Annotated in this window: 41 protein-coding genes and 1 pseudogene (1 of these 42 running past the window's edge); 28 read left to right on the top strand and 14 right to left on the bottom strand. The window is 60.1% G+C overall.

What is annotated here, in order from left to right; all coding sequences use genetic code 11:
• On the bottom strand, positions 1-238 hold the beginning of the coding sequence (locus AACY31_RS22270) for a spermidine synthase (protein ID WP_339505090.1). 449 nt of this gene lie to the left of the window's left edge; the window shows 238 of its 687 coding nt (coding positions 1-238); its start codon is at positions 236-238; its stop codon lies beyond the left edge, outside the window.
• A gap of 72 nt (positions 239-310) precedes the next feature.
• On the opposite strand from AACY31_RS22270, the gene AACY31_RS22265 reads away from it, so the two are divergent.
• The gene (locus tag AACY31_RS22265) at positions 311-634 is read left to right on the top strand and encodes a hypothetical protein (protein WP_339505088.1); all 324 of its coding nucleotides are present in this window, start codon (positions 311-313) and stop codon (positions 632-634) included.
• Between the two features lie 70 nt (positions 635-704).
• On the opposite strand, the gene AACY31_RS22260 is transcribed toward AACY31_RS22265, so the two are convergent.
• A complete protein-coding gene (locus AACY31_RS22260; RefSeq protein WP_014337065.1) occupies positions 705-1,178 on the bottom strand; it encodes a cyclic nucleotide-binding domain-containing protein in 474 nt (157 codons plus the stop codon).
• Between the two features lie 246 nt (positions 1,179-1,424).
• Positions 1,425-3,479: a S9 family peptidase gene (locus tag AACY31_RS22255; RefSeq protein ID WP_339482697.1), complete on the bottom strand. Its 2,055-nt coding sequence runs from the start codon at positions 3,477-3,479 to the stop codon at positions 1,425-1,427.
• 135 nt (positions 3,480-3,614) lie between these two features.
• Between AACY31_RS22255 and AACY31_RS22250 the strand changes: the two genes are divergently transcribed.
• The 7 genes from AACY31_RS22250 (at position 3,615) to AACY31_RS22220 (ending at position 9,554) form a co-directional block, all read left to right on the top strand.
• On the top strand, positions 3,615-4,112 hold the full coding sequence (locus tag AACY31_RS22250; RefSeq protein ID WP_339482695.1) for an MFS transporter: 498 nt from the start codon (positions 3,615-3,617) through the stop codon (positions 4,110-4,112).
• Positions 4,113-4,144: 32 nt separating this feature from the next.
• Positions 4,145-4,921, top strand: coding sequence for a class II glutamine amidotransferase (locus AACY31_RS22245; protein ID WP_339482694.1), 777 nt, complete (start codon positions 4,145-4,147; stop codon positions 4,919-4,921).
• Positions 4,922-4,933: 12 nt separating this feature from the next.
• Complete coding sequence (locus tag AACY31_RS22240) at positions 4,934-5,476, top strand: DUF2937 family protein (protein WP_339482693.1); 543 nt, start codon at positions 4,934-4,936, stop codon at positions 5,474-5,476.
• Between the two features lie 357 nt (positions 5,477-5,833).
• Positions 5,834-7,120 (top strand): MFS transporter, encoded by a 1,287-nt coding sequence (locus AACY31_RS22235; RefSeq protein WP_339492765.1) that lies wholly within the window; start codon positions 5,834-5,836, stop codon positions 7,118-7,120.
• A gap of 63 nt (positions 7,121-7,183) precedes the next feature.
• Positions 7,184-7,936 (top strand): 5-oxoprolinase subunit PxpA, encoded by a 753-nt coding sequence (locus AACY31_RS22230; protein WP_339492764.1) that lies wholly within the window; start codon positions 7,184-7,186, stop codon positions 7,934-7,936.
• Complete coding sequence (gene pxpB, locus AACY31_RS22225; RefSeq protein WP_339482688.1) at positions 7,933-8,637, top strand: 5-oxoprolinase subunit PxpB; 705 nt, start codon at positions 7,933-7,935, stop codon at positions 8,635-8,637. Before AACY31_RS22230 ends, pxpB begins: the two co-directional genes overlap by 4 nt.
• Positions 8,634-9,554, top strand: coding sequence for a 5-oxoprolinase subunit C family protein (locus AACY31_RS22220; RefSeq protein ID WP_339482687.1), 921 nt, complete (start codon positions 8,634-8,636; stop codon positions 9,552-9,554). The genes pxpB and AACY31_RS22220 overlap by 4 nt, the downstream gene beginning before the upstream one ends.
• 105 nt (positions 9,555-9,659) lie before the next feature.
• Here AACY31_RS22220 and AACY31_RS22215 read toward each other — a convergent pair whose 3' ends face one another.
• The 3 genes from AACY31_RS22215 to AACY31_RS22205 all read right to left on the bottom strand — a co-directional run bounded on the left by AACY31_RS22215 (position 9,660) and on the right by AACY31_RS22205 (position 13,191).
• Positions 9,660-10,838, bottom strand: coding sequence for a vWA domain-containing protein (locus AACY31_RS22215; RefSeq protein ID WP_003198888.1), 1,179 nt, complete (start codon positions 10,836-10,838; stop codon positions 9,660-9,662).
• A gap of 34 nt (positions 10,839-10,872) precedes the next feature.
• On the bottom strand, positions 10,873-11,718 hold the full coding sequence (locus tag AACY31_RS22210; RefSeq protein WP_003184225.1) for an AAA family ATPase: 846 nt from the start codon (positions 11,716-11,718) through the stop codon (positions 10,873-10,875).
• A gap of 396 nt (positions 11,719-12,114) precedes the next feature.
• Positions 12,115-13,191 (bottom strand): DUF748 domain-containing protein, encoded by a 1,077-nt coding sequence (locus tag AACY31_RS22205; RefSeq protein WP_339482684.1) that lies wholly within the window; start codon positions 13,189-13,191, stop codon positions 12,115-12,117.
• Between the two features lie 147 nt (positions 13,192-13,338).
• On the opposite strand from AACY31_RS22205, the gene cysK reads away from it, so the two are divergent.
• From cysK to AACY31_RS22190, 3 genes are all read left to right on the top strand, one after another.
• Positions 13,339-14,313, top strand: coding sequence for a cysteine synthase A (cysK, locus tag AACY31_RS22200; protein WP_339482683.1), 975 nt, complete (start codon positions 13,339-13,341; stop codon positions 14,311-14,313).
• A gap of 462 nt (positions 14,314-14,775) precedes the next feature.
• On the top strand, positions 14,776-15,714 hold the full coding sequence (locus AACY31_RS22195; RefSeq protein ID WP_339482682.1) for an aspartyl/asparaginyl beta-hydroxylase domain-containing protein: 939 nt from the start codon (positions 14,776-14,778) through the stop codon (positions 15,712-15,714).
• Between the two features lie 339 nt (positions 15,715-16,053).
• Positions 16,054-16,917 carry a DMT family transporter gene (locus AACY31_RS22190; protein ID WP_339482680.1) on the top strand — a complete coding sequence of 288 codons (864 nt, stop codon included), beginning with the start codon at positions 16,054-16,056 and terminating at the stop codon, positions 16,915-16,917.
• Positions 16,918-17,035: 118 nt separating this feature from the next.
• Here AACY31_RS22190 and AACY31_RS22185 read toward each other — a convergent pair whose 3' ends face one another.
• Complete coding sequence (locus AACY31_RS22185; protein WP_339482678.1) at positions 17,036-17,944, bottom strand: DMT family transporter; 909 nt, start codon at positions 17,942-17,944, stop codon at positions 17,036-17,038.
• Positions 17,945-18,074: 130 nt separating this feature from the next.
• Between AACY31_RS22185 and aceK the strand changes: the two genes are divergently transcribed.
• The 7 genes from aceK to AACY31_RS22150 all read left to right on the top strand — a co-directional run bounded on the left by aceK (position 18,075) and on the right by AACY31_RS22150 (position 29,120).
• Positions 18,075-19,796 carry a bifunctional isocitrate dehydrogenase kinase/phosphatase gene (aceK, locus tag AACY31_RS22180; protein WP_339482677.1) on the top strand — a complete coding sequence of 574 codons (1,722 nt, stop codon included), beginning with the start codon at positions 18,075-18,077 and terminating at the stop codon, positions 19,794-19,796.
• Positions 19,797-19,944: 148 nt separating this feature from the next.
• The gene (gene hrpA / locus AACY31_RS22175; protein WP_339482675.1) at positions 19,945-23,856 is read left to right on the top strand and encodes an ATP-dependent RNA helicase HrpA; all 3,912 of its coding nucleotides are present in this window, start codon (positions 19,945-19,947) and stop codon (positions 23,854-23,856) included.
• Positions 23,857-24,127: 271 nt separating this feature from the next.
• Positions 24,128-25,249 carry a beta-ketoacyl-ACP synthase III gene (locus AACY31_RS22170; protein WP_339482673.1) on the top strand — a complete coding sequence of 374 codons (1,122 nt, stop codon included), beginning with the start codon at positions 24,128-24,130 and terminating at the stop codon, positions 25,247-25,249.
• 181 nt (positions 25,250-25,430) lie between these two features.
• Positions 25,431-26,042 carry an RNA polymerase sigma factor gene (locus AACY31_RS22165; protein ID WP_339482671.1) on the top strand — a complete coding sequence of 204 codons (612 nt, stop codon included), beginning with the start codon at positions 25,431-25,433 and terminating at the stop codon, positions 26,040-26,042.
• Entirely contained in the window at positions 26,036-26,272 is a 237-nt protein-coding gene (locus tag AACY31_RS22160) for an anti-sigma factor family protein (RefSeq protein WP_339492762.1), read from the top strand. The genes AACY31_RS22165 and AACY31_RS22160 overlap by 7 nt, the downstream gene beginning before the upstream one ends.
• Before the next feature lie 269 nt (positions 26,273-26,541).
• A complete protein-coding gene (locus AACY31_RS22155) occupies positions 26,542-27,852 on the top strand; it encodes an OprO/OprP family phosphate-selective porin (RefSeq protein ID WP_339482668.1) in 1,311 nt (436 codons plus the stop codon).
• 143 nt (positions 27,853-27,995) lie between these two features.
• Positions 27,996-29,120, top strand: coding sequence for a GNAT family N-acetyltransferase (locus tag AACY31_RS22150; RefSeq protein WP_339505087.1), 1,125 nt, complete (start codon positions 27,996-27,998; stop codon positions 29,118-29,120).
• Positions 29,121-29,136: 16 nt separating this feature from the next.
• Here the strand turns inward: AACY31_RS22150 and aqpZ are convergent, their stop codons facing one another.
• From aqpZ to AACY31_RS22125, 5 genes are all read right to left on the bottom strand, one after another.
• Positions 29,137-29,826 carry an aquaporin Z gene (gene aqpZ, locus AACY31_RS22145; RefSeq protein ID WP_339492760.1) on the bottom strand — a complete coding sequence of 230 codons (690 nt, stop codon included), beginning with the start codon at positions 29,824-29,826 and terminating at the stop codon, positions 29,137-29,139.
• A 417-nt stretch (positions 29,827-30,243) separates the two neighbouring features.
• On the bottom strand, positions 30,244-32,076 hold the full coding sequence (locus AACY31_RS22140; protein ID WP_339482662.1) for an ABC transporter ATP-binding protein: 1,833 nt from the start codon (positions 32,074-32,076) through the stop codon (positions 30,244-30,246).
• 83 nt (positions 32,077-32,159) lie between these two features.
• Positions 32,160-32,723 carry a peptidylprolyl isomerase gene (locus tag AACY31_RS22135; RefSeq protein ID WP_339482660.1) on the bottom strand — a complete coding sequence of 188 codons (564 nt, stop codon included), beginning with the start codon at positions 32,721-32,723 and terminating at the stop codon, positions 32,160-32,162.
• Between the two features lie 4 nt (positions 32,724-32,727).
• A complete protein-coding gene (locus tag AACY31_RS22130) occupies positions 32,728-33,531 on the bottom strand; it encodes an alpha/beta fold hydrolase (protein ID WP_339482659.1) in 804 nt (267 codons plus the stop codon).
• A 14-nt stretch (positions 33,532-33,545) separates the two neighbouring features.
• Positions 33,546-34,469, bottom strand: coding sequence for a LysR family transcriptional regulator (locus tag AACY31_RS22125; RefSeq protein ID WP_339505086.1), 924 nt, complete (start codon positions 34,467-34,469; stop codon positions 33,546-33,548).
• Positions 34,470-34,519: 50 nt separating this feature from the next.
• Here AACY31_RS22125 and AACY31_RS22120 point away from each other — a divergent pair, with 50 nt between their 5' ends.
• The 4 genes from AACY31_RS22120 (at position 34,520) to AACY31_RS22105 (ending at position 38,699) form a co-directional block, all read left to right on the top strand.
• Positions 34,520-34,834, top strand: coding sequence for a 3-phosphoglycerate kinase (locus AACY31_RS22120; protein ID WP_339482657.1), 315 nt, complete (start codon positions 34,520-34,522; stop codon positions 34,832-34,834).
• A gap of 150 nt (positions 34,835-34,984) precedes the next feature.
• Positions 34,985-35,584 carry an FMN-dependent NADH-azoreductase gene (locus tag AACY31_RS22115; protein WP_339482656.1) on the top strand — a complete coding sequence of 200 codons (600 nt, stop codon included), beginning with the start codon at positions 34,985-34,987 and terminating at the stop codon, positions 35,582-35,584.
• 299 nt (positions 35,585-35,883) lie between these two features.
• On the top strand, positions 35,884-37,752 hold the full coding sequence (locus tag AACY31_RS22110; RefSeq protein ID WP_339482655.1) for an ATP-binding protein: 1,869 nt from the start codon (positions 35,884-35,886) through the stop codon (positions 37,750-37,752).
• A gap of 80 nt (positions 37,753-37,832) precedes the next feature.
• Positions 37,833-38,699 carry a carboxylate/amino acid/amine transporter gene (locus tag AACY31_RS22105; RefSeq protein WP_339482654.1) on the top strand — a complete coding sequence of 289 codons (867 nt, stop codon included), beginning with the start codon at positions 37,833-37,835 and terminating at the stop codon, positions 38,697-38,699.
• A 139-nt stretch (positions 38,700-38,838) separates the two neighbouring features.
• On the opposite strand, the gene AACY31_RS22100 is transcribed toward AACY31_RS22105, so the two are convergent.
• Positions 38,839-40,137 (bottom strand): mechanosensitive ion channel family protein, encoded by a 1,299-nt coding sequence (locus AACY31_RS22100; protein ID WP_339482653.1) that lies wholly within the window; start codon positions 40,135-40,137, stop codon positions 38,839-38,841.
• A gap of 193 nt (positions 40,138-40,330) precedes the next feature.
• Between AACY31_RS22100 and AACY31_RS22095 the strand changes: the two genes are divergently transcribed.
• Positions 40,331-41,677: a DEAD/DEAH box helicase gene (locus AACY31_RS22095; protein WP_339482652.1), complete on the top strand. Its 1,347-nt coding sequence runs from the start codon at positions 40,331-40,333 to the stop codon at positions 41,675-41,677.
• 284 nt (positions 41,678-41,961) lie between these two features.
• Here the strand turns inward: AACY31_RS22095 and AACY31_RS22090 are convergent, their stop codons facing one another.
• On the bottom strand, positions 41,962-42,237 hold the full coding sequence (locus AACY31_RS22090; protein WP_058546202.1) for a hypothetical protein: 276 nt from the start codon (positions 42,235-42,237) through the stop codon (positions 41,962-41,964).
• A 270-nt stretch (positions 42,238-42,507) separates the two neighbouring features.
• On the opposite strand from AACY31_RS22090, the gene AACY31_RS22085 reads away from it, so the two are divergent.
• The 5 genes and pseudogenes from AACY31_RS22085 to AACY31_RS22070 all read left to right on the top strand — a co-directional run bounded on the left by AACY31_RS22085 (position 42,508) and on the right by AACY31_RS22070 (position 57,182).
• Positions 42,508-44,214: a ShlB/FhaC/HecB family hemolysin secretion/activation protein gene (locus AACY31_RS22085; RefSeq protein ID WP_339505084.1), complete on the top strand. Its 1,707-nt coding sequence runs from the start codon at positions 42,508-42,510 to the stop codon at positions 44,212-44,214.
• 24 nt (positions 44,215-44,238) lie between these two features.
• On the top strand, positions 44,239-47,136 hold the full coding sequence (locus AACY31_RS22080) for a filamentous hemagglutinin N-terminal domain-containing protein (RefSeq protein ID WP_339505083.1): 2,898 nt from the start codon (positions 44,239-44,241) through the stop codon (positions 47,134-47,136).
• A gap of 45 nt (positions 47,137-47,181) precedes the next feature.
• Positions 47,182-55,260 (top strand): annotated as a pseudogene (locus AACY31_RS22075) (hemagglutinin repeat-containing protein); the annotation flags it as partial.
• Positions 55,261-55,377: 117 nt separating this feature from the next.
• Positions 55,378-56,913: a colicin D domain-containing protein gene (locus tag AACY31_RS29030; protein ID WP_445261574.1), complete on the top strand. Its 1,536-nt coding sequence runs from the start codon at positions 55,378-55,380 to the stop codon at positions 56,911-56,913.
• Positions 56,910-57,182: a colicin immunity domain-containing protein gene (locus tag AACY31_RS22070; RefSeq protein WP_116642958.1), complete on the top strand. Its 273-nt coding sequence runs from the start codon at positions 56,910-56,912 to the stop codon at positions 57,180-57,182. The genes AACY31_RS29030 and AACY31_RS22070 overlap by 4 nt, the downstream gene beginning before the upstream one ends.
• The last annotated feature ends 489 nt before the right edge of the window (positions 57,183-57,671 follow it).

Here is a 57,671-nt window from a genome sequence, read left to right as displayed (position 1 = left end):
CGAGGGTAAATCCCATGCCGAGGCCACCGATCAGCACGCGCGAGCCAGAGCGACCGGCCACCTTGCGGCAAGGAATCTCTGCCAGGGCATCTTCGGAGCCGTGCATGCGGGTGTTCATCAACTGCCCGCCGTCACCGCCCTGGATCTTGATGACGAAGTCTTCGCCATACTCGAACAGGCACAAGGCACCGCCGTTATCAGGGATGGGCGTGGTGTCGAGCAGAACGAAACGTTTCATGGAAATCTCGTAGGAGGGCAAACCGCGCGGTAACGACTAGCCTTAAAGCAGACAATAGCCACGGAGCCATTGATGAAGTGCGTCATTCTAACGGCCATTGCCCTGGCGGCGCTCTCAATAAGTTGCGCGCAGGCTCAACAACCGACGATTCCAGTCAACCCACCTAGCATCCCCGGGTCGCCAGGCACCGCCACTCCCATGCCCTATCCGCCGGTCACACCCAACGGTGTGCCCAAGGCTGGCCCCGGAAGCGGCGGGCCACCCTTGCTGCCCCCCATCGAAATGCCCAATCCACCCAAGGACCAGCCGATACCGGGCATGGCGCCGAAACCGGTGAAGGCCAAGTCGCCGGGGGGGGGAGACCGGAAGTCATTCGATGAAACAACTGAATGGTAAAACCTGTGGTTCGGGCTTTGCTCCCACAGGCTTGCTCCCACAGGTTCTGTGTTTCAACTGACAGAGGGGGTCAGACCTGCTGCGACAACAACTGCCCATCGGCCATGCGCAGGCGCTTGGACAGGGAGACGGCGAGGGCGCGGATGATCTTGGCGGCGATCTTGGGGGCGTCGTTGAGCATTTTTTCCAGGGAGTCCTTGCCCAGGTTCAGCAACTGGCAATCGCTGGCGGCGATGCAACTGGCCGAGCGTCGCTCGCCGTCGAGCACGGCCATTTCGCCGAATGCCCGGCCACTGCGCAGCGTGGCGATGGTCACGGGTTGGCCGTCGGGGCCGGTTTTCTGCACGGCCACCTGGCCGGTGTGGATGATGCACATGAAACTGCCGGCATCGCCCTCGCGGAAAATCGCTTCGCCCTCGGCGATGGCGCTGATGCTGAAATAACCCGACGCCGCGGCGAAGTCGACGGGCAGCAACTGGTCAAACAGACCGCAGTCCATCAACCAGTCGCGAATTTCTTTGTTCAGTAAGGTCGGTTCTGACATGTTGGCACGGTCTTTTTCTTGTGTTTGTTGCAGGTTCAGTTTGGCCCGGGTGTAAGCAGATCTCTGGGACAGACGGTTGTGGGAGCAAGGCTTGTCCGCGATGGCATCAGCTTGATCTGACAGACAGAACTAAGTTGCCTGTATCGCGGGCAAGCCTTGCTCCCACAAAGCCTTGCTCCTACATTGGACTGGGGTTTATCTGGGCCCGGCGCATGGAGCTAAGACCCGGTCATCCCACAGAGTTCCTCAGACCACCCTCAAAATCTTCAAGACAAATGCATATTCGAGCGCTACGTCACGTAATCCCTGGTAGCGCCCACTCATACCACCGTGACCGGCGCCCAGTTCGGTCTTGAGCAGCAGGGGGGTGTCGTCGGTCTTAGTGGCCCGCAATTTCGCCACCCATTTGGCCGCTTCCCAGTACTGCACACGGCTGTCGTTGTAACCGGCGATCACCAGCAGCGCCGGGTAGGCCTGGGCGCTGACGTTTTCGTACGGGGCGTAGGCTCGGATCCGATCATAAACGTCCGGTACCTCTGGATTGCCCCATTCGTCGTATTCGGTGACGGTCAGCGGCAAGTCCGGGTCGAGCATAGTGTTGAGCACGTCGACGAACGGCACCTCGGCAATCGCAACCTTGAACAGCTCTGGGCGTTGATTGAGCACCGCGCCGATCAGCAGGCCACCGGCGCTGCCGCCGCTGATTGCCAGTTGCTCGGCGGTGGTGAAACCCTTGCTGATCAAATGTTCGGCGCAGGCGATGAAATCGCTGAACGTGTTGTGCTTGTGTTCCTGCTTGCCGGCGCGATACCAGGCTTCCCCCAGCTCGCCGCCGCCGCGCACATGGGCGATGGCAAACGCTACGCCGCGGTCAAGCAGGCTCAGCCGCGAATGGGAAAACCACGGGTCGAGGCTTTCACCATAGGCACCGTAGCCGTACAGGTACAGCGGTACCGGCTGGCCGAGGGCTTCGCGCTTGACCACCAGGCTGATGGGCACCTGGGTGCCGTCCGGCGCCGTCGCCCAGAGCCGCTGGCTGACGTAGGCATCGGCGTCGAACGGGCCCAGGACCGGTGTTTGCTTGAGCACGACCTGTGCGCCGCTGGCCAGGTCCAACTGGCGGATCTGCGCCGGACGGTTCAGGGCCTCGTAGCGCAGGCGAATGCGATCGCTGACGAACTCCAGGCTGTTCTGCACATGCAGGCTGTAGGCTGCATCCGGCAGTTGCACCCGATACGCCGGCAAGCCCTGTGGGTGAACCTCGATGATTGGCAAGCCGCCCTCACGCAGGCTCAAGGTCATGGCCCCTGCGTTCAGGGTCAGGCCGTCGATCATCACCGTGTCACTGTGGGGGATCAGGTTCTGCCAGTCGGCCTCGGTCGGCGCTACGCCCGTGTCGGCGGCCTGGTACAGGGCGAAGTTGATCCCGTCGCGGTTGCTGCGGATCAACCAGGTCCATTGGCCATCGAGCAGGCCGTGGTCGACGTCGTATTCATGGTTTTCCACACGGGGCGCCAGGCAGGTAAAGGGGCGCTGCGGTTGCGCAGCGTCCAGCACCCAGACTTCACTGGTGGTCTTGCTGCCCAGGGACAGGATCAGCTGCTTTTCCGAGCTCGAACGATAGCAATGTAGGAAGAAACGCCCGTCCGGCTCATGGAACACTTCTTCGGCGGCAGTGCCGTCCAGGCGATAGCGCCAGAGCTTGTGGGGGCGATGGGTGTCGTCCAGCTCGCCATAAAACAGCGTCAGGCTGTCATTGGCCCAGGTCATGCTGCCGTCGCAATCGGCGAAGGACAGTTCGCTGACCTTGTCGTTGGACAATTCCTTCACGAACAGGGTGTAGATCTCGTCGCCTGTGGTATCCAGGCTGTAAGCCAGGCGCTGGTGGTCGGGGCTGATGCTGAAGGCGCCCAGGGAAAAGAAGCCACCGCCGGCCAGAGCGTTTGGGTCCAGTAACAGCTGTTCACGGCTTTCATCCACGCTCAGGCTGTCATCGGCCGGACGCGGGCAGCGGTAGTGGCGCGGGTATTCGTCACCGGCCGTGGTGCGGGTGTAGTACAGGTACGGGCCCCAGGGTGAGGGCAGCGACAGGTCGGTCTCGAGGATCCGGCCCTTGATCTCCTGGAACAGGGTTTCGCGCAGTTCGGCCTGCTCGGCGAGTTGCGCCTCCTGGTAGCTGTTTTCCGCCTTGAGGTAGTCGAGCACGGCGTCGGTGTCGCGTTCCTGCAGCCAGGCGTATGGGTCAACACCGGCGTCCCTGCGGGCAATCGGGGCGTTGGAAACGTGGGCAGATAGGGACATGAAAGGCTCTCGAACGTTGTACGAAAAGGGACGCATGGCCTGGACAGAACCAACCACGCAGGCCATTCGCCAGACGCCGGGGCAGCCTGACGAGCGAAAAGCCGTTACTATAAGCGCCTCTTTGCCTGCCTTGCCATGGACACCATGACCGAGAATGACTATCTGATTGCCTGGGGCCTCTACGCCTTCGCCGCCTTGGGCTGCCTGCTGGTGTGGATGCGCTTGACCCGCTGGATGTGGCGCTGGTTGCGCGAACCGCTGCGGTTGCTGATGGCGGTGTTGCTGTTTTGCCCTACCATCGTTGATCCGGTGAAGGACAAGGTCGCCCCAGCCCTGGCCATTGCTGCCCTGGACGTGCTGTTCAAAGTTGGCAACAACGTCTGGCGGGCGGCTTCCGATCTGCTCATGTACGGCATGATCGCCTTCGGCCTCTACTTCATTTTGGTGCTGATTCGCTTCCCCATCGAGCGGGCCGCCAACGCTCGCAAGGAGCGGGCCGCCGCCGCAAAAGCCGCCGCCGCGGCCGATGAGCCGGAGGACGAGCCACCGTTTGGCGTGGCCGGTGATGACCGTTACGGTCGCCCGCCCGTGCCAAGCAACCCCCAGCGTTCGCGTATCGACCCACGCCTGTAACCGGGCCTGCCCTTTGAAACGAGAGTTCGAGCATGTGTGAGTTATTGGGCATGAGCGCCAATGTGCCGACCGACATCGTGTTCAGCTTCACTGGGCTGATGCAGCGCGGCGGCAAGACCGGGCCGCATCGGGACGGTTGGGGCATCGCCTTCTATGAGGGCCGTGGCCTGCGCCTGTTCCAGGACCCGGCCGCCAGCAGCGAATCGGAAGTGGCGAACCTGGTGCAACGCTATCCGATCAAGAGCGAAGTGGTGATCGGGCACATTCGCCAAGCGAATGTCGGCAAGGTCTGCCTGTCCAACACCCACCCATTCGTGCGTGAGTTGTGGGGCCGCAACTGGTGTTTTGCCCACAACGGCCAGCTCGCCGAATTCCAGCCGGGCGTGAGCTTCTACCGTCCGGTGGGCGATACCGACAGCGAAGCGGCCTTCTGCGATTTGCTCAACCGCGTGCGCCAGGCCTTCCCTGAACCGGTGGAGGCGGAACAGCTGTTACCGGCGTTGATCGAGGCCTGCGCTGAATACCGCAGTAAAGGCGTGTTCAACTGTTTGCTCAGCGATGGCGACTGGCTGTTCTGCTATTGCTCGACCAAACTGGCTCAGATCACCCGTCGCGCGCCGTTCGGCCCGGCGCGGCTCAAGGATGTGGATGTGATTGTCGATTTCCAGGCTGAAACCACGCCCAACGACGTGGTCACGCTGATCGCCACCGAGCCCTTGACCGAAAACGAAACCTGGACCCGCTACGAACCGGGCCAATGGAGCCTGTGGCGACGCGGCGAATGCGTCAGCCACGGCCGGACCGAATAAGGACGTCACGCTATGTTGCTCAGTTATCTACGGCTGGTGTTGTTCGCGGTGGGCCTGTTGGTTGGGGTCCAGGTGCCGGGTTTCATCAATGATTACGCCAAGCGGGTCGAGGCGCACCTGATCGAGGCGCAGGCCGGCCTGCAAGGTTTCCAGGGCACCGCCAACCAGTTCTTCAAAGGTGACATGCAAGCCCTGGTGGCCCATTACCGCGCCAGCGAAGACCCGATTTTTCGCAGCGACGCCGACAGCCTGAACACCTTGCTCGTGCGCCAGCAGGCCCTGGACAAGCAATTCCAGGCGATGCAAGGCCCGTGGTACATCCGCTTGCTGCAAGTGGCACTGGCCGCCGATCCGGACATCCGCAAGGAAACCTGGAACGGCTACAGCTACCAGATCCTGTTGACCCCCGAGGCCATGATCTGGGGCATCAGCGGTGCGTTGTTGCTGTCGTTCGGCCTGGAATGCCTGTTCCGCCTGATCGACTGGGTGGTGCTGGGCGGCAAGCGCCTGCGCCAGGGCCGGCCGATTGAAGAGCGGGATTTGCGCGGGCTCTGACACCGCGGGGCTTTTGTGGCGAGAGGGCTTGCTCCCGCTGGATTCTGTAGGCGCTGGCGAAGGCTCGGGCCGCGTTCGGACGATCTTTTGCTCTTTTGCTCCTTCGCTTGAGACTCAAGTGTTTGGGGGAAGATCGCAGCCTCGTTGCACTCGACAGCTCCTACAACGCGCCCCAGCCGTTTCGCCGGCCTCCGCGATCAGATTCGCCATCTGGGTATTCATCCAATCAAGTTTTTCTTATGACCCAGCCAAGGTTTTATTCGTTGGACGGGATCGGCCGCGCGCTCAAGAATCGGCGCATCGGTCTCCACGTCAGCGTCGTCGAGACTTACAACAATAAAACTGCGGAGAACCACCATGAGTGCACCCGACACGCTCGGCGTCCCCCAACCCCGGGCCCGTTCCGGCCCATTCGATTGGTATCGCAACATCAATCAGCAGGAACGTCGCACCTTCTGGAGCTGCAAGATCGGCTACGCCCTGGATGGCATGGACACGCAGATGCTCAGTTTCGTGGTGCCGACCCTGATCGCGATGTGGGGCATTACCACCGGGCAGGCAGGCCTGATTCACACCAGTACCTTGATCGCTTCGGCCATTGGCGGCTGGGTGGCGGGTATTCTCTCGGACCGCATCGGGCGGGTGCGCACCCTGCAACTGACGGTGCTGTGGTTCGCCTTCTTCACGTTCCTGTGCGGTTTTGCCCAGAACTACGAACAACTGTTGATCGCCCGCACATTGATGGGCTTTGGCTTCGGCGGCGAGTGGACGGCCGGCGCGGTGTTGATGGGCGAGGTGATCCGCGCCAAGGATCGCGGCAAGGCGGTGGGCATGGTGCAGTCAGGTTGGGCCCTGGGCTGGGGCATGACGGCGATTCTGTATGCGCTGCTGTTCTCGGTATTGCCGCCGGAAGACGCCTGGCGCGCCTTGTTTATCCTGGGCATTGTCCCGGCGGTATTCGTGATATTCGTCCGGCGCCTGGTCAAGGACCCGCAAGTCTATAATCAGGCCAAGGCCCGGCAAACACCGAGCAATCCGGCGAAGTTCTACGAGATCTTCGCCCCCGGCATACGCTTCACCACCATTCGTGCCTCGTTGCTGACCACCGGTGCCTTGGGCGGTTACTACGCCATCACCTCCTGGTTGCCAACGTTCCTGAAAAATGAGCGTGGCTTGAGCGTGTTGAGCACCGGTGGCTACCTGGCGATGGTGATTGTCGGTTCCTATGTGGGTTACGTCATCAGCGCGTACCTGTCAGATATCCTGGGGCGCAAGAAGAACTTCGTTCTGTACGCCGTCGGCTCGTTCACCATCGTCTTGCTGTACACCCAGGTGCCGGTGAGCAATAACGTGATGCTCTGGCTGGGCTTTCCCTTGGGGTTCTTCGCTTCGGGGATGTTCAGCGGCATGGGCTCGTTCCTCACCGAACTGTTTCCTACGCGCATCCGTGGTTCGGGGCAGGGTTTTTGCTACAACATTGGCCGGGCGGTGGCGGCATTGTTCCCGCTGTTGATTGGCCTGCTGAGCCAGAAAGTGCCGCTGAGCGTGGGCATTGGGGCGTTCGCCGCCGTGTCCTATGGCGTGGTGATCCTGGCGGCCCTGAGCCTGCCGGAAACCAAAGGCAAGCAGTTGGACGCTGAGTAACTGATAACCTGCGGACACATGTCCCACAGTTAAACTAAGAAAGAACCTACAGGAGCGTTCACCGTGAGCCGCCTGCTATTGAACTGCGACATTGGCGAAAGCTTCGGCAGCTGGACCATGGGTCTGGACGCCGAGGTGATGCCCTTCATCGACTGCGCCAACATCGCCTGCGGCTTTCATGCCGGCGACCCGAGCATCATGCGCAAGACGGTTGGCCTGGCCTTGAGCCACGGCGTGCGAATCGGCGCGCACCCGGCCTATCAGGACCTGGCGGGCTTCGGCCGCCGTTCCATGGCCTATGGTGCCCAGGAATTGCAGGACTTGCTGCACTACCAGATCGGCGCTCTCGACGGCATCTGCCGGGCCCAGGGCGGGCGGGTCAGCTACGTCAAACCCCATGGCGCAATGTACAACGACATGATGGCCAACCCGGCGCAATTGCGCGCGGTGATCCAGGCCGTCGCGGCCTATGATCGGCAACTGCCGCTGATGCTCATGGCGACCCGGGACAACAGCGTCGCCCAGGCCTTGGGTGACGAGTACGGCCTGACCCTGTGGTTCGAAGCCTTCGCCGACCGCGCCTATGACAGTGCCGGTCGCCTGGTTTCGCGGCAAGTGCCGGGCGCGGTGCACCACGACCCTGAGGTCATTATCGGGCAGGCCCTGACCATCGCCCGCGGCGATGCGTTGGCCGCCAGTGATGGCAGTGCCTTGCTCCTTATGGCCAACACCTTGTGCGTTCACGGCGACAACGCCAGTTCCGTGGCAGCCGTGCAACGCATCCGCGAAGCCCTGGACCGGCAGAGTGGGCCATGAGACCACGTTTGGAAGTGGTGGCGGTGGACTGTTTGATGGTGCGCCTGTTCGATGAGATCGCCGAGGCCAACATGCCCTGGATGCTCGCCGCCAGCGAACGCCTGCGAGCGGTATTTGCCGAGCATCTGATTGACCTGGTGCCGTCCTATACCACGTTGATGGTGCATTACGATTTGCTCGCCCTGAACCCGGTGCAGGCTCGTGAATTGATCGACGAGGCGTTGAAAAACCTTTCACCGGATGCCCGGTCCGCCGGCCAATGCCACGTGCTGCCGGTGTGGTACGACCTCCGCGTCGGGCCGGAGCTGGAGTTGCTGGCGGGCCGCAGCGGGCTGACGGTCGCCCAGGTGATCCGCCGCCACAGCGAGCGCGAGTACCAGGTGTTTGCCCTGGGCTTCGCTCCCGGCTTCGCCTTCATGGGGTTGGTGGACGAGGAACTGGCCGCACCGCGTCTCGACACGCCACGCAAGCGCGTGGCAGCGGGCAGCGTCGGCATTGCCGAGCGCCAGACCGCGGCGTATCCGGTGGTATCGCCCGGTGGCTGGAACCTGATCGGTCGCACCCCGACCAAGCTGTTTGATCGCGAGCGCGACGGCTACAGCCTGATGCAGCCGGGGGACACGGTGCGTTTTGCCCCCGTGGACCATACCCAATTCATCGCGCTGGGTGGCGACGACACACCGTTGGAGGCCCAGGCATGAGCCGGTTGTTGATCGAGGCCAGCACCCCGCTGTGCCTGTTGCAGGACGCTGGCCGTTTCGGCGTGAGGCATCTGGGTGTGACCCAAGGTGGCGCGGCAGACTGGTTGTCGATGGCCTGGGCCAACTGGATGCTCGGCAATGCCCTGGGGGCGGCGGCGGTGGAGATTACTCTCGGCGGTTTCACCGTGGTGGCCGAAGAGGACTGCGTGCTGGCGCTGGCCGGTGCGGACCTGGGCGCACGGATAGACGGCCAGGAGGTGGCGTCGTGGCGTTTCTTCAGCTTACGCAAGGGCCAGGTGCTGGCGCTCACCCAGCCCGTGCTCGGTGCCCGGGCCTACCTGGCAGCTCCCGGCGGTTTCAATGCGCCTGCGGTGCTGGGCAGCCGGGCGACGGTGGTGCGTGAGGAACTCGGTGGCCTGGATGGGCGAGGGCGGGCGCTGAGTCGTGGCGCGCACCTAAGCTATTCAGGCTCGGCGATGGCTCGGCCCATGCCGCACACGCGGATTCCGGACTTTCAACAAGCGCAGCCGCTGGACTTGATCCTGGGTGCGCAGAACGGTGCGTTCAGTGGACGGAGCCTGTTCGATGCGTTCAACACCCCGTGGACGCTGGACAGTCGTGCCGACCGCATGGGCATCCGCTTGCTGGGCACGGCGTTGGACTATCAGGGGCCGGCGATGATTTCCGAAGGTATTCCGCTTGGTGCCGTGCAGGTGCCGCCGGACGGCCAGCCGATTGTGTTGCTCAACGACCGGCAAACCATCGGTGGTTATCCACGCCTGGGCGCCTTGACCCCGTTGGCCCTGGCCCGGCTGGCGCAATGCTTGCCGGGGGCGCAGGTGCGGTTGCGGCCGGTGGTGCAGGCGGTTGCGCATCGGCAGCAGGTTGAGTGCCTGCGGTATTTTCATCACCGCTAGAAGCTTCGCGAGCAGGCTCGCTCCCACAAGTATCCCCTATGTGCCAGAGATCCAGTATGGGAGCGAGCCTGTACGCGAAGAGGTCCTGTCAGACAACAAAAAAACCTACTTGGAAAGAAACCGCATCCCTTCCTCCAACCCCCGCAAGGTCAGCGGATACATCCGGTCTTCCACCAACTCACGCACGATGTTGGTCGAGGCGGTGTAACCCCAGGTGTCCTTGGGGTACGGGTTGATCCAGATGAGTTTTTTGTACTTCTCCATGAAGCGCTGCATCCACACATAACCGGCTTCTTCGTTCCAGTGTTCGACGCTGCCGCCGGCCTGGGTGATTTCATAGGGCGCCATGGCGGCGTCACCGATGAAGATCACTTTGTAGTCGGCGCCGTACTTGTGCAGCAAATCCTGGGTCGAAGTGCGCTCCGAAGTACGGCGCAGGTTGTTCTTCCACACTGATTCATAGACGAAGTTGTGGAAGTAGAAATACTCCAGGTGCTTGAACTCGGTCTTGCAGGCCGAGAACAATTCTTCGCAGATCTTCACGTGGGCATCCATCGAGCCGCCGATGTCGAACAGCAGCAACAACTTGACGGTGTTGCGTCGTTCCGGACGCATCTGGATGTTCAAAAGGCCGGCGTCCCGGGCGGTGTGGTCGATGGTGCCGTCGATGTCCAGTTCTTCGGCCGCCCCCTGGCGGGCGAACTTGCGCAGGCGGCGCAGGGCGATCTTGATGTTGCGGGTGCCCAATTCCACCTGGTCGTCGAGGTTCTTGTACTCGCGTTGGTCCCAGACCTTCACGGCCTTGCCCTGGCGCTTGCCGGCGTCGCCGACGCGGATGCCTTCGGGGTTGAAGCCGCCGGAGCCAAACGGGCTGGTGCCGCCGGTGCCGATCCACTTGTTGCCGCCGGCATGGCGTTCCTTCTGTTCTTCCAGGCGTTTCTTGAACTCTTCGATCAGCTTGTCCAGGCCACCCAGGGACTGGATCTGCGCCCGCTCTTCATCGGTCAGCGAACGCTCGAACTCTTTGCGCAGCCAGTCCTCGGGAATCAGCGCCTGGAGGTGATCGTCGAGTTTCTCCAGGCCGTTGAAGTAGGCGGCGAACGCCCGGTCGAACTTGTCGAAATGCCGTTCGTCCTTCACCAGGATCGCCCGCGACAGGTAATAGAACTCGTCCATGTCGGCGAAGATCACCCGCTGTTTCAGCGCGTTGATCAGGTCCAGCAGTTCGCGTACCGACACGGGCACCTTGGCGGCGCGCATCTCATTGAACAGGTTAAGCAACATGGCAATCGCCCTCGCTCTTGTTGGACGAAGAGGATCAGCGAGTGCCGCGACGGCTCATGAACGCCAGGCGCTCGAGCAATTGCACATCCTGTTCGTTCTTGACCAGGGCGCCGGCCAGCGGCGGGATGGCCTTGGTCGGATCACGTTCGCGCAGGACCGCTTCGCCGATGTTGTCGGCCATCAGCAGCTTGAGCCAGTCCACCAGTTCGGAGGTGGAAGGTTTTTTCTTCAGGCCCGGCACCTTGCGCACGTCGAAGAACACGTCCAGCGCTTCGCTGACCAGGTCTTTCTTGATGTCTGGGTAATGCACGTCGACGATTTTCTGCAGGGTGACGCGGTCGGGGAAGGCGATGTAGTGGAAGAAGCAGCGGCGCAGGAACGCGTCCGGCAGTTCCTTTTCGTTGTTGGAGGTAATGATGATGATCGGCCGTTGCTTGGCCTTGATGGTTTCATCGGTCTCGTAGACATAGAACTCCATCTTGTCGAGTTCCTGCAGCAGGTCGTTGGGGAACTCGATGTCGGCCTTGTCGATTTCGTCGATCAGCAGGATCACCCGCTCCTCGGACTCGAACGCTTCCCAGAGCTTGCCTTTCTTCAGGTAGTTGCGCACGTCGTGGACCTTGTCCACGCCCAACTGCGAGTCCCGCAGGCGGCTGACCGCGTCGTACTCATAGAGGCCCTGGTGGGCCTTGGTGGTGGACTTGATGTGCCAGGTGATCAGGCGCGCGCCAAAGGACTCGGCCAGTTGTTCGGCCAGCATGGTCTTGCCGGTGCCCGGTTCGCCCTTGACCAGCAATGGCCGCTCCAGCGTGATGGCGGCGTTCACGGCCAGTTTCAGGTCATCGGTGGCCACGTAGGCGCTGGTGCCTTCGAACTTCATCTGCAATTCCTCGAACGGTGTCGCCGGCCCGGCGAGGCGGGGCGCGCGAAATATATATCGTGCCCGACTATAACGCGGCGCCCCGCCGACTGTGAACGCAGACGCTGTATTCAGTCTCTGAATGGAGCGTCACATGCTGACTCCAGTCTCGGCGCCTTGCCAGTATTGCGGTCAGCCGCTCTTGTGGCGAGGGAGCTTGCTCGCGCTCGAGTGCGCAGCGCTCGCAGGCTTTTGGGGCCGCTTCACGCCCTGAGCTCTTCCGTCAACATACCTTTGTTGCATGCGATGCCCTCGTCAAAGGCGAGTCGTGGCATGCCTGGGCTGGGACTCATTGCAGCCTGGAGCGGGAATAGCGGCGGCAGAAGCGCCCAGCCGTTACATCGTCACGCGCAAGCCCTAGTCCGACGACGGCGGCGGTTGTTCATAACGGGCATTGAAGGCCTGGATGAAACCGTTGCGCAGGATCTGCAGGAAGGCTTCGAAGGCGCTGATGTCCTGCTGGTGAACATTGCCGCTGAGCTCCACCCGTGTGGCGAACTGGTTCTTGCGCTGGTTCTTGAGGGCCGTTTCGCCTGTGCCGACCAGCGCTTCCCAGACCGAGCGGAAAATGTTCTTGTTCTGGTTTTCCACGTCCTGCTGCCAGTCGAACACATCGACATCGTGCAGCAATGGCTTGATGTAGCCGCTGAGCTTGGCGTTATCGGCTTCGGCCTCGATCACCAGATCGCCATGGCCGGCATTGAAATCGAATTTGCCATAAGCCGCGGCAAAATCGTTCAGGCGCTTGAGCTCGATGTTCCTGGCCCGCAGGCGGAAGTCGAAATCCTCGAAGTTGCTCAACGGGTCGAAGGTGGCCTGCATTTCCAACGGCGCATGTTCGGCCACCCGGGCCTTGCCCTCGAAACGGGCGTCGCGCTTGCCTTTAGTGTCGACCACGTTGGTCAGGTTGTAGAAGCTGGCGTTGACGTCGGTGGCCCGCAGGTTGACCGGTGGCTTGGAGTTGAAGTTGCGAAAGCTGACCTTGCCATCCCTGATGCGCACTTCGTTGAAGGTGATGGGCAGCAGTTTTTCCAGTTGCTCGCGCCAGTTGGTGCCCCGGCCGGTCTGGGAGTTCTGGCGGTCGGCGCCGCCGTCGACGAAGTTCACTTCCGGGCGGTCGAATTCAACCTCGGCGACCACCGCATGGTCATACCAAAGCGAATGCCAGCTCACAGACAGGTCCACCAGCGGCGCGCTGACGAACGGCACCGGGACCTTGCCATCGACCTTGACGATTTCCAGGCCGTTGATCCGGTAGGCACCGCGCCACAGCGCCAGGTCCACGTCGGTGATCTGGCCGCGATAATCGCCCATGTCGGCCAGTTTGTCGTTCAGGTAGTCGCGTACCAGATAAGGCAAGGTGAAATGCAGGGCCACCAGCACTGCGGCGATGGCGGCGAGAACCCACAATGGCCAACGGTATCGACGCTTCATGTCAGTCAGTCTCCAGCGTTTGTTGAGGGAGCGCCTTCTAATGCCATTGACTGTCGCAACAACGGGAACGTTCGGTGCAACTGGACGCCCATGGGCAACAGGCATACCTTTAAAGGCTTACATTCCCGCTGCATCAAGGACCCAGCCATGAGCCGTATATTCGCTGACAACGCCCATTCCATCGGTAATACGCCGCTGGTGCAGATCAACCGCATTGCCCCGCGCGGTGTGACCATCCTGGCCAAGATCGAGGGGCGTAACCCAGGGTATTCGGTCAAGTGCCGGATCGGCGCGAACATGATCTGGGACGCTGAAAGCTCGGGCAAACTCAAGCCGGGCATGACCATCGTCGAACCGACTTCGGGCAACACCGGGATTGGCCTGGCGTTCGTCGCCGCCGCCCGTGGCTACAAGCTGATGCTGACCATGCCCGCCTCCATGAGCATCGAGCGACGCAAGGTGCTCAAGGCCCTGGGCGCGGAGCTGGTGCTCACCGAACCGGCGAAGGGGATGAAAGGGGCCATCGACAAAGCCGCCGAGATCATGGCCAGCGATCCAGCCAAATACTTCATGCCGCAGCAGTTCGATAACCCGGCGAACCCGGCGATCCACGAAAAAACCACCGGTCCGGAAATCTGGAACGACACCGGTGGCGCGGTGGATGTGCTGGTGGCCGGCGTGGGCACCGGTGGCACCATCACCGGGATCTCGCGGTACATCAAGAACACTTGTGGCAAACCGATCCTGTCGGTGGCGGTCGAGCCCGAGGTTTCGCCGGTGATTACCCAGGCAATGTCGGGCCAGGAGATCAAACCCAGCCCCCACAAGATCCAGGGGATCGGTGCCGGGTTCGTGCCGAAGAACCTTGACCTGTCGATCGTTGACCTGGTCGAGCGGGTCTCTGACGACGAGTCCAAGGCCATGGCCCTGCGCTTGATGCAGGAGGAGGGCATCCTCTGCGGGATCTCTTGTGGCGCGGCGATGGCCGTGGCCGTGCGCCTGGCGGAAAAGTCGGAGATGCAGGGCAAGACCATCGTGGTGATCCTGCCGGATTCGGGCGAGCGGTACTTGTCGAGCATGTTGTTCAGTGATCTGTTTACCGAGCAGGAGATTCAGCAGTAACTGCCTGCGGAACATGGAAAGGCCGCCAGCTCTCGCTGGGCCCTGTAGGAGCTGGCGAAGCCTGCGATCTTTTGATCTTGATCTTGATCTTGATCTTTCGCTTGAGATTCAAGTGTCTTTGGAAAGATCGCAGCCTCGTTGCACTCGACAGCTCCTACGCAGCTCCTACGCAGCTCCTACGCAGCTCCTACGCAGCTCCTACGCAGCTCCTACGCAGCTCTACAGAGCGCCTACACGGCTCAGCGGTCGCCACAAGAGGCTGTTCAAGCGCATTCGAGAAAGTCGTTGACGGGCGTCAGCCAACGTTCAGGTCACGCATGGTAAGAAGGAAATTATTGCGAAATCCTCAACAGTGAATGTTGCGCCAGACGGTTCCCTGGCCAGGTCATGACCTATAACATGGCCGGCCGCTGCGCGGGGCTGATGGTGTTGCATAAGGTGTTTTGGACAAGGAGTTTTAAAATGACCGTTTCGTTTGCCGCCAAGGCCTCGGTGTTGCTGCTGTTTTTGGGCAGTACGCTTTATGTGCATTTGCGTGGCAAGGCGCGTTTGCCGGTGTTGCGTCAGTTCGTCAACCACTCGGCGCTGTTCGCCCCCTATAACACCTTGATGTACCTGTTCTCCGGTGTGCCCTCGAGACCTTACCTGGAGCGCAGTAAGTTCCCTGAACTGGATGTGCTCAAGGACAACTGGCAAGTCATCCGCGATGAGGCCATGCACCTGTTCGACGAGGGCTACATTCGTGCTGCCGAGAAGAACAACGACGCGGGTTTCGGCTCGTTCTTCAAGAAGGGCTGGAAGCGCTTTTACCTCAAGTGGTACGACAAACCGCTGCCGTCGGCTGAGCAGCTGTGCCCCAGGACGGTCGAGCTGGTCAACCAGATTCCCAATGTCCGGGGCGCAATGTTTGCCCTGCTGCCAGGTGACAGTCATCTGAATCCCCACCGAGACCCGTTCGCCGGTTCGTTGCGTTATCACTTGGGGCTGTCCACCCCCAATTCCGACGACTGCCGGATCTTCGTCGACGGTCAAATCTATGCCTGGCGCGACGGCGAAGACGTCATGTTCGATGAAACCTATGTGCACTGGGTCAAGAACGAAACCCCGCAGACCCGCGTGATCCTGTTCTGTGATGTCGAACGGCCCTTGAAGAGCCGGTTGATGGCCCGTCTCAACCGCACCATCAGCGCATTCCTCGGCCGTGCCACCGCACCACAGAACCTGGATGATGAACACGTCGGTGGCATCAACCGGGCCTATGCCTGGAGCAAATCGTTCAGCGACGGCATCAGTGGCCGGGTCAAGCAATTCAAACGCAAGCATCCCAAGGCCTACCGGGTGATGCGGCCCGTGTTGGCCGTGCTGGTGCTGACGGCGCTTGGCTATTGGTTGTTCGTTTAAACATTGCGTAGTCCGTCGAGCGCTGGTTATAGTCAGCGTTCTTCGGGTTCTCGAACCTCCTCCTTCAAGAGATCGGCTCATGCCTGCATCCCCTGTCATCGCGGTCGTGGTTCCAGCGTTCAACGCTGGCGTCGTGCCGTGTGGGAGTCAGCAGCCTGCGCAGATCGGTCAATACCCCCCACCTGTCCGTAGCTCATCGGTGTACGCCTTCGTATCACCGCCGGGTGTTGGCATTCAGGGCTGATCGGCAACGGTTGCCGTCCCCTGTGCCCGCCTGAAAAAACTACTGGACTTCAGCCTCGGCTGAGTTGGCTTTTTGCCTGACTACAGGTGGTATCCATGTTTTTCCTTTCTAAAAACGCCTTGTTGGCGGCGGCTTCCACGAGCCTGTTCGTTTTACTGTGGAGCAGCGGGGCGATCTTTTCCAAGCTGGGCCTGGCCCACGCTTCCCCCTTCGCCTTTTTGCTGATCCGTTTTGCCATCGCGCTGTCGGCGCTGGTGCTGTTGATTCCGTTGCTCAAATTCAAGCTGCCCAAGACCGGCAAGCCGATGTTGTACGCGGCGACCACCGGGATGGTGCTGCTGGGCGCCTACCAGATCTTTTATCTGCTGGCGCTGCAAATGAATGTCACGCCGGGGGTCATGGCAACGCTGATGGGTGTGCAACCGATCCTGACCGTGGTGCTCATGGAGCGGCAGCGTTCCTGGTCGCGGATGTTCGGCCTGGCGCTGGGTTTGGTCGGGCTGGTGATGGTGGTGTATCAGGGCATCGGCCTGGCCGGCATGTCCCTGGCCGGGATGCTCTGCGGGTTGCTGGCACTGGTGAGCATGACGGCCGGTTCCATCATGCAGAAGCACATTACCGACAACCCCCTGGGTACGCTGCCGGTGCAGTACCTGGCAGGGCTGGTGTTGTGCGCGGTGTTCGTGCCGTTCCAGCCGTTCCATTTCGAGTACAGCACGGGGTTCTTCGTGCCGGTGTTGTGGATGGGGCTGGTGGTGTCGGTGCTGGCGACGTTGTTGCTGTACCGACTGATCGCCCGCGGCAACCTGGTGAATGTCACCAGCCTGTTCTACCTGGTGCCGGCGGTGACGGCGATCATGGACTACCTGGTGTTTGGCAACCGGTTGGCGTTGTTGAGCTTGCTGGGGATGGTGCTGATCATCGTGGGGTTGGTGTTTGTGTTTCGTAAAAGTGGCTGAGCGTTGGCTGCTCGCTGACTGAACAACCGCCATCGCGGGCAAGCCTTGCTCCAAGGACTACACATCACCTGTGGAAACAAGGCTTGCCCGCGATGGCATCTTGCTCCGCGCCGATGGATTACCGGGCAGACGCTTCAGCCTGCTTCACCACCCCAGGCTTCAACACCAGCCACAACGCCGCCGCAATCAACACCCCACCATACAGATGCGCCATTCCCAACGGCTCATCCAACAGCAACGCCCCCCACAACACGCCGAACGGCGGAATCAGGAAGGTCACGGTCATGGATTTGACCGGGCCGATGGAACTGAGCAAGCGGAAATAAAGAATGTACGCCAGCGCGGTACACACCAGCCCCAGCCCCAGCAGTGACAACCAGACGCTCCAGCCCCCCCAACTGGCCGGTGGCTGGCTAATGACGCTGTAGCCAAACAGCGGCAGCAAGAACACCGTGGCGCCGAACATGCTGCCCAGGGTCGAGAGACGGCTGTCCAAGCCACCTTGTTGGTCGAGCCAGCGACGGGTGAGGAAACCGGCAAAGCCATAGCAGGTCGTAGCCAGCAGGCAGGCGAGGGCCCCCATCAGCAATTGCAGGTCGAACGCCACCGGGCCGGCGCGGGTCAGGATGCCGACGCCGAACAACCCCAGGCAGACGCCGCTGACCTTGGCAGGGGTGAGTTTTTCGCTAAAGAACAAGCCGCCGATCAACACCCCCATCAACGGCGTGGTGGCGTTGAAGATCGCCGAGTAGCCGGCCGGCAGCACCTGGGCCGCTAACGAATAGAAGGTTGCCGGAATGCCCGAGTTGATGAGGCCCAGCCCCATCACGACTTTGAGCTTGCCGCGAAAATTCCAGTCGACGCGCATCAGGGCCAGGATCACCAGCAGTCCGACGAAGGCAATGGACACGCGAAAAAAGGCAGTGGGGATTGTGCCAATGACGGGGGCGATAATGCGCATGAACAGGAAACTGGCGCCCCAGATAGCGGCCAGTGACAGTAAACGCAGGATATCAACGAGGTTCACGAGTCATTCCTTCCTTGATTGGGTGGCAAGTGTCGCCGCCCTGAATAGCGATGGCAATGGTTGCGTTGCCGCGTGATTGGCCTCTAAGCTCAGTCGCCAATAACAAGCATGAACCGCCGAGGTTTACCCTATGCCGCAGCCATGGCCCGCCATCGAAATCGCCCGTTCGATCCTCGACGGCTTCGACGATTATCGTGAGCATTTCCGGCAGATCACCGACGGCGCCCGCGCCCGGTTCGAGCAGGCGCTGTGGCTGGAGGCGCAAGCGGCTTCGGCGGCGCGCATCAATTTGTATGAAGAAAAAGTCTTCGAGACCGTCGCCAAACTGCACAAGGCCTTCGATGACCCAACACTGATGGACGTGAGCTGCTGGCCGCTGGTCAAGAGCGCCTACATCAGCCTGATCGACCTGCGCTTCGACGATGAGCTGTCGGAAACCTGGTACAACTCGATCTTTTGCGGGCTGTTCAGCCACGACCTGATCAGCGACGGCACCATGTTCATCCACACCACCCGGCCCAGTCTGCGCCGGGCCCGTGCCGCCCAGACCCGCACCTACAAACCCCAAGGGCAGTTGGACCGGATGCTGGCGAGCGTGTTCGCCGATTACCGTTTCAGCGAGGACTACGTCGATTTTCCGGGTGACCTGCAGCGCCTCGAAGCGCAGTTGCGGGAAAACCTGCCGGACTGGGTCTGCAAGGACCCGGAGCTGACGGTAGAGTTGTTTTCTTCAGTGCTCTATCGCAACAAGGGCGCCTACCTGGTGGGCCGGATCTACACCCGCGACGACCAATGGCCGCTGGTGATCCCACTGTTGCACCGCGAGGGCCAGGGTATCCAGATCGATGCGCTGATCACCGACGAGGCACAGGTGTCGATCATCTTCTCGTTCACCCGCTCCTACTTCATGGTGGACGTGCCGGTGCCGGCGGAATTCATCGGCTTTCTCAAGCGTATTCTGCCAGGCAAGCACATCGCCGAGTTGTACACCTCCATCGGTTTCTACAAGCACGGCAAGTCCGAGTTCTACCGAGCGTTGATCAACCACCTGGCGAACACCGACGACCAGTTCATCATGGCCCCGGGCGTGCGCGGCATGGTCATGAGCGTGTTCACCCTGCCGGGCTTCAACACGGTGTTCAAGATCATCAAGGACCGCTTCTCGCCGTCGAAAAACGTCGACCGGGCCACGGTGATCGAGAAGTACCGGCTGGTGAAAAGTGTCGACCGGGTTGGACGCATGGCTGATACCCAGGAGTTCGCCGATTTTCGTTTTCCCCTGAGCAAGTTCGAGCCGACGTGCCTGGAGGAACTGCTGGAAGTGGCGCCGTCCACGGTGTCGGTGGAAGGCGACACGGTGCTGATTCGTCACTGCTGGACCGAGCGCCGGATGACGCCACTGAACCTCTATCTGGAAAACGCCAACCCTGACCAGGTACGCGAGGCGCTGGAAGATTACGGCCTGGCCATCAAGCAGCTGGCGGCGGCCAATATCTTCCCCGGCGACATGCTGCTCAAGAACTTCGGCGTGACCCGCCACGGCCGCGTGGTGTTCTACGACTACGATGAAATCTGCTTCCTGACCGAGGCCAACTTCCGCCACATCCCCCAGCCCCGTACACCAGAAGACGAAATGGCCTCCGAGCCCTGGTATTCCATCGGCCCGCTGGACGTGTTCCCCGAAGAATTTCCCCCGTTCCTGTTTGCCGATGCGGGTCAGCGCAAGCTGTTCGACCAGTTGCACGGCGAGTTGTACAACGCCGATTACTGGAAAGGCCTGCAGGACGCGATCCGGGCGGGGAAGGTGATTGACGTGTTCCCGTATCGGCGCAAGGACCCGAACAACAAATAACCCAGGGGCAGCCAAGCTTGCTCGCGATGCGGACGCTTCGGTCCCCCGGGAGATCGCGTCGTCTTCATCGCGGGCAAGCCTTGCTCCCACATGTGCGCAAATCTGCGACAATCGCGCCCTGCTCAAACCGACGACCCTTGCGTACCTGATGACTGATCAAGCCCCCGCTATCGACAAGCTGCTGAAGAACCTCGACCACGCCATGCTCGCCGACCGTCACCGGTTGCGGCGCCAGTTGCTCGATCTGCGCAAGAAGCCCGACGAGGCCAAGCTGGCCCAGTGGGTGACACGCATGCAGGCGTCGTGCGATCAGGTGCTGGCGCGCAAGGCGAGCCTGCCGGTGATCCGCTACGACGATAATTTGCCGATTGCCGCCAAGCGCGACGAAATCAAGGAGGCGCTGCTCAAGCACCAGGTGTTGATCATTGCTGGCGAAACCGGCTCGGGAAAAACCACGCAGTTGCCGAAGATCTGTCTGGAAATCGGTCGCGGCCAGCATGGCTTGATCGGCCACACCCAGCCACGCCGGATCGCCGCGCGCAGTGTCGCGAGCCGGGTGGCCGAGGAACTGGCCACGCCCTTGGGGGCGCTGGTGGGCTATCAGGTGCGGTTCGAGGACCAGAGCGATGCCAACACCCTGATCAAGCTGATGACCGACGGCATCCTGCTGGCCGAGACCCAGAATGACCGCTACCTCGAGCGCTACGATACGATCATCGTCGACGAAGCCCACGAACGCAGCCTGAACATCGACTTCCTGCTTGGCTACCTCAAGACCCTGCTGCCACGCCGCCCGGACCTGAAAGTCATCATCACCTCGGCGACCATCGACCTGGAGCGTTTTTCCAAGCACTTCGATGACGCGCCGATCGTAGAAGTCTCGGGCCGCACCTTTGCGGTAGAAACCTGGTATCGCCCGCTGACCCTGGAGCAGGACGAGGAGGGCAACCGGGTCGAAGACGACTTGACCGTGGACCAGGCGATCCTCGCCACCCTCGACGAAATCGCCGCCTACGAGCGCAGCGAGCGCCGCAGCCCTGGGGACGTGCTGGTGTTCCTGCCGGGTGAGCGGGAGATTCGCGACGCGGCGGAGATGCTGCGCAAGGCGCAACTCAAACACACCGAGATTCTGCCGCTGTATGCGCGACTGTCGCCGGCCGAACAGCAGCGGATTTTCCAGTCCCACCCGGGCCGTCGCGTGGTGCTGGCGACCAACGTCGCCGAAACCTCGCTGACCGTGCCGGGCATCCGCTACGTGATCGACAGCGGCACCGCGCGCATCAGCCGCTACAGCTATCGGGCCAAGGTCCAGCGCCTGCCCATCGAAGCCATTTCCCAGGCCAGCGCCAACCAGCGCAAGGGCCGTTGCGGGCGGGTCGAGCCGGGGATCTGCGTGCGGCTGTACAGCGAAGAAGACTTTCTTGGACGGCCGGAATTCACCGACCCGGAGATCCTGCGTACTAACCTCGCGGCGGTGATCCTGCAGATGCTGCACTTGCGTCTCGGCGAGATCACCGATTTCCCGTTCATCGAACCGCCGGATGGCAAGGCCATCAGTGACGGTTTCAACCTGCTGCAAGAATTGTCGGCGGTGGACCGCAACAGCCAGTTGACCCCGCTCGGTCGCCAGTTGGCGCGCCTACCGGTAGACCCGCGCATGGGCCGCATGCTGTTGGAAGCGGCAAAACTGGGCAGCTTGCAGGAAGTGTTGATCGTCGCCAGCGCCATGTCGATCCAGGACCCGCGCGAGCGTCCGCCGGAGCGCCAACAGGCGGCGGACCAGGCCCACGCCCAGTGGAAGGACGCAGACTCGGACTTCGCCGGGCTGGTCAACCTGTGGCGCGGTTTCGAAGAACAGCGCCAGGCCCTGACCGCCAGCCCGCTGCGTAATTGGTGCCGCAAGAACTTCCTCAATTACCTGCGTCTGCGCGAGTGGCGTGATTCCCATCGCCAGTTGAGTCTCATCTGCCGCGACATGCAGTTGAGCCTCAACAAAGAACCGGCCGACTTCCCGAAACTGCACAAGGCGGTGCTCTCGGGCCTGTTGAGCCAGATCGGTCAGAAAACCGAAGACGGCGATTACCTCGGCGCTCGCCAGCGGCGGTTCTGGGTCCACCCGTCGTCGGGCCTGGGCAAGAAGCGTCCGCAATGGCTGATGACGGCCGAGTTGGTGGAAACCACCAAGCTGTATGCGCGCATGGTGGCCAAGATCGAACCGGACTGGATCGAACCGCTGGCCGGGCACCTGATCAAGAAAAACCACTTCGAACCTCATTGGGAGAAGAAGCGCGGGCAAGTGGTGGCCTATGAGCAAATCACCCTGTTCGGGCTCATCGTCGTTGGCCGGCGGCCAGTGCATTACGGGCCGGTGGACCCGGTGGTCTCCCGTGAACTGTTCATCCGCGAGGCGCTGGTGCGCGGCGAGATCCAGTCCAAGGCCAAGTGCCTGAGCGCCAATACCCGGTTGCTGGAACAGCTCGACGAGCTGGAAGCCAAGGCCCGTCGCCGCGACATCCTGGCGGACGAGGAAACCCTGTTCGCCTTCTACGATGCGCGCTTGCCAGCCGAGATCCACCAGACCGCGACATTCGACAGCTGGTACCGGATCAACAGCCAGAAAGACCCGCAACTGCTGATCATGCGTGAAGAAGACGTGCTGGCCCGCGAAGCCAGCGAAGTCACCGCCGCGCATTACCCCGACACCTTGCGTGTCGGTGACCTGACCTTGCCGCTGAGCTATCACTTCGAGCCCAACCACCGGCGTGACGGCGTGACACTGCGAGTGCCGGCGCCACTGCTACCGATGCTGCCGCCGGAACGCCTGGAATGGCTGGTGCCGGGGGTGATCGAAGCCAAGTGCATCGCCCTGGTGCGCAACCTGCCCAAGGCCTTGCGCAAGAATTTCGTGCCGGTGCCGGATTTCGTCAAGGCGGCGCTGCAGCGCATCACCTTCGCCGAGGACTCGTTGCCGCAGTCCCTGGGCCGTGAGCTGCTGCGCATGACCGGGGCGCGAGTCAGTGACGAAGCCTGGGCCGAAGCGGCCCAGCAGGTGGAGAGCCACCTGCGCATGAACCTGGAAATCGTCGACGGCCAAGGCAAGTTCCTCGGCGAGGGCCGCGACCTGGCCGAGTTGACGGCACGCTTTGCCGAAGCCAGTCAGGCCGCCCTGGCCGTACCGCAAACAGCGAAAAGCCAGGCACCGGTGGAGGCGAAGGTCTTCGCGCTGGTGGCCGAGAAAACCCAACAGAAGATCGCCGGGCTGTCGATGACGGTTTACCCGGCGCTGGTGGAAGAGGGCGGCGTGGTCAAGGAAGGGCGTTTTCCGACGCCGGCCGAAGCCGAATTCCAGCATCGCCGCGCCTTGCAGCGCTTGCTGATGCAGCAATTGGCCGAGTCGGCCAAGTTCCTGCGCGGCAAGCTGCCGGGGCTGACGGAACTGGGCCTGCTGTACCGCGACTTGGGCCGAATCGACAGCCTGGTGGAAGACATCCTGCTGGCCAGCCTCGACAGTTGTGTGCTCGAAGGCGAAGCGAGCCTGCCCCGTGACGGCGCCGCGCTGGCCTCCCTGGCCGAGCGCAAGCGCGGCGGCTGGACCGAGCACGCCGAACGCCTGGCGAAGCTGACCCTGGACATCCTCAAGCTCTGGCATGGCCTGCAAAAACGCTTCAAGGGCAAGATCGACCTGGCCCAGGCCGTGGCACTGAACGACATCAAGCAACAGCTCAGTCACTTGGTGTACGCGGGGTTCGTGCGCGAAACCCCGCATCAGTGGCTCAAGGAACTGCCGCGTTACCTCAAGGCCATCGAACAACGCTTCGAGAAGCTCGGTAGCCAGGTGCAGAAAGATCGGGTCTGGAGCGGCGAGCTGTCGAACCTCTGGGCCCAATACCAGGCCCGCGCCAGCAAACACGCCCAGGAAGGCAAGCGCGACCCGCAATTGGAGCTGTACCGCTGGTGGCTGGAGGAATACCGGGTGTCGCTGTTCGCCCAGCAACTGGGGACCAAGGCGCCGATCTCGGATAAGCGCCTGGGCAAGCAGTGGGGGCAGGTGGAGGGGTGATCGTACAAGGCCGGGTATGCACCAGTTTCCTTGTGGGAGCGAGCCTGCTCCCACAGGGTTTTTGTCGTAAGTAAGGGAGAATGGGCCAAACGCCAGCGTTTATGGCAAACTTCGCGGTTATAAATGCCGGTCCCGGGGTTTTGAGCTTCAATGTCCCGGGCGGATCGGAATAAAGCGATGCCAGGGCTGCTTCCCCGGATGGGAAAAGTCCCCTTGTGTATTGGTACGTCGGTGCCAATGCTTTCTGCCTGAACAGATCAGAGACACGACCATGCATAACGTCGTCATCAGCGGCACCGGCCTGTACACCCCGGCCAACAGCATCTCCAACGAAGAGCTGGTGCAATCTTTCAATACCTATGTCGCGCAATTCAACGCTGACAACGCCGATGCCATCGCGCGCGGTGAAGTCGAGGCCTTGACCGAATCCAACGCCGCATTCATCGAAAAGGCCTCCGGCATCAAGAGCCGCTTTGTCATGGACAAGGACGGCATTCTCGATCCACAGCGCATGACCCCACGCTTGCCCGAGCGCTCGAACGACGAGTGGTCGGTGCTGTGCGAAATGGCCATCGGCGCCGCGAAACAGGCCCTGGAGCGCGCCGGCCGCACCGTCGCCGATATCGACGGGGTGATCGTCGCCTGTTCCAACCTGCAGCGTCCGTACCCGGCCATCGCCATCGAAGTCCAGGAAGCCCTGGGCATCGAAGGGTTCGGTTTCGACATGAACGTGGCTTGTTCCTCGGCAACTTTCGGCATTCAGGCCGCCGCCAACAGCGTGCAACTGGGCCAGGCCCGGGCGATCCTGATGGTCAACCCGGAAGTGTGCACCGGCCACCTGAACTTCCGTGATCGCGACAGCCACTTCATTTTCGGCGACGCGGCCACTGCCGTGATCATCGAGCGCGCGGACCTGGCGACCTCGCCGTACCAGTTCGACGTGGTCAGCACCAAGCTGCTGACCAAGTTCTCCAACAACATTCGCAACAACTTCGGCTTCCTCAACCGCGCCGCAGAAGAGGGCGTGAGTAGCCGCGACAAGTTGTTCGTCCAGGAAGGCCGTAAGGTGTTCCGCGACGTTTGCCCGATGGTGGCCGAGCTGATCGGCGCCCACCTGGAAGAAAATCAGCTGAACGTCGGCGAGGTGAAGCGCTTCTGGCTGCACCAGGCCAACCTGAGCATGAACCATCTGATCGTGCGCAAACTGCTGGGGCGCGAAGCCACCGAAGAGGAAGCTCCGGTGATCCTCGACCGCTACGCCAACACCAGTTCGGCCGGTTCGGTGATTGCGTTCCACAAATACCAGGATGACCTGCCCAGCGGCTCGGTTGCCGTGCTCAGTTCGTTCGGCGCCGGTTATTCGATTGGCAGCGTGATTTTGCGCAAGCGTTGATCCACTTTTAGCCCAGAGGACTTACTCCGGCTGGGCTGTGGCCTGCCTGTGACTTATGTGACCTGTGGGAGCAAAGCTTGCTCGCGATGCAGACGCCTCGGTTTCCCGGGAGACCAAGGCGCGGGCAAGCCTTGTTCCCACAAGCTGCAACCACCGCGATCTATCGAGAAATAGGACTTGAATGACGGTCACCGACGACACCCTCCTGCTCCAACGTCTCCTGGCCGGTGAGCAGCAGGCCTACAGGGAACTGGTCAGTGCCTACCAGAGCCCGATGCGCGCCGTGGCCTATGCCATCGTCGGCAGCCGCCATGCCGACGAAGTGGTACAGGACGCGTGGCTGTCGGTGGTGCGCAATCTCAGCGGTTTTCAGGGCCGTTCCAGCCTCAAGACCTGGCTACTGACCATCACCGCCAACGCCGCCAAAGGGCGCTACAAACAGAACCGTCGGGAGGTGTTGCTCGACGATCTGCCGTCGCCCCATGGCACCCTGGGCGATGATCGTTTCGCCGCTGATGGTCATTGGCTGCAGGGGCCGTTCGCCTGGCATCAGGACACGCCTGAGGCGCTGCTCACGATGGACGAGTTACGCGATTGTCTGGAGCACACATTGCTCAGCCTGTCGGAACTGCAAGGCAGCGTGCTGACCCTGCGGGAACGCCAGGGCTTGGAGCTGGAAGAAATTTGTAATCTTCTGGATATCTCGCTCTCCAATGTGCGAGTGCTGTTGCATCGCGCCCGGCTGAAAGTCTTCGCGACCATTGAACATTTCGAGGAAACTGGCGAATGCTGACCTGCAAGGAACAAATGGTGCACTCGGGCGATTATCTCGATGGCCAGTTAAGTTTTCGTGAACGCTTGATGGTGCGTCATCACTTGATGTTCTGCCCCAACTGCCGGCGTTTTATCCGCCAGATGCGCCTGATGCAGGCGACCCTCAGGAAACTGCCGCAACCGCCGATTCCCGACCTGGATCACCTCGCCGAGAAACTCGCCGCCGAGCGCCGCAAAAACATCCGCTAAGCGCTGTAGGAGCTGTAGGAGCTGTCGAGTGCAACGAGGCTGCGATCTTTCCCCCGCCAATTGAATCTCAAGCGAACGATCAAAAGATCGCAGGCTTCGCCAGCGCCTACGGTTATTCCTATTCGAAGTAAAAAGTTCCGCTGTCATAAAATCTTTATCTGATAGCAACTGCGCTGACACAACCCATCGCCAAGATCCCCTCCCAACACCAGCGGGCCCAGTTCCGCGTGTTTTCTAACGGCATAGACTACCAACAGGGGAATTCTTCGATGATCCGCAAGCACTTCGCAGGTGTTGCCGCCAGCGCACTGGCAATGGCAGTAACCGCCCAGGCTTTCGCCGGCACCGTCACCACCGATGGCGCCGATATCGTGGTCAAAACCAAGGGCGGCCTTGAGGTCGCTACCACTGACAAAGAGTTCAGCTTCAAGCTCGGTGGTCGTTTGCAGGCTGACTACAGCCAGTTCGACGGTATCTACACCGATAATGGCAATTCGGCCGATGCCGCTTACTTCCGTCGCGCCTTCTTGGAACTGTCCGGCGTGCTGTACACGGATTGGGCCTACGTCATCAGCTACGACTTCTCTCACAACGCCGGCAACTCGGACGACGGTTACTTCGACGAAGCGTCCATGGCCTACAACGGCTTCAAGCCCGTTTCGATCAAGTTCGGTCGTTTCGACCCGGACTTCGGCCTGGAAAAAGCCACCAGTTCCAAGTGGGTTACCGCACCAGAGCGTAACGCCGCCTACGATTTGATCGACTGGGCCAACGGCCACCAGAACGGTCTGGGCCTGCAAGCTTCCAGCACCTTTGCCGATTCGTTCTATGCCTCCGCCGGCGTATTCGCCAAGGACAACAACGACACCGACGGCGACAGCGTCAAACAAGTCAATGGTCGCTTCGTATTCGCGCCGATGCACGATTCCGGCAACGTGCTGCACTTGGGTTTGAACGTGGCCTCGCGTGACGTTTCGGACACCGTATTCGACGCACGTTATCGCTCCCGCCTGGGCATGCGTGGTGTTGAAACCCAGGGCGGCAACGATGCCGGCCCTAACGGCAACCGTCCGCTTCTAGGCGGCGCCAACAACTCGCCGGCCGGTTCGTACGACCGTGACACCGCCTTCGGCCTGGAAGCCGCTTTCGCCATGGGGCCTGCTTCGATCCAGGGTGAATACATCTCCCGTAAGACCAAGGCTGACAGCGACGCCTTCGAAGACATCAAAGGCCACGGCTTCTATGTCCAGGGTGCCTACACCCTCACTGGTGAGTCCCGCGGCTATAAAGTCGGCAAATTTGATGCAATCAAGCCCCAGAACAAATCCATCGGCGCCTGGGAAGTGTTCTATCGCTTTGACAGCATGACCGTCGAAGACGACAACATCACCACCGCCTCGGCGACTCGTGACGTGGGCGATGCCGAAGCCAAGGTGCACAACCTGGGCGTGAACTGGTACGCCAACGAAGCGGTGAAAATTTCCGCTACCTACGTCAAGGCCAAGACCGACAAAGTCACCAACGCCAATGGCGACGACGATGGCGACGGTTTTGTGATGCGTGCCCAGTACGTGTTCTAAATCGCGCTGACTCGATACAACCGCTCTGACTTCATCCGTTAAAGCGCTCCTTTGAACCCCGCCACTGGCGGGGTTTTTTTATGTGCGCCTGGTCAGGATCGGCGATACTCGCTCCATCCGTCGTCTGGCTATCGAGGAATCGCATGCCGCTTCACGTCTTGGACAGCCTGTCCGCCATCGCGCCGCACGAGTGGGACGCGCTGGTGCCCGCCAACCAGCCTTTCCTGCGCCACGCCTTTCTCAGCGCCCTGGAAGACAGCGCCAGCCTGGGGCCGAATTCCGGTTGGCAAGCCGAGCATTTGCTGCACATTGAAGACGGTCATCTGCTGGCGGCCTTGCCCAGTTACCGCAAGTGGCATTCCTACGGCGAATACGTGTTCGACCACGCCTGGGCCGACGCTTGCGCCCGCGCCGGCATCGACTATTACCCCAAGCTGTTGACAGCGGTGCCGTTCAGCCCGGTCAGTGGCCCGCGGTTGCTGGCGGCGCGCGGGGAAGATGGCCTGGAGCTGCTGGGCAGCTTGCCGGGGTATCTGGAAATCGAAGGACTTTCCAGCGCCCACATCAACTTCACCGATGCCTTCACCGACGCGGCGCTCGCCGGGCAAGAAGGCTGGCTGCAGCGGATCGGCTGCCAGTATCACTGGCAAAATCGCGGTTATCGCGACTTCCAGGACTTTCTCGATGCCCTCAGTTCCCGCAAGCGCAAGCAGATGCGCAAGGAGCGTGAACAAGTGGCGGGGCAGGGCATCGCGTTCGAATGGCTCGAAGGTCATCAGTTGGACGAGGCGCAGTGGGATTTTGTCTACGCTTGTTACGCCAACACCTACGCGATACGACGCCAGGCGCCATACCTGACCCGAGCGTTCTTCAGTCTGCTGGCCGAACGCATGCCCGAGACCATTCGCGTGGTGCTGGCCAAGCAAGGTTCACGGCCGGTGGCGATGGCGTTCAGCCTGGTGGGCGGCGACAGTTTCTGCGGACGCTACTGGGGCTGCCTGGCGGAGTTTGACCGCCTGCACTTCGAGACCTGTTTCTATCAAGGCATGGACTACGCGATTGCCCACGGCTTGCAGCGTTTCGACGCCGGCGCCCAGGGTGAGCACAAATTGATTCGCGGGTTTGAGCCGGTGATTACTCGCTCATGGCACTACCTGCGCCATCCAGGCTTGAAGGCGGCAGTGGCGGATTTTCTCATGAGGGAACAGGAGGGTGTGCTGGCGTATGCCGAAGAGGCGAAGACAGCACTGCCTTATCGGCAGTGCTGATTTTCGCGGGTGTGACTCAGCGGTTTTCCTGGCCCAGCCAGCGGTACGAAACACCGCCGATGACGGCGCCCAGCAGCGGCGCCACCCAGAACAGCCACAGTTGCTCGATGGCCCAACCACCGACAATCAGCGCCGGACCGGTACTGCGGGCCGGGTTGACGGACGTGTTGGTGACCGGAATCGAGATCAGGTGAATGAGCGTCAGGGCCAGGCCGATGGCAATCGGTGCCAGCCCGGCCGGCGCACGTTTATCGGTGGCGCCGAGGATGATCAGGATGAACATCGCCGTCATGACCAGTTCGGTGACAAAACCGACTGCCATTGAATACCCACCAGGCGAATGTTCGCCATAACCGTTCGCTGCCAGGCCGGACGCGGCCAGGTCAAAGCCTTCCTTGCCGCTGGCGATGAAGTAGATCAACGCGGCGGCCAACGCGCCCCCTATGACTTGGGCAATGATGTAGGCAGGCAACTCCCTGGCCGGAAACCGCCCGCCCACGTACAAACCCAACGAAACGGCCGGGTTCAAATGGCAACCGGAGATGTGCCCGATGGCGAAGGCCATGGTCAACACCGTCAAGCCGAACGCCAGGGCCACCCCCAGCACGCCAATCCCGGAGGCGGCCAATACTGCGCTGCCGCAGCCGCCCAATACCAGCCAGAACGTACCCAACAACTCAGTCGTTGAACGTTTGAGTAAAGACATAAGCAATCCTTGATAAAACAGTCGTGATCATCGGTTATGCATCCAGCAGTATTACGACAGGTTCATCTCCAGAACCTGGGCTGAGTACAGCAGAGCTTTGCGACAAATCCAGCGACAAAAAAACCGCCAGAGTCATGGGCGGTGGTGGTTTTGGCCGTGGTCGGTGGGGAGTATGTGGTTGCGGTGTGGGCTAAATGGATCCTGGACAGATTTTTTCAGAAATACCTTGGATGTTGCCCTGACCGCGCTGATTCAATCCGAACCCTGTGGCAAAGGCGCATGGGCCCTGTAGGAGCTGGCGAAGCCTGCGATCTTTTGATCTTGATCTTTTGCTTGAGATTCAAGTGTTTGGGGAAAGATCGCAGCCTCGTTGCACTCGACAGTTCCTACACAGGGAACATCTGAGTCAGAGGTGTATCAATCGATCCCCACAAACCCACCTGTCTGATGCTGCCACAATCGCGCATACAGCCCGCCATGGGCCAGCAGTTCGGCATGGCTGCCGGTTTCGGCGATGCGGCCATTCTCCAGCACCACCAACCGGTCCATTCGGGCGATGGTGGATAGGCGGTGGGCAATGGCGATCACGGTCTTGCCTTGCATCAAGGTCTCTAGGCTTTCCTGGATCGCCGCCTCGACTTCCGAGTCCAGCGCTGACGTCGCTTCGTCCATGATCAGGATCGGCGCGTCCTTGAGCAGCACCCGCGCGATAGCGATGCGCTGGCGCTGGCCGCCGGACAGTTTCACGCCGCGCTCACCCACATGGGCATCGAAGCCGGTGCGGCCTTCGGCGTCTGACAGCAGTGGGATGAACTCATCGGCACGGGCCTTGCGCACGGCTTCCCAGAGTTGCGCATCGGTGGCGTCGGGCTTGCCATAGAGCAGGTTGTCGCGAATCGAGCGATGCAGCAGCGATGTGTCCTGGGTGATCATGCCGATGCGCTCGCGCAGGCTTTCCTGGCCGACTTCGGCGATGTTCTGGTCATCGATGAGAATGCGCCCGCCTTGCACGTCATAGAGGCGCAGCAGCAGATTGACCAACGTGGATTTACCGGCGCCGGAAGGACCGATCAGGCCAATTTTTTCGCCGGGCTTGATGGTTAGGTTCAGATCGCCGATGACACCACTTTTCTTGCCGTAGTGGAAATCCACATGCTCGAAACGCACCTCGCCCCGGCTCACCGTCAGGGGCTTGGCCTGGTCGTGGTCGGTGACGCTGACCGGTTGGGCAATGGTCTGCAAACCGTCCTGGACCATGCCGATGTTTTCGAAGATGCCGTTGACCACCCACATGATCCAGCCGGACATGTTAACGATGCGGATCACCAGCCCGGTCGCCAGGGCAATGGCACCCACGCTGATCAGCGACTGGGTCCAGAGCCACAACGCCAATGCCGTGGTGCCGACGATCAGCAGCCCGTTCATGGTGGTGATGACCAGGTCCATGCTGGTGACCACGCGGCCGGCCAACTGGGCTTTTTCGGTCTGCTCCTGGATGGCTTCGCGGGCGTACTGCTGTTCGAAATTGGTGTGGGCGAACAGCTTCAGGGTGGTGATGTTGGTGTAGCCGTCGACGATCCGGCCCATGAGCTTGGAGCGGGCATCGGACGATACCACCGAGCGCTCCTTGACCCGTGGCACGAAATAACAAAGTGCACCGATGTAGGCGGCAATCCATATCAGCAACGGGATCATCAGGCGCCAGTCGGCTTCGGCGAACAGCACCAGGGAGCTGATGGCGTAGATCAGCACGTGCCAAAGGGCATCCACGGCCTGCACGGCCGAGTCGCGCAGGGAGTTGCCGGTCTGCATGATGCGCTGGGCGATGCGCCCGGCGAAGTCGTTCTGGAAGAAATTCAGGCTCTGCTTGAGCACGTAGCTGTGATTTTGCCAGCGGATCAGGCTGGTCATGCCAGGGCTCAGGGTCTGGTGCACCAGCAGGTCATGCAGGGCCACGAAGATGGGCCGGAAAATCAGCGCCACCACGGCCATCCAGGCCAGCTCCAGGCCATGGACCCTGAAGAAGTCAACATTGGGCGTGCCCTGGGTCAGGTCGATGATGCGGCTCAGGTAGCTGAACAGCGCCACTTCGATCAGCGCGCCGATCAGACCCACCACCAGCAATACGGCGAAGCTGGGCCAGACCTGTTTCAGGTAATAGGTGTAGAAGGGCAGGACGCGATTCGGCGGGGCCGACGAAGGAGCGTCGCGGAAAATATCGATCAGTGTTTCGAAGCGGCGATAAACCATCACTCAATGCCCTGGCAGGGGCTCTCCTTATTGCTATGAGCGGCGCGGGATGACCGCACCGCCCAGGCTTGCCGTGTGCCTCTTCAGTCGATGCGCTTGGCCGACTTGATGATCACAGGATCGGCCGGCACGTCTTTCATGCCGCCGCGTTGGGTGGTTGGCGAGTTGACGATGATGTCCACCACGTCCATGCCCTTGACCACCTTGGCGAACACCGCGTAACCGGCGTCACGGCCCGGATCGAGGAAGGCGTTGTCGGCCACGTTGATGAAGAACTGGCTGGTGGCCGAGTTCGGGTTGGAGGTGCGCGCCATCGACAAGGTGCCGCGAACGTTGTGCAGGCCATTGCTGGCTTCGTTCTTGATCGGCGCCTTGGTTTCTTTTTGTTGCATGGCTTGAGTGAACCCGCCGCCCTGGGCCATGAAGCCCGGGATCACCCGGTGAAAAATCGTGTTGGTGTAGAAACCGCTGTCTACGTACTCAAGGAAGTTCTTGGTACTGATGGGGGCCTTGACCGGGTCCAGTTCGATTTCGATCTGACCGTTGGTGGTGTCGAGCAATACATGGGGTGCCTTGGCTGGCGTGGCGGCCATCAGGTTGGCGGCAAACAGTACGGTGCCGGCGGCGAGGGCGAATTTTTTCAACATGGGGTCAGTGATCCTGAGTGGTGGAGTCGGTTGCGGTCAAAAAGTCGAGCAGGGTTTGGTTGAAGCGTTCGGGTTGATCCAGCGGGGTCGCGTGCCGTGAATCGGCGATGACCACCAGCCGTGCATCGGGCAGCCGTTTTACATAGGCTTCTTTCAGCGCCACGGGGGTGTAGTCGTGGTCGGCGCAGATGACGAGGGTTGGACAGGCAACCTGCGAAAGTCGTTCCTGCACGCCCCAGCCCACGATCGCATCGAAGCTGGCGAGATAAGCACGTTTGTCGTTCTTTGCCCAGCGCCGGGCCATTTCCAGGCGTAACTCGGTTTGCTCGGCCTTGGGGAATAACTTGGCGCCGAGGGCTTTGCCGATGGTCGCCAGGCTGAGCAGGCGCATCAGGCTCCAGCGCTTGAACCACTGCCAGCAATCGTCGGGCGTGCGGATCTTGACCTCTGGCGCGCTGTTGACGATACACAAGCTCTTGACCCTATGGGGCTCATCCACCGCCAACTGAAAAGCGATCATGCCCCCCATGGACCAACCCACCAGATGCACCGGGCCCAGGCCCAGGTGTTCGATCAAGGCGATCAGATCGGCGCTGAAACCTTCGATGCTGTAGCGCTCCTGCGGCTTGTCGGAGCGACCGTGGCCGCGTACATCCACCACGATCAGGTGGTAATGGGCGCAGAGCACCGGGATCTGCTTTTCCCAGTCCCGGGTGCTGGAACCCAGCCCGTGGACCAGCAGCAAGGGCGCGCCGTGGCCGTATTCCTCGTAGTGCAGGTTGCAACCTTCATGTTCGAAATAGGCCATCAGCGAAGTCCTTGTCAGGCTTGTTCAGGGGCGGCGAACGGTGCATCCAGCGGCGCAGTATCGAAGGTGCGCAGCAATTCGATCAGGACTTGCGTGGCCGGGCCCAGGTTTTTTTCCTTGTTCGAATACAAATAGAAGCTCGGGTTGCGGCTGCCACCCTGGTCCAAGGGTAGCTGTTTAAGCGTGCCTTCCTTGATTTCCCGCTCGATCATGTGCCGGGGCAGCCAGGCGAAGCCCAGGCCGCTACCCACGAAAGTCGCTGCGGTGGCCAGACTGCCGACGGTCCAGCGTTGCTCGGCACCGAGCCAACCCACGTCGCGAGGTTGCTGGCGTCCGGAGTCGCGGATCACCACTTGCAACTGGCTTTCCAGATCCTGGAAAGTCAGCTCGCGGTTGAGGCGATGCAGGGCATGTTCGGGATGCGCCACCGCGACGAATTCAACGTCGCTCAACTCTGCCCCCAGATAACCAGGAATGCTGAAGCTACTGATGGCCAGGTCGGCCACGCCTTCGAGCAGCACCTCTTCGACCCCCGACAGCACTTCTTCGCGCAGCCGCACCCGGCAGCCACGGCTTTGCGGCATGAACGCGGTCAAGGCGCGAACGAGGCGGGCGTTGGGGTAGGCCGCGTCGACCACCAGGCGCACTTCCGCTTCCCAGCCTTGCTCCATGTGGTGGGCCAGGTCTTCCAGTTGGCTGGCCTGTTTCACCAGTTGCCGGGAGCGGCGCAGCAGCACGCCACCGGCTTCGGTCAACACGGCCTTGCGCCCATCGATGCGCAGCAACGGCACGCCGAGCTGATCCTGCATGCGGGCCACGGTGTAGCTCACTGACGACTGGGAGCGATGCAGCACTTCAGCGGCCTGGGCGAAACCGCCGTGGTCCACCACGGCCTGCAAGGTGCGCCATTGATCAAGGGTCACGCGGGGCGCTTTCATATCGGGCTCCTCTTGTCCTAAGCTGACAGTCCCTTGGTGGAGACTGCCGAATGAAGAAAATCTGTTGTGCGGTGCTGGCCTTGCTGCCACTGACTGCGTTTGCCTACCCGATTGATGTGGAAAAACACCTCAATGGCCTGAGCATCGACTACAACGCCTATGACACCGATGCCGATATCGGTTCCATCCGTGTCAACAACTACGGCAGCACCGATGCAGCTTGTACCGTGGTCTTCAGAAATGGCCCTGAAGCACCTCGTACCCGCAAGCTGGAAGTCGCCGCCGGCAAGTTCAAGAACGCCACGGCCAAGTTCAACCGCAACATCATCAAGCTGCGCATCAAACTGACCTGTCAGCCGAAATAGCCCGACAGTGGGGCAGGCAATATTGCTTGCCCTGCTTATAAACGAATTTATCGATGCTTTGCAGCAGTTATTTGCGCTTTTTCATCGATATGCTCGCGTTTAACCTTCACTCCATCGACTGACAACATTCTCAGATGGAGCCTACAAGCCATGTCCCGCGTTCTGATCATCGAAAGCAGTGCCCGCCAGCAAGACTCGGTGTCCCGTCAACTGACCCAGACCTTTATCAGCCAGTGGAAAGCGGCGCACCCGGCCGACGAAATCAGCGTTCGCGACCTGGCCATCGATCCGGTGCCGCACTTGGATGCCAATCTGCTGGGTGGCTGGATGAAGCCTGCCGAGCAGCGCAACGACGTTGAAACCACCTCGCTGGAACGCTCCAACCAACTGACCGATGAATTGCTGGCCGCCGACGTGCTGGTGATGGCGGCACCGATGTACAACTTCGCCATCCCCAGCACCCTGAAAGCCTGGCTCGACCACGTGCTGCGTGCCGGCGTGACGTTCAAATACACCCCCACCGGCCCCCAAGGCCTGCTGGCCGACAAACGCGCATTCGTGCTGACCGCCCGTGGTGGCATTCATGCCGGCGGCAGCACTGACCATCAGGAACCCTACCTGCGCCAGGTTATGGGCTTTATCGGGATCCACGACGTGACCTTCATCCATGCCGAGGGCATGAACCTGGGCGGCGACTTCCAGGAGAAGGGTTTGAATCAGGCCAACGCCAAACTGTCCCAGGTCGCCTGATCCGTTAATCTTCAGGTAATCGCCAAGTGGTCTAGTGGCTTGGCGCTTCCCTTCAAACCGTTTTGCGCATCGAACCTCCCTTTGCACTTATTGCTCCTGAGTGCATCAGCCCGATTGAACGCTTTAGCGAAATCGGGCTTTTTTTTGGGGAAATGGAAACAACGGCCCTTTTAGATGGACGGCCTTTCAAGTCTTGAGGGCTGGAAAATGTGCAGGCCCTAGCTTCACCCGGATTGGGCAAGTCTTCCGACGCCTGCTGTGGTAATTTATGCGCGCAATTACAGTAGGGAGACTGTGATATGTTCAAAGTCAAACGGAAAACATGGGTTTTATTTTTGGCCTACCTCATGGGGGCGAGTAGCTATATCTACTACCTCTATGTCGAAACGCAAAGCGTCCTCACCGACAATATCAATAATAAATTGCTGCATGCCGCGCTGGGCGCTTCGGCCATCCTCGGCGACCGTTACCATGACAACCTGCTCGATAAACAATCCAAATCGCAAGCGCAGGACTGGGATACCATTCAGCGGCTCTCCGGCTTCAACGAGTCCATGGGCACTGCGTTTGTCTATAGCGTGATCAAGCGAGGTGCAAAGGCCTACTTGGTCAGTTCCAGCGCATCGAAAAAAGAAATTCAAGAGCAGAATTTCGTGCGTTTTTTCGACCCTTATCCCGATGCCAGCCAGGCTTTACTCGACAGTTTTGAGCGCACCGAGCCAACCTGGATTGATTATTCGGATCATTGGGGGGATTTTCGCGCAGTCTTTGTCCCAATAAAATCACAAGACGGTACGGTGTATGTTGTCGGGGCGGAAGTTACCTTGGCGGACTACTATCAACAACTTAATCATGACTCCCTGTACCACATCATCCTGGCCATCCTGGTATTTCTCGCTTTCCTCCTGTTACGCATGCGCGCTCATCTCCAGCACCTGCGAGTCAATGAGCAGGTATTGAATCAGGCAAAAAATGCCGCCGAAGACGCTGATCGTTCAAAAACCAGCTTTCTGGCAACCATGAGTCATGAAATTCGCACCCCGATGTACGGTGTCATTGGCGCGACCGAGTTATTGGCCCGGTCCGCCCTCGATCCCGAGCAACGCCGTCTTCTCACAACGATTCATTCCAGTGGACGGACCCTGCTGTCTCTTATCGATAACATTCTCGACCTGGCAAAAATCGAAGCGGGCAAACTTGAATTGAAACCTCGTGTTTTCGAAGTGAGAGCACTGGTTTCATCCTGTATGGAGCTAATCCGGCAAAATATCCAGGACAAACTCATAGTGCTGGAGGCGCAGTTTTCCCCGGACGTACCGCCTTTGGTCAAAACCGATATGGACTGCCTTCGCCAGATATTGATCAACTTGCTGGGCAATGCGGTCAAATTTACCGAAGTCGGAAAAATATCGCTCCTGGTCACCACCAGCGGTTACGGCGCTCAAGCGTGGCTCGACTTCTCCATACGTGATACCGGCATCGGTATCCCCGCCGAACGGCAAGACAATCTGTTCAAGCCCTTTACCCAGTTCAAAGGGCCGGCTAGCCAACGCTTCACGGGGAGTGGGCTGGGCCTTTCTATCTGTAAGAACCTGCTCGAGGCGCAGCAGGGGACTTTATCGTTCACCAGCCAGCCAGGTGTCGGCTCGACATTCTCCTTTTCTCTCCCCATGGCGCTTTTTTCAGTCTCGGAAGTACCCGACAGGGATGATCATGCGGCGGTTGGCTTCGACTCGTCTTTTGCCGAGGATTATCCGCTCGATATCCTTCTGGTGGAGAACCATTCGGTGAGCCAGAAAGTGGCCATGGCGATGCTACACGAGTTGGGTTATGCACCCGACCTTGCGTCAGATGGCCTGGAAGCGGTCAATCGTTGCATGGTTTCGACGCCAGAGATCATTCTGATGGATATCAACATGCCCGTGATGGATGGGATGGAGGCGGTGCGTAGAATCCGCGAGTTACCCCAGGGCGATACTTGCTACATCGTTGCTTTCACCGCGAGTGTTTTTTCCAGCGAGATAGAACGTTTCAGGGCCGCTGGTGCCGATGACATCTTGACCAAACCGGCCAACTTCCAGGCGCTGACCCGAGTGCTCCAGCGTGCCGCCAACCACCGGCACCAGCGCCAGGCCAATTCTTGGGTCGTGGATGAAATTCCGAGTTAATGGGATAACGGTGGGAGCGGGCAAGCTCGCTCCCACCGTTCAAAAGCGCTATCTTCGCCGCCATTCGAAACGAGGGCGGCATGGGCTATCTACTTTTTGTGACATTGATCCAGGCGTTTTCCTTCAGCCTGATCGGCGAGTACCTGGCCGGGCATGTGGACAGTTATTTCGCGGTGCTGGTGCGGGTCCTGCTGGCCGGGTTGGTGTTCATTCCGCTGACGCGCTGGCGCCAGGTGGAGCCGGCGTTCATGCGCGGCATGCTGTTGATCGGCGCTTTGCAGTTTGGCGTGACCTACGTCTGCCTGTACCTGAGCTTTCGCGTGCTGACGGTGCCCGAGGTGCTGCTTTTCACCATCCTGACGCCCCTGCACGTGACCTTGATCGAAGACGCACTGAACCGTCGCTTCAATCCCTGGGCGCTGATCGCGGCGCTGGTGGCGGTGGCCGGTGCGGCGGTGATTCGCATCGACCGGATCAATCCGGATTTCTTCATGGGTTTTTTGCTGCTGCAATTGGCCAACTTCACCTATGCGGCCGGGCAGGTGCTCTACAAACACCTGGTGGCCCGCCACCCGAGCGACCTGCCGCATTACCGGCGTTTCGGTTATTTCTATCTCGGTGCGCTGATGGTGGCGTTGCCGGCATTCCTGCTGTTCGGTAAGGCCGACTTCTGGCCCGAAGCGCCGCTGCAATGGGGCGTGCTGGTGTTTCTGGGCCTGGTCTCCACCGCACTGGGGCTGTACTGGTGGAACAAAGGCGCGTGCCTGGTCAATGGCGGGACCCTGGCGGTGATGAACAACCTGCACGTGCCGGTGGGGCTACTGGTGAACCTGCTGATCTGGAACCAGCACGAGGCACTGGGGCGGTTGCTGCTGGGTGGGTCGGTGATATTGGCGGCGGTGTGGATCAGTCGGTTGGGGGTACGCCAACCTCAGCCTTCACCCTGAATCCTGAGTCCTGAACCCTGTGGGAGCGAGCTTGCTCGCGATAGCGGTGTGTCAGAAACAGGGATGCTGACTGATACGCCGCCATCGCGAGCAAGCTCGCTTGTATGTTTAGACTTGAAGGGGGGGGGGGCAGACCACCTCAAACCAGCTGCTTCTGCGGCTCCGGCAGTTGGCTCGCCCCCAACACCGCCGGCAGCAGCCCCGAACGCAGGTCCGTGCCGCTTGGCTGCTGGTACAGGTTCAACCCGAACTCCGGCATCACCGCCAGCAGGTAATCGAAAATATCCCCTTGGATACGCTCGTAGTCGGCCCATGCGGTGGTGCGGGTGAAGCAGTAGATTTCCAGCGGGATGCCCTGGGCGGTGGTCTGCATCTGTCGGACCATGCAGGTCATGTTCGGCTGGATCTCCGGGTGGCTTTTCAAATACGCTAGCGCATAGGCGCGGAAGGTGCCCAGGTTGGTCATCCGCCTGCGGTTGGCCGACATCGCCGCGACGTTGCCTTGGGCCTCGTTCCAGGCCTTGAGTTCGGCCTGCTTGCGGCCGATGTAGTCGGTCAACAGGCGCACCTGAGTCAGGCGCTGTTCTTCCTCGTCGTGCAGGAAACGTACGCCGCCGGCGTCGATGAACAGGCTGCGCTTGATCCGTCGCCCGCCGGACTGCTGCATGCCGCGCCAGTTCTTGAACGACTCGGACATCAGGCGCCATGTGGGGATCGAGACAATGGTCTTGTCGAAGTTCTGCACCTTGACGGTGTGCAGCGTGATGTCCACCACGTCACCGTCGGCGCCGACCTGGGGCATCTCGATCCAGTCGCCGACCCGCAGCATGTCGTTGCTGGTCAGTTGCACGCTGGCGACGAACGACAGCAGGGTGTCCTTGTAGACCAACAGGATCACTGCCGACATCGCCCCCAGGCCTGACAGCAGCAACAGCGGCGAGCGGTCGATCAGGGTGGCAACGATGATGATCGCGCCAAAGATATACAGCATCATCTTCGCCAGTTGCACGTAGCCTTTGATCGAGCGGGTACGTGCATGCTCAGTGCGGGCGTAGACATCCAGCATGGCGCTGAGCAGGGCACTGAGGCTCAGCACCATGAACAGGATGGTGAAAGCCAGGGCGACATTGCTCAGGAAAGTCATGCTGGTGGTGCTCAGTTCCGGCACCAGGTGCAGGCCGAACTGGATGATCAACGAGGGTGTCATCTGCGCCAGGCGATGAAAGACCTTGTTCTGGCGCAGGTCGTTGACCCAGTTCAAGGCCGGTTGCCGCCCGAGCAATTTGGCCGCGTGGAGGATCAGGTAGCGCGCTACGCGTCCGAGCACCAGGGCGATGACCAGCAGCAACATCAGGGTGAGGCTGGAATGCAGGATCGGGTGCTGGTCAAGGGCACCCCAGAGGTCTTGGATGTTGACCCAGAGTTGTTTGATGTCCATGGACGAAACGGTTCTTCTCTAAAGACGTGACGGAGCGATTAGAGCATTTAAGTCCGGTCAAGTGACCGTTGATGCAATAACGGCTGATAAAAATGCACTGATTTACCGCCGTTTGTATAAAGAAACTCGGCCTTCGCGCTCGAAACCGTTACCCTATGCAGCTGTTTTTTTGCATTTCTTCGAGGTAGCACCCGTGTTTTCCCAATTCGCCCTGCACGAACGCCTGCTCAAAGCCGTGGCCGAGCTTAAATTTGTCGAGCCAACGCCGGTGCAGGCAGCGGCTATTCCGCTCGCGCTCCAAGGGCGTGACCTGCGGGTGACGGCGCAAACCGGCAGCGGCAAGACCGCCGCGTTCGTGCTGCCGATCCTCAACCGCCTGATCGGCCCGGCCAAGGTCCGCGTCAGCATCAAGACCCTGATCCTGCTGCCGACCCGTGAACTGGCCCAGCAGACTTTGAAGGAAGTGGAGCGCTTTTCGCAGTTCACCTTCATCAAGTCCGGCCTGATCACTGGTGGCGAAGACTTCAAGGTCCAGGCCGCCATGCTGCGCAAGGTGCCGGACATCCTGATCGGCACCCCCGGGCGGATGATCGAGCAGTTGAACGCCGGCAACCTCGACCTCAAGGAAGTCGAAGTGCTGGTGCTGGACGAAGCCGACCGTATGCTCGACATGGGCTTTGCCGAAGACGTGCAACGCCTGGTGGATGAATGCACCAACCGCCAGCAGACCATGCTGTTCTCCGCCACCACCGGCGGTTCGGGCCTGCGCGAGATGATCGCCAAGGTGCTGAACAACCCAGAGCACTTGCAGCTCAACGCGGTCAGCCAATTGAACTCCACCACCCGTCAGCAGATCATCACTGCCGACCACAACCAGCACAAAGAGCAGATCGTGAACTGGTTGCTGGCCAATGAGACCTACGAAAAAGCCATCGTGTTCACCAACACCCGGGCCATGGCCGACCGCATCTACGGTCGCCTGGTGGCCCAGGAATACAAGGCGTTCGTGCTGCACGGCGAGAAGGACCAGAAGGACCGCAAGCTGGCCATCGACCGCCTCAAGCAGGGCGGCGTGAAGATCCTCGTCGCCACCGACGTCGCTGCCCGAGGCCTGGACGTGGATGGCCTGGACATGGTCATCAACTTCGACATGCCCCGCAGTGGCGACGAGTACGTGCACCGCATCGGTCGTACCGGCCGTGCCGGCAACGACGGCCTGGCGATCTCGTTGATCTGCCACGGCGACTGGAACCTGATGTCGAGCGTCGAGCGCTACCTCAAGCAGAGCTTCGAGCGCCGCACCATCAAGGAAGTCAAAGGCACCTACGGCGGGCCGAAGAAGGTCAAGGCCTCGGGCAAGGCCGTAGGAGTGAAGAAGAAAAAGGTCGACGCCAAGGGCGACAAGAAGAAAACCGGCGCCAAGGCCCCGACCAAGCGCAAGACCGCCAACCGTCCGAAGAGCGACACTCCGTCGCTGGTCAGCAAGGACGGCATGGCCCCGCTCAAGCGGCGCAAGCCAGAGGCGCCGGCGGCTGAGTGAGTCAGCGTTAGCGTTTTATAAAAAGAACCGGACCTTGAGCCCGGTTTTTTATGGGTGACTGAAACTGACAAAACCCTGTGGCGAGGGACCTGTAGGAGCTGGCGAAGCCTGCGATCTTTTGATTTTGATCTTGATCTTTCGCTTGCGACTCAATTGTAGGAGGCAAGATCGCAGCCTCGTTGCACTCGACAGCTCTTACGCTCCTACGCGCCTACATAGCTCCTGCGATCCAGCGGGAGCAAGCGCCCTCGCCACAAAAGCGGGTTGTGCTCGGCTGTGGCTAATCATCCAGCCTTCTTCTCAGCGTTCTTCAATTCTTCCAGACGCTTATCAATCAACTGGCACTTATCCGGCACGTCCTTGCTGGCAGTCTCCAGGTCCATGGCCTTTAACTCGTCGTTCATTTCCTTGGCCTTGGCTGGGTTCTGCTCGGTGAGCTTGGTCACTTCTTTTGCCAACTGTTCGCGCTTGGCGGTCGCTTCCTCTGGTGTACAAGTGGCCCAGGCGGGCAGGGCGCAGGTGAGGGTGGCGGCGAGGGTGAGTTTCAAGAGGGTTTTCATGGCAGGGCCTCATATTCCTTGTTGGGCAGGTAATGGGTTGAGGCCGGTGCGGGGTGGAAAGTTCATTGGCTGAGGAGTTGTGTGTCCGTTTGGTAGGAGGTTTCCAGCTCCGCGCCGGATCTTTCGTACCCCCGTACCGGAGCCGTCTGATTTCAGACGAATGGTTTGCGCAATAGCCTCAAAGCCGAATCCATTTAGTTGACGTCAAAATGATGGCTCATTAATATCGCGCCACTATTTTGATGTCACTTTCCGCTCGAGGGATCGAACATGTCCTCACCCGCCTTTTGGGCGAGGTTGTGCGTGGCTTTGCTGTGCCTTTCTCCACTGACCCTGGCTCACGCCGCCCCCACGCCTGGCGACACGGACCTGATCCGCGAGCGCCAGAACCGTTTGCTCGAAGAGCAGCGTCGTCGCCTGGAAGAGCTCAAGGACTTGCCCGGCAAGGAGGCGAAGCCGACCCAGCCGACCGCACCTGCCGATACCCGTTGCTTCCCCATCAAGACCATCGAACTCAAGGGCGCCGACAGTCTTTCCGCTGGCGAACGCGAGCAGTTGCTTGCGCCCTACATCGGCCAATGTCTGGGTGTGCCGCAGCTTAACGAGCTGCTCAAAGTCATCACCGACCACTACATCGAAAAGGGCCTGGTCACCAGCCGCGCCTACCTGCCGCAGCAGGATCTTTCCAGCGGTCACCTGCAAGTGCTGGTGGTCGAGGGGCGGTTGGAAGGCCTCAAGGGCGCCGAGAACAGCAAGCTGTCGGACCGCGAGTTGGCGATGGCTTTTCCCGGTGCAGTCGGCGAGCTGGTCAACCTGCGGGAGATCGAGCAGATGGTCGATCAGCTCAATCGCCTGCCGTCGAACCAGGCAAAGATGGAACTGACCCCCGGCCAGAACGTCGGTGGCAGTGACGTGCGGGTCACCAATGAACCGAAAAAACCTTGGCGCGCCGGACTGTCGCGCAGCAACGACGGCCAGCGCAGCACCGGCGAGCAGCAGTGGGGCAGCAGTTTCGAATGGGACAGCCCGCTGGGCCTGGCCGACCAGTTGATGTTGCGCGGTGGTCACGACGCGATGACCGACCACCAGCACACCTCCCGCAACGCCATGCTCTATTACAACCTGCCATTTGGCTGGTGGAACGTCAGTTATACCTACAGCCAGAGCGAATACCGCTCGCAGATCCCAGCCAACGGTTTCAACTTCAAGCAGACCGGCGACAGCCAGAACCATCAGTTGCGGGTCGAGCGGGTGATCCACCGTGATGCCCTGAGCAAGACCTCCCTCAACACGGGCCTGGCGTACCTGCGCACCAACAACTTCATCGAAGACAGCAAGCTGGCGGTGAGCAGCAATCGCCTCAGCGAAACCCAGTTCGGCATCAACCATGGCCGGCGGGTTGGCAGTGCCTTCGTCAACCTCGACCTGGGCATGCAAGAGGGTATCGGCGCCTTCGATGCCCAGGGCGACAACGATCCGGGGCCCGGCCAGGCCGATGCCCGCTACCGCAAATACACCGCCACCGCCAGCTACCTGCAACCGTTCCAGGTGTGGGGCGAATCCTTCAGCTTCAGCAGCCTGATGACCGGCCAGCGCAGTGAAGACGTGCTGTTCAGCCCGCAGCGCATGAGCCTGGGCGGCCAATCGTCGATTCGTGGCTACAAGGATCAGTCGCTGTCCGGCGACAGCGGCGGCTATTGGCGCAACGACCTGCGCTGGAGTCGCCCGGTGACGTTGGAGTGGCTGCGTCCGGTGTTCGCCGAATACGGCACCAGCCTCGGTTATGACCAAGGCGTGATTCGTGGGGATCGCTACAACGGCGACCAGCACGGGCGCATGTCGAGCAACTCGCTGGAGCTGTTTGCCCGCGGTGAGCACCTGAACGCCAGCGTCACCTTCGCCCATTCCCTGGAACGTCCGGATGCCCTGACCGAGCGCGAAGCGCCGATCTACTTCCGCGTGGATGTATCCATCTAATTTTTGCTGCAGCGAGACCTGATCATGGACGACCGCCAACACGCCTTCCTGGCCCGCCAGCCTTCCGCTGCCCTGCAAACCCGCGAGCAGTTCTGGGGCATGCCCAAGCGCGGCCTGGCGTTCCTGTTGGCCAACGTCATGTTCTGGCAACCGCTGTGGGCCCAGGCCGACGGCATCGTGGTCAGCGCGCCGGGCACCGGCCTGGACCGGGCGGGCAACGGCGTGCCCATCGTCAATATCGCCAAGCCCAACGGCAGTGGCCTGTCCCACAACCAGTTCAAGGATTACAACGTCGGCAGCAACGGCGTGATCCTCAACAACGCCACTTCGCGCACCCAGTCCACCCAGTTGGGCGGGATCATCCTTGGCAACCCGAACCTCAATGGCACGGCGGCCAAGACCATCCTCAACGAAGTCAACGGCGGCAACCCCAGCCAGTTACGTGGCTACACCGAAGTGGCGGGGCAATCGGCCCACGTCATCGTCGCCAACCCGTACGGTATTACCTGTAATGGCTGCGGTTTTATCAACAGCCCGAAAGTGACCTTGAGCACCGGCAAACCGGTGGTGGAAAACGGCCAGTTGAGTCGTTACCAGGTGGACCAGGGCAGCGTCACGATTGAAGGCGCGGGCCTGAACGCCAATAACGTCGATCACTTCGAAATCATCACCCGCAGCGCCAAGATCAACGCCGAGATCCAGGCCAAGAACCTGACCATCGTCGCCGGGCGCAACGACGTCAACGCCGACACCCTCAACGCCACCGCCCGCGCGGACGACGGCAGCGCCAAGCCGGAACTGGCCATCGATTCCTCGGCCTTGGGCGGTATGTACGCAGGCACCATCAAACTGGTGGGCACCGAAGCCGGCGTCGGCGTGAAGCTGGACGGCAAACTGATCGCCAGTGGAGGTGATATTCAGCTCGATGCCAATGGGCATTTGAGCATGGTCGATACCTCGGCCAGCGGGGCGGTCAACGTCAAGGCTGCGAGCCTCGATGCCCAAGGACCGGTCTATGCCGGCACGACCCTGAACGCCCAGACCCAAGGCAACCTGACTAACCAACAAACCCTGGCGGCGCGGGACGGCATCGTCCTGAACGCGGGTGGGCAGTTGAGCAACAACGGCATCATTGAAGCCGGGGTCAATGCCGATAACACGCGCAATGCCATGGGTGATGTGAGCGTTACTGCGCAGAGCCTGAACAACAGCGGCAAGAGCATCGTCGCCAGTCGTAACCTCACCGCCGACGTTGCGCAAACGTTGAACAACCAGGACGGGACCCTGAGCGCCGGGCAAACCACGACGGTGAAAGCTGGGACCCTGGACAACCAGAACAAAGGCCGCGTCCTGAGCAACGGTGTGCTGAACGTCACCGCCGACAAGCTGCTCAACACCCAGGGCGTCGTCAGCAGCAATGGCAACCTGACGGCCAATGTCGGGCAGTTGAACAATGGCAGCGGTGAATTCAACAGCTTGAGTAACGTCACGTTGCGCGTCGCCTCGCTGGATAACGTGGCAGGTCTGGTGGCGGCGGGGCAGATGCTCGACATCAACGCCAGCGGACAGGTGAACAATCAGAACGGACATCTCACGGCGAGTAAAAGCGCTCAGTTGATCGCCGGTTCGCTGGACAATCGCCAGGGATCGCTTTTTGCCCAACAAGGGTTGAGCCTGAACCTGGCGGGGCAACTGCTCAACGCCCAAGGCAGCGTGATCAGCAGCGACACGCTGCTATTGAAGGCCGGCCAGGTGAATAACGCCACTGGCCGCATCGCCAGCGCAAAAGCCCTGAATGCCAGTGTCACCGGCCTGGATCAACAGAACGGCCAATTGTTCAGCAACACCAGCGTTTCCCTCGACCTCAACCATGGGCAGTTGAATAACCAGGGCGGGCTGATCAACGCCCCGGGCAGTCTGTTGTTGAAGAACCTGGCGGCGGTGAACAACCGCGACGGCGAGATTTCCAGCGATCAGGCGTTCAGCCTGAATGCCACAAGCCTGGACAACCGCGCCGGTTCGATCATCAGCCAGCAGCGTCTCGATTTGGTCATTGCCCAGGCGTTGAATAACGCAAAAGGCCTGATCTCAGCCAACGGCCTTGAGGTACGCGTAGCCAGTCTGGACAACAGCGGCGGCAACCTGGGCAGCGATGCGGACCTGAGCGTAAATGTCGACGGCACGCTGACCAACCTCGATGGCGAAATTTCCAGCGCGGGCCTGACCCGGCTCAACGCGATGGCCTTGGATAACAGCAACGGCCAGGTACTGGGCGACAATGCCTTGAATATTGACGTCGGCGGCGCGCTGGACAACCGCAATGGTGTGCTCGGTTCGGGCAAGGCCGTGGATATCAAGGCGACCAGCTTGAACAACAGCGACGGCGGCCAGTTGATCAGCGACGGCACCCTGACCGCGCGCATCAGCGGTTTGCTGGACAATCAGAACCAAGGCCAAGTGCTTGCCAAAGGCGCGCTTGACCTGCAAACCGGCAGCCTTGATAACCGCGGTGGCCGCTTGGCCGGCAATAACCTGCTGACCTTGCGCAGCGATTCGCTCGATAACCGTGGCGGGAACCTGCGCGCCGACAAGGCGCTGCAATTGACGGTCGGTCAACTGGATAACCGTGATAACGGCGTCATCGCGGGCAAAAGCAGCGTCACCTTCGAAGGCTCGCGTCTGGACAACAGCGCGGGTCTGCTGACAAGCGTTGGTGTGCTGACCTTGAAGGCCGCTGAAGTACAGAACGGCCTCGGTCGTATCTCCAGCCAAACCGACCTCACCGCTGTTATCGATAGCCTGCAACAACAGGGCGGTGCGCTGGTGGCCCAAGGTAATTTGAGCCTGACCGGCAAGAGTCTTGATAACCGCAACGGTGGTTTGGTCGGCACCACAAAATCGCTGGATCTGCAGGTCGGGTAGATCGATAACCGCGCGGGTGAACTGTCCGCAGGTCTTGGCCTTAAGGTGGGCGGCCAGCGACTGGACAACAGCGAGGGTGGCAAACTCATCGCCGGCACTGACCTGGAAGCGAAAGTCGCTGAGCTGATCAACCAGAGCAAAGGGCTGCTCCACGCCCAAGGCCACATGACCCTGAGCGGCAGCACACTGGACAATAGCGAAGGCGTGCTCAACAGCCTCAACGGCCTGGTGATCACTCTCGATAACGCACTGTTGAACAACAAAGGCTTGATCAGCAGCGAAAGGGAGTTGAGTGTCGACGCAGGCAGCCTTGATAACACCGCGGGCAGCCTGAGCAGCGCCGCCCTGTTGTCGATCGTCAGTGGTGGCGTGTTGATCAACCAGGGTGGCTCCATCAGCACCGACGCCGCGCTGACCCTTGAAAGCGCCAGCCTGGATAACAGCCAAAAGGGCTTGATCTCGGGCAAAGCCGCGACTCAAGTCAAGACCGGAGCGCTCGACAACAGCCAGGGCGGGCGCCTGACCTCGGGCACTACGCTCAAGCTCAACGCCACGCAGGTGAACAACGCCGCTGGCCGTATTGCCAGCAGCCAAGCCCTGACCGCGTCGGTCACCGGGCTGGATCAACAGCAAGGTGAACTGTTCAGCAACACTCGCCTGAGCCTGGACCTGAACCAGGGCCAGTTGAACAACCAGGGTGGCCTGATTAGCGCTTCGGGTGCGTTGCTGCTGAGCAACCTCAAGAACGTCAACAACCAGGGTGGGGAAATCTCCAGTCAGCAAGCCTTCACGCTGACCACGCAAAACCTCGATAACAGCGACGGCGGTAAATTGCTGAGCAGCCAAGGCCTGATACTGAGAACCGCCCAGGTGCTCAACAACGCCCGCGGCGTGATCTCGGCAGCGTCCCTGGACAGTCGCAGTGACAGCCTGGACAACAGCGATGGCCTGGTCAGCAGTCGTGACCGCCTGGACTTGAATGTTGCAACCGTGTTCGACAACCAGCGCGGTTCGTTGATTGCCGACGGTGCGTTGCTGCTGGTCTCTGATCGCCTGGACAACCGTGCCGGCAGCATCGCCGGCAAGACCGGGTTCAACGCCACCGTCGACACGTTGGATAACCGTCAAGGCACGCTGATCAGCACCGACGCCCTGACGCTGAAAGCCGCCAGTCTCGACAACCGTCAGGCCGGTTTGATCGGCGCGACAAAAGCGCTGGATCTTAACGTTGACGATCTCGACAACCGTGGCGGTGAGCTGTCCGGTAACGCCGATGTCACGCTGCTCAGCCAGAACCTCGACAACAGCGATGGCGGCCAGGTGTTCGCCGGCCAAGCGCTGAAACTGACCGTGGATAAGCTGCTCAACCGCACCAAAGGCTTGCTCAGTGCCAAGACCGGGTTGGACCTGGAGGGCGGCGCGCTGGACAACAGCGGTGGTTACCTGATCAGCCTGCAGAACCAGCGCATCAACCTGAGCCGTGATCTGCTCAACACCCAAGGCCAGCTCAGCAGTGAAGGCACGTTGAATGTCAGCGCCGCCAGCCTGACCAACACCGGCGGCAGCCTGTCCATCGCGGCGGACCTGACCCTGCACAGCCTGGGGCGTCTGGACAACCAGGGCGGCGAACTGGTCACCGACGGCGCGTTGCTGCTCACCAGCGCGGCACTGGACAATCATCAGCAGGGCAACATCAGCGCTAAAGGCGCGATGAGCGTCACCACCGGTGCGTTCGACAACAGCCAGAAGGGCCGGCTCAACAGTGGCAGCACGCTGAACCTCACGGCCGCCCAGGTCACCAACCAGGAGGGCGGTCGTATCGGCAGCCAAGGCGCGCTGACCGCATCGGTTTCCGGCCTGGATCAACAGGGCGGTCAACTGTTCAGCAACACCTCGCTGAGCCTGGACATGAACAACGGCCAGCTCAACAACCAGAGCGGCTTGATAAACGCCCCCGGCGTGTTGCTGCTGAAAAACCTCAACGGCGTGAACAACCAGGGCGGCGAAATTTCCAGCGCCCAAGCCTTCACCTTGGCGGCTAAAAACCTCAACAACGATGGCGGCCGGCTGCTCAGCAACCAGGGCCTGACCTTGCGCATTGCCCAGGCGCTGAACAACGTCAAAGGCCTGATCGGTGCGGCCAGCGTCGATACCCACGCCCAAAGCCTGAACAACAACGGCGGCACGCTCACCAGCCGTGGGAATCTGGTCCTGGCGGTCGATCAGCAACTGGATAACCAGGCTCAAGGCCTGATCAGCGCCGCGCAATTGCTCACGCTCGACAGCGGTGACCTGAACAACCAAGGCGGCAGTGTGCTGGCGGGCGATGCTTTGGTCCTCAATGCCATGGCCCTAAACAACAGCGCCAGTGGCCTGATCAATGCCAAAGGTGACCTCACCCTCGGCGCCGATTCGCTGGACTCCAGCAATGGCGGCGAAGTGTCGGCCAAGGGCGACATGAATCTGACCCTGGCGGCACTGACGCAAAACGGCGGGCGCCTGCTGGGCGAGAAAGCCGTCACGCTGAACCTTGGCAACAATGACCTGAACAACCGCAATGGCCTGGTCACCACCAAAGGTTTGCTAACCGTTAACGGGCTGCGCAACCTGAACAACCAGGGCGGCGAAATCTCCAGCAGCCAGAGCTTCAACCTCAGCGGCCAGACACTCGATAACAGCGGCGGCAAGCTGATCAGCAGCAACCTGCTCAGCCTCGACGGCAACAGTCTGCTCAACCAGAACGGCCTGATCTCTGGTTGGCAAGGGCTGCTGGTCAACGGTTCCAGTCTTGATAACCGCAACAACGGCACACTCTCCAGCCGCAATGGCGACGTCGGCGTCACCCTCAGCGGGGCACTGCTCAACAGCGCTGGCGGTGCGCTGGTCGGCCAGAAAAACCTCACCGTCAGCGCCGCCAGCCTGGACAACAGCAGCGGCGGGATTCTGTCCAGCGGCAGCGACCAGACCCTGACCGTCACCGGCGGTTTGCTGAACAACGCCCAAGGTGGCCTGATCGACAGCGGCGCCCTCTTGGTCATGAACGCCATGACCCTGGGCAACGCCGGCGGTACCGTCAACGCGCAAAAAGCCTTGAACTTCACCGGCACCACACTGGACAACAGCGGTGGCAAGCTGGTCGGCAACTCTGCTGTCACCCTGGACTTGCTCGGCGCCCTGAACAACACCAGCGGCAAGATCGCCAGCGTCGGCCCACTGCGGGTCGAGCGCGCCACGCAAATCAATAACCAAGGTGGTCAGATCGCCAGCCAGGGCTTGTTGACCTTGCTCACCGATGGCCTGGACAACAGCAATACCGGCACCGTCGCCGCGAAAAATGCGCTGGTAATCACAGCCTCCGGAGCCGTGCAGAACCACACCAACGGCCTGATCTACAGCCAGACGGCCGACGTTGCACTCAATGCCGCGAGCCTTGCCAACGGCAAGGGTGAGATGCAAGGCCAGACCGGCCTGAGTCTTGAACTACGTGCAGGCCTGGACAACCAGGGCGGCAAACTCATCGCCCAAACCGGCGATGTCAACCTGACCGCGGCCAACATCGACAACCGTGGCGGCACCCTCGCCAGCCTCAAGGGCGCCCTTGAGGCGAGAACCGTGGGTGTGCTGCGCAACGGCTTCGATGTGAACAACAAGGGTGGCGTGATTCAAGGCCAACGCCTGGACCTGCGCACCTTGGCCGGGCTGAACAACAACGGTGGTCGAATCGCCGCGCAGTCGGGCGATATCGTCATCGACACCGCCAGCCTGAACAACCGCAATGGTGGTCTCTATGCCTCTGGGCTGATCAAGGTCGCCGGCACCGGTGCCAGCCTGGACAACACCGCCGGCCAACTCGCTGGCAGCGCCATCCATTTGGATCTGGACGGCGCCCTGACCAACCGTGGCGGCATTCTGGAAAGCGACAGCACCTTGGTGGTCAGCGCCGCCAGCGTTGATAACCAGACAGGTCAACTGCGAGCGCTTGGGGGAGCAGGCAAAACAGATTTCCAGATCGGTAGCCTCTTCGACAACCGCAACGGCAAGCTGGAAAGCGCCAACACTCACCTCACTCTGGCTGCCAACAGCTTCCTCAACAGCGGCGGCCAATTGCTGCATCTGGGCGACGGCGCGTTCGACATCTCCCTGGCCAACGTCACCGGCGCCGGCGGCGACATCGTCACCCGTGGCGGCCTGACGCTCAAAGCCGACACCTGGACCAACACCAGCGCCATCCAGGCCGGACGTCTGACGGTCGACGTCAACAACTTCACCCAGACCGCGACCGGGCAACTGCTGGCTTCGACGCAACTGGAAGGCAAGGGCGGGAACTGGGTTAACAACGGGTTGATCGCCAGTGATGGTGGTATGGGCTTGCAGTTGACCGGGCGGTACAGCGGCAATGGCCGAGTCACCAGTCTGGGCGACATGACGGTAGACGCCGCTGCGATCGACTTGAGCAGCACGGCAAGCATTACCGGCGGCGCGACCACGACGATTGGTGGCCGCGGTGGTTTGAGCAGCCTGAATAACTACGGGCGACTGACATCGGCGGGCGCGTTGAATATCAATGCGGGCACCATCAATAACTACGGGACCGTGGCCGGCGCGGATGGATTGAAACTGACGGCTTCGACCTTGCTGAACGACCAGGGTGGCTTTTTGTTCAGTGGCGCGGATATGAAATTTCGGGTGGGGAGTTTGACCAACCGCAAGTCGGATGTTTATGCGTTGGGGAATATTGATGTAGCGCGCAATGACCTGGGTGGACGGTCGGCGCTGATGGAGAATAATTCGGGCACTATGGAGAGTGGGCTGAATTTTTCTATTAATGCGGATTCGATTATTAATAAGCGGGGGGATTTTAAGACTGAGACGGAGTTGTATTCTTCTGCTATAGGGTTTGGATGTTACGACTGTGATGGACTTCCACGCTACTGGAATGATCGGCAACCTGCTTCATATTATGTCTACGAACAAAAATATAAAGTGAAAGTTTCTGGAGATGTCAACTCCAGTGCGGCTTCATTAGTCTCTGCAGGGGGGGTGGTTATTAAAGGTGGGTCGTTTTCAAACTCTAACTCAATGGTGTCTGCCGCAGGGAATATAGATATTTCTGTTGGTGATTTTGAAAATTCTGGTGCCGCATTAGGGGATTATGTAAGTCGGGATTATTATTCGTATTATAAGCCTACTTATAATGATATGGCTGGGCTTGTAAATTATAATGTCTACAATGATGCCGAATATAATGGTGGTATGCATTTCTGGAATGCTGCGGGTGTCGAATCTATTATTTACTCTCAGAAAGGGCAGGACGGAGCTAAACCCTTTGAGAAGGAATATTATCAAAGATTTGGCCCGGTTGTTATTAGGCGAGGCGGAAATGGAGACAAAGTACTTCCTGAAATTGAGTTTCCTGTTTCGCAGTATTCGACCGGTGTTCGAACGGAATTACCAAGCTTTATAAAAAATGCAACTTCGTTTGATCAGGTAGTTGTCTCATCGACGTCGTCCGACCACTTGGTACCCGCTATCATCCAAGCCGGCGGCAACGTCTCAATTACCGCAACAAACAAAATCAACAACGGTGTGGAGCGCCCATTCTCCACCGGCATAGCCACTTCGTCCCGTAATACCACAACCGCCGCTTCAGGCTCAGGCAAAACCACGGTCGTGACCCTGAACAGCCAACTCCCACCGGACTTGGCCCAACAACAAATAAACCCCCTGACACTCCCCGGTTTCAGCCTCCCTACCGGGCAAAACGGCCTGTTTCGATTGAGCGGGCAGGGCGCCAGCGACGCGCCAGTGTCCCAGACGCCGGCCGTGTCGCAGAACTGGACAATCGGCGGCGCCAGCGTGAGCGCATCGAATCGATCCACCGCCGCCCCAACCGCCAATGTACGCGACATCCAGATCGCCGATGTCACCCAGGTTTCCGCCGCCGAACGACAGTTGCAATTGTTGAATCGTGACAGCGGCGGCGTCACCGCCGGCGCGTCCGCCATTCAGGTCACCGCCCCAACGGACTCATCCCCCGGCACGCCGCAACTGCCAGGGCATTCCCTTGACGGCACCGTCACCCATGGTGCCGACATTGCACTGGGCACTTCGGGCACGCCGCCGATCGACGTAAGTCGCCCCGCGCCAGTGCCTGTCACCGGCCAAACGGTGGCGCGGGTCACGGGGCTACCCAGCGCAACCGTGGCTTCCAAACCGCAAAAATACTTGATCGAGACCAATCCGGTTCTCACCGACCTCAAGCAATTCATGAGTTCGGATTATTTGCTGTCGAACCTCGGCTACGACCCTGACACCAGCGCCAAGCGCTTGGGCGACGGCCTGTTCGAACAAAGACTCATCCAGCAGGCCGTCGTCGCCCGCACCGGCCAACGCTTCATCGACGGCCAGACCTCCGACGAGGCGATGTTCAAGTACCTGATGAACAACGCCATCGCCAGCAAGGACGCCCTCAACCTGTCGGTAGGCGTTACCCTCACCGCCCAACAAGTCGCCGCCCTGACCCACGACATCGTCTGGCTCGAAGAGCATGAAGTGAACGGCGAAAAAGTCCTGGTGCCGGTTCTGTATATGGCCCAGGCCAATAATCGCTTGGCGCCTAATGGGGCGTTGATTGCCGGTCAGAACGTTACGTTGATTGCCGGCAAGGATCTGGAAAATGCCGGCACGCTTCGGGCCACGAAGAACCTCTCCGCATCCGCTGGCGAGAACCTGACCAACAGCGGATTGATCGAAGCCGGAAACCGTCTTGACCTGTTGGCCGGCAACGACATCGTCAATAAATCCGGCGGCATTATCGCCGGGCGTGACATCAGCATGAATGCGATCGTTGGCGACATCATCAATGAGCGCACGTTGACCACCGCAAGTATCAGCAACAAGGGCTACACCCAGCGGCAGGACTACGCGGATAACGCCTCGCGTATCGAGGCGGCGAACGACCTGACCATGGGCGTCGGTAGAGACGTCAACAGCGTTGGCAGCGTCATGGTCAGCGGACGCGACACGCAAATCGATGCAGGGCGAGATGTGAATATCGTCTCTGCGCAGCAACAGACCTCCAACACCGGTGGTACCCGCAGAAGTTCGATCACTCAACTGGGCTCGGAGGTGGATGCAGGTCGCGACGTGATTGTGAACGCAGGTCGAGACTTCAACGCTATCGCGAGCCAGATCAGTGCCGACCGCAATGTGGCCTTGGCCGCCGACGAGAACATGACGATCTCCTCCGGCGCTAACGAAACCCACTCTTATTACAAGTCGAAAAAAGTCACGGCCCAAGAGGACCACGTCAAACAGATCGGCAGTGCTATCAGTGCTGGTGGTGACGTGAAGTTGGATGCTGGAAAAGATATGACGCTTATCTCCAGCCGTATCAACGCCGGTGGCGAAGCTTATCTGGTGGCTGGAGAAAACCTGGCACTTCTGGCCGCACAGGACAGCGACTATTCGCTGTATGAGAAAAAGAAGAAGGGCAGTTGGGGGAAAAAACAGAGTCGGCGTGATGAGCTGACCAAGGTGACTCATGTGGGGAGTGAGATCACCACCGGGGGCGATCTGACCTTGGTTTCCGGTGAGGATCAGCGGTATCAGGTAGCGAGGCTGAACAGTGGCAACGACCTGACCTTGCAAAGTGGAGGCTCGATTACCTTCGAGGGCGTCAAGGATCTGCATCAGGAGAGTCACGAGAAAAGCAAGTCCAGCTCCGTCTGGTTCAGCATGAAGGGCAAGGGCCGCACCGACGAGACGCTACGCCAAAGCGAACTGACTGCTCAAGGCGACTTGGCCATCAGCGCGGTGGGCAAGATCCATGCGGACGTGCTGCAGGTCAACAAGCAGACGGTCAGCGAATCTATCGATGCGATGGCCAAGGCCGACCCAAAACTGGCGTGGCTCAAGGAGCTTGATGCGCAGGGCGGTGTTGACTGGCGGCAGGTGCAGGAGATCCACACCAGCTTCAAATACGCGAACTCGGGCATGGGCCCAGCCGCGCAAATGATAGTCGCCATTTTGATGACGGTTCTGCTCGGTCCTGCTGGCGCCGGCCTGAGCGGTGCAACCCTAGCAGGCGCGGCCAGCGTGGCTACCACCGGCACGATTGCGACCATCAACAACAAAGGAGACATAGGCGCCGGTTATAAAGCAATCCTTAGCAAGGACGGCCTTACCAACGCCGCGATTGCGACCATCACTGCCGGCGTTGCCGAGAACTATCTGGGCGACATGACCATGACCAAGGAGGTCAATGGCAAGATGGTAGTCGACTTGGGATCGGTCGAAGCCGTCAGTCATTTTGCGGGCCAGCAGTTGGTCAACAATGCTTCCGCTGCCGCAATCTCCAAGGCCTTTGGTCGAGACGTGACGTTGGCTGGCATCCTACAGTCGACGGTTTACAGCACCTTGGCGGCTTACTCCTTCGACCAGGCGGGTAACGTCGGTCTGAAAACCGGCAGCCCGGAGAAAATCGCCCTGCACGCGTTAGTAGGCGGCATGATCGCCGAAGCTTCGGGCAGCGACTTCGCAGTCGGTGCAATGGCGGCTGGTGTGAACGAGGCGTTCGCCAACCAGCTGCGGCGTATGTCGGCCCAGATGGACCCGCAAAATCGCGACCACCTGATGCTCATGTCCTCGCAACTGCTAGGTGTGGTGGCCGCTGCCGCTGTGGCTGGTGATGACGCGAACAGCCTGCAGACAGGCTCGTTTGTGGCTGGCAATGCAACCCAGTACAACAACCTCAATCACCATGACATGAGCGACTTTGTTGGAGACATGGATGCCTGTGGTAACAACGAGATTTGTCAGAAAAAAACATGGGAAGGGGGGAAGTACGATCAGATCAGTAACAAAATCACCGATTGGTCGGAGAAGGCCGTCAGTGGTGCATTTGCGAAGTCCTTGCTGACCTCGATCCAGGGCGGGCTAACCGCACTGAATGACCTCAATTGCACGACGGCGACTTGCACGCAGTACAAGGACACTCTGACTGAGCGTGCGTTGAACGACCTGACGAACTTGGCGAAGGTTACTGACACGTGGGAAAACGCAACAAGCGTGGCTGCGCTGGTCATACCGACCTCAGGCGGCGCGCGTGGTGCTGGCGCTGGCGAAGGAGGGATTTCGCCTAGGGTTCAGGCGGCTCTGGATAAGTTCACGGAAGCCAAGGCCATACGTACGGGCGCGACCCTAACGGCGGAGAAAACTGCTTTGCCGGCAGGTTATCGCGAAGGTAATTCCGTAGGTGCGGCTTTCAACGAGAGGGGTGGGTTACCGGAGGGCTACCGTCGGGTCATCAACACTAAAACTGGTAACACGGAGGTGTTGGCAGCGGACGGAAAGCTCTACCTTGAGACTAGTAATGGACTGACACCGAAGGCTGGGGGTAATCTTGCGGGGTTGGTTGATGCAGAGAAAAATATTGCCGGTGCAAAAAGTAATGGTTTTGCTGAGGCCTTAACTGGTGTTACACAGAAACAGCTCGATAAGAAATTTAAACATGCCTCTGATTTTGGTGTGGTGACAACAAAGAAGAATTCTGAAACACTGGCCCAGTATGAATCTGCAATCAAAACTCATATGGCATCCACTTCTACGATTCAGCAAGGTACATACGGGTTTGTAAAAGATTCAAAAGTGTTTTTTAACTCGGCCACCAACAACGCTGTTGTGCTTGATGCGACAGGAAATTTTGTGACGGGGTTTAAGCTTTCTCCAGGAACTCAGCAGTTTGAGAATTTCATTAAAAATGGAGTGCTGCGATGAGCCTTACTATTTTAGAATTTGCACGATCGTTTGTAGCGGGAAGACTGACAGCCGAAATTTTCGCTGAGGCTTATATTGAACTTTGGAAGATTGAGCGAGATAGGAACGTCCTTCAACTCGATGAACCCTCGTTAAATGAGTGTCTATCAAGTATTTTTTGTGCTGCGGATATGTACGAGCCAAGCGAGTCAAGGGAAGAGTATGAGCTTGACGACGAAATGCTTAGAACTGAGGTTGCGAGTTTGGTGCAAAAGATAGTGCCTGATTAGCTGTTTCAACGGGGGGGACGGATCACGTTATCTGTGCGGTTTCTTAGATAGAAAATGTGGTCTGTCCCCTGAGGAGACTTTACACATGATGGAAAAAGGGAACACCCATTAGCCGGTCTCAAGTCAAGGCTAAAAGCCAACTCCGGGCATCTCTCATGAACTCCGCAATGGCCTCTGGAGTACTGAGATATTCTGCGGGGTCAAATTCTGTAAAGGTCTCAATCATTTTGCTCTCCGCGTATGTGAAAAACGGGCGACCCAAAGGTTGCCCGTTTTCGTTACCCAGCAGCTTGCGCTCGCAACCGTCTCCCAATCACATCGAAAAAAGCGAAAAAAGGGGACAGAAAAAAGGGGACAGATTTGAATGGCACTTACTTAACGGCTAACTAACTGATACGGCTGCAAAAAATGAAAAAAGGCTGGCCTTGGTCTACGGTGATAGTTGCGAACACACACCGATCAAGCAAGGACACAGCCCGAGTGAATCGT

This window comes from Pseudomonas sp. RL_105y_Pfl2_101 (assembly GCF_963970585.1).
Classification (GTDB): Bacteria; Pseudomonadota; Gammaproteobacteria; order Pseudomonadales; family Pseudomonadaceae; genus Aquipseudomonas.
This window is presented reverse-complemented; position numbering and strand designations above follow the sequence as displayed.

What these genes read in the sequence shown, in the direction of transcription:
- aqpZ (WP_339492760.1), bottom strand. Translation starts at nt 29,826, where the DNA reads ATGTCTTTACTCAAACGTTCAACGACTGAGTTGTTGGGTACGTTCTGG.
- AACY31_RS22140 (WP_339482662.1), bottom strand. Translation starts at nt 32,076, where the DNA reads ATGGTTTATCGCCGCTTCGAAACACTGATCGATATTTTCCGCGACGCT.
- AACY31_RS22245 (WP_339482694.1), top strand. Translation starts at nt 4,145, where the DNA reads ATGTGTGAGTTATTGGGCATGAGCGCCAATGTGCCGACCGACATCGTG.
- aceK (WP_339482677.1), top strand. Translation starts at nt 18,075, where the DNA reads ATGCCGCAGCCATGGCCCGCCATCGAAATCGCCCGTTCGATCCTCGAC.
- AACY31_RS22085 (WP_339505084.1), top strand. Translation starts at nt 42,508, where the DNA reads ATGTCCTCACCCGCCTTTTGGGCGAGGTTGTGCGTGGCTTTGCTGTGC.
- AACY31_RS22265 (WP_339505088.1), top strand. Translation starts at nt 311, where the DNA reads ATGAAGTGCGTCATTCTAACGGCCATTGCCCTGGCGGCGCTCTCAATA.
- AACY31_RS22105 (WP_339482654.1), top strand. Translation starts at nt 37,833, where the DNA reads ATGGGCTATCTACTTTTTGTGACATTGATCCAGGCGTTTTCCTTCAGC.
- AACY31_RS22155 (WP_339482668.1), top strand. Translation starts at nt 26,542, where the DNA reads ATGATCCGCAAGCACTTCGCAGGTGTTGCCGCCAGCGCACTGGCAATG.
- AACY31_RS22195 (WP_339482682.1), top strand. Translation starts at nt 14,776, where the DNA reads ATGACCGTTTCGTTTGCCGCCAAGGCCTCGGTGTTGCTGCTGTTTTTG.
- AACY31_RS22135 (WP_339482660.1), bottom strand. Translation starts at nt 32,723, where the DNA reads ATGTTGAAAAAATTCGCCCTCGCCGCCGGCACCGTACTGTTTGCCGCC.
- AACY31_RS22255 (WP_339482697.1), bottom strand. Translation starts at nt 3,479, where the DNA reads ATGTCCCTATCTGCCCACGTTTCCAACGCCCCGATTGCCCGCAGGGAC.
- AACY31_RS22215 (WP_003198888.1), bottom strand. Translation starts at nt 10,838, where the DNA reads ATGTTGCTTAACCTGTTCAATGAGATGCGCGCCGCCAAGGTGCCCGTG.
- AACY31_RS22120 (WP_339482657.1), top strand. Translation starts at nt 34,520, where the DNA reads ATGAAGAAAATCTGTTGTGCGGTGCTGGCCTTGCTGCCACTGACTGCG.
- pxpB (WP_339482688.1), top strand. Translation starts at nt 7,933, where the DNA reads ATGAGACCACGTTTGGAAGTGGTGGCGGTGGACTGTTTGATGGTGCGC.
- AACY31_RS22125 (WP_339505086.1), bottom strand. Translation starts at nt 34,469, where the DNA reads ATGAAAGCGCCCCGCGTGACCCTTGATCAATGGCGCACCTTGCAGGCC.
- AACY31_RS22115 (WP_339482656.1), top strand. Translation starts at nt 34,985, where the DNA reads ATGTCCCGCGTTCTGATCATCGAAAGCAGTGCCCGCCAGCAAGACTCG.
- AACY31_RS22100 (WP_339482653.1), bottom strand. Translation starts at nt 40,137, where the DNA reads ATGGACATCAAACAACTCTGGGTCAACATCCAAGACCTCTGGGGTGCC.
- AACY31_RS22080 (WP_339505083.1), top strand. Translation starts at nt 44,239, where the DNA reads ATGGACGACCGCCAACACGCCTTCCTGGCCCGCCAGCCTTCCGCTGCC.
- AACY31_RS22165 (WP_339482671.1), top strand. Translation starts at nt 25,431, where the DNA reads ATGACGGTCACCGACGACACCCTCCTGCTCCAACGTCTCCTGGCCGGT.
- AACY31_RS22235 (WP_339492765.1), top strand. Translation starts at nt 5,834, where the DNA reads ATGAGTGCACCCGACACGCTCGGCGTCCCCCAACCCCGGGCCCGTTCC.
- AACY31_RS22170 (WP_339482673.1), top strand. Translation starts at nt 24,128, where the DNA reads ATGCATAACGTCGTCATCAGCGGCACCGGCCTGTACACCCCGGCCAAC.
- AACY31_RS22240 (WP_339482693.1), top strand. Translation starts at nt 4,934, where the DNA reads ATGTTGCTCAGTTATCTACGGCTGGTGTTGTTCGCGGTGGGCCTGTTG.
- cysK (WP_339482683.1), top strand. Translation starts at nt 13,339, where the DNA reads ATGAGCCGTATATTCGCTGACAACGCCCATTCCATCGGTAATACGCCG.
- AACY31_RS22220 (WP_339482687.1), top strand. Translation starts at nt 8,634, where the DNA reads ATGAGCCGGTTGTTGATCGAGGCCAGCACCCCGCTGTGCCTGTTGCAG.
- AACY31_RS22190 (WP_339482680.1), top strand. Translation starts at nt 16,054, where the DNA reads ATGTTTTTCCTTTCTAAAAACGCCTTGTTGGCGGCGGCTTCCACGAGC.
- AACY31_RS22070 (WP_116642958.1), top strand. Translation starts at nt 56,910, where the DNA reads ATGAGCCTTACTATTTTAGAATTTGCACGATCGTTTGTAGCGGGAAGA.
- AACY31_RS29030 (WP_445261574.1), top strand. Translation starts at nt 55,378, where the DNA reads ATGACCATGACCAAGGAGGTCAATGGCAAGATGGTAGTCGACTTGGGA.
- AACY31_RS22130 (WP_339482659.1), bottom strand. Translation starts at nt 33,531, where the DNA reads ATGGCCTATTTCGAACATGAAGGTTGCAACCTGCACTACGAGGAATAC.
- AACY31_RS22210 (WP_003184225.1), bottom strand. Translation starts at nt 11,718, where the DNA reads ATGAAGTTCGAAGGCACCAGCGCCTACGTGGCCACCGATGACCTGAAA.
- AACY31_RS22260 (WP_014337065.1), bottom strand. Translation starts at nt 1,178, where the DNA reads ATGTCAGAACCGACCTTACTGAACAAAGAAATTCGCGACTGGTTGATG.
- AACY31_RS22160 (WP_339492762.1), top strand. Translation starts at nt 26,036, where the DNA reads ATGCTGACCTGCAAGGAACAAATGGTGCACTCGGGCGATTATCTCGAT.
- AACY31_RS22110 (WP_339482655.1), top strand. Translation starts at nt 35,884, where the DNA reads ATGTTCAAAGTCAAACGGAAAACATGGGTTTTATTTTTGGCCTACCTC.
- AACY31_RS22250 (WP_339482695.1), top strand. Translation starts at nt 3,615, where the DNA reads ATGGACACCATGACCGAGAATGACTATCTGATTGCCTGGGGCCTCTAC.
- hrpA (WP_339482675.1), top strand. Translation starts at nt 19,945, where the DNA reads ATGACTGATCAAGCCCCCGCTATCGACAAGCTGCTGAAGAACCTCGAC.
- AACY31_RS22205 (WP_339482684.1), bottom strand. Translation starts at nt 13,191, where the DNA reads ATGAAGCGTCGATACCGTTGGCCATTGTGGGTTCTCGCCGCCATCGCC.
- AACY31_RS22150 (WP_339505087.1), top strand. Translation starts at nt 27,996, where the DNA reads ATGCCGCTTCACGTCTTGGACAGCCTGTCCGCCATCGCGCCGCACGAG.
- AACY31_RS22090 (WP_058546202.1), bottom strand. Translation starts at nt 42,237, where the DNA reads ATGAAAACCCTCTTGAAACTCACCCTCGCCGCCACCCTCACCTGCGCC.